We start from the raw sequence: 53,944 nt of genomic DNA, 5'->3' as shown, positions 1-53,944 counted from the left end.
AAACGCCGGACGGGCTGGATTGGGCTGGGCTCAGCCGCCTCTCAGCCGGTCCGGCGTTTGAGGACACAGCACAGCAGCCCGTTCGCCGGGGCTGCGTCCGGCCCGCCGCCCCCTACATGAGGAGGGCGTGCCCGTACATCTCTCGGATGATCTTCGCTTCCGGCACCGGACCACAGATGTACGGCACACCGGCTCTCGGGCTGACTACTTCCACGCCGGCACGTCATAGCTTCGTGATCACCGGTGGAGCGTCATCGTTCCGCGGAGCGATCCCGAAGTGAGGCAACGATGTACGGCAAGGCATTCGCACCCGAGTACCGCGGATCCCTGGGCGACCTGTCGGTCAACGCGTCGCTGGAGGAGGTGCTGGCCAGAGCCGTCGAGCAGCGACGCGTGGCCGAAGTGAGCGGTGGCGACCTGGAGTCGGCGCACGCCTGGCTCGCCGTCGCGGAGGCGAGCCGGCGGCTGGGCCGGGTGGTGGAGGCCGAGCGGGCGTGGAAGGCCAGTTACCGGGCGGCGCGGCGCGCCGGGGACCAGGGCGCGATGGCGTGGGCGGTGTGGAGCGGTGGCACCCTGGCCCGCCAGCGGGGCGACCTCGCGCTGGCCCGGCGGTGGCTGGGCATAGCCGCCGAACTCGCCGAGCGCGGCGGCGACATCGTCGCCCGCGGCTACTCCCTCGCCGGGCTCGCCGAGACCGGCCGGATCCAGGGCGACTACCAGGCCGTCGGCGAGCTGCACGAGAAGCTGCTGGCGGAGGCCAGGCGGCGCGGCGAGGCCCGGCACACGGTGTGGGCGCTGGAGGGCATCGCGCAGATGCACCGCAACACCGGTTCGTACGACACCGCGCTCGCGATGTTCGAGGAGGCGGCGGAGATCGCGGGCGGGGCCGACGACGCCCGGGGCCGGGCGTGGGCGCTGCGGGGCATCGCCGACGTGCTGTCGCTGCGCGGAGAGGTGGAGCGGGCGCTGGAGCTGCTGTCCGGGGCGGAGTCCACGTGCCGGGAGATGCGGCTGGTCAGCGCGCTGGCCTACAACCACAAGATGCGCGGCAACGTCTTCTTCCGCGCGGGCCGTTACCCGGAGGCCGAGGAGTGCTACAGCGGCGCCCTGGAGGAGTTCCGGGCGATGGGCGAGCCGCGGGGCGAGGCGCTCGCCCGGCTCGGGCTCGTGAAGTCCCGGGCCCGGCTGGGGCGTGACCTCGCGGAGACCGCCGCCGACCTCGACGAGCTGCACCGCACGCTCAGCCGGATCGGCCTGCACCACGCCCGCGACATGGTCGACAAGGCGCGCGCGGAACTGGGCCTGGTGCCCGCCGGCGCCGGCCCGGTCCGCTGACACCGCCGTTCCCCGCTCGTACCGAGTCCCCCTGACAGGAAGAGAAGCCCATGACGTCGCAGACCGGTCTGCAGGTGTCCGCGCCCCCGGCGCTCGTCCGCTGCCGGACTCTGGTCGAACCCGCCCTGAGAGCCGCCGTGCGGGGTCTGCACCCGCTGCCGCGCCGGATGGCGTCCTTCTCCCTCGGCTGGTGCGACGCCGACGGCACTCCCAGCGCCGCCCCCGGCGGCAAGGGCGTCCGGCAGGCCCTCGCCGTCCTGGGTGCCGAGGCCGTGGGCGCGGCCGGGGACGTCGCCGTGCCCGCCGCCGTGGCCGTCGAACTGGTGCACACCTTCTCGCTGGTGCACGACGACATCATGGACGGTGACGAGCGCAGGCGGCACCGGGACACCGCCTGGAAGGCGTTCGGCACCGGACCCGCGGTGCTGACGGGCGACGCGCTGTTCGCGCTCGCCGTCCAGACCCTCGCGCGGACCGGTGGCGAGCACGGTGGCGAGGCGGTGCGCCTCCTCGCCGAGGCCCTGGGCGAACTGGTCCACGGACAGGCCGACGACCTGCTGTTCGAGGCCCGGCCCTGGGTGGGACCCGACGCCGTGGGCATATCCGAGTACCGTGCGATGGCGGGCCGCAAGACGGGTTCGCTGCTGGGCTGCGCGACGGCTCTGGGCCCCGTTCTCGCCGGTGCCCCGCCGCTGCTGGTGGGCGCGCTCGCGGAGGCGGGGCGGCAGCTGGGGCTGGCGTTCCAGGCCGTCGACGACCTGCTGGGCATCTGGGGCGACCCGCTCACCACCGGCAAGCCGGTCCACAGCGATCTGCGCCGGCGGAAGAAGACCCTGCCCGTCCTCGCCGCCATGGCCCTCGACCCCGCCGCCGGGCGCCGGCTGGCCGCCCTGCTCGGCCCGGGCGGCCCGGTGGAGGAGGCCGACGCCCGCCGCGCGGCCGACCTCGTCGAGGAGGCCGGCGGACGGGCCTTCGCCCTCGCGGAGGCCCGGCGCCACGCCGCGGCCGCTCACGCGTGCCTGCGCGGGGTGCCGCTCGCGGAGCACGCGGTCGGCGAACTCGTCGCGCTGTCCGAGTACCTGGTGGAGCGACAGCTGTGACTGGGGTGTCCGGCGGGGCTTCGGCTGCGGGCCGTCTTCGCCGCCTGGCCGCCTGCGGCGGGGCGGGTCCTCTTTGCCGCCTGCGGCGGCGGGCGCCCTGCGGGCGCGTCCTCAATCGCCGGACGGGCTTGATTGGGCTGGGCTCGGCTTCAGCCCGTCCGGCGCTTGAGGACACCGCCGCGCAGCGGTGGTGCGGATAAGACGGCCTAGCGTTCCCCGGGTACGGGCGGAGAGCCGGCCTCGCAGGTCGTGTCGCGGGCCGGCAGCGCGCCCTTGAGGAGGTAGTCGTCGACGATGCCGTCCACGCAGGCGTTGCCTCCCAGGTACTGGACGTGGTCGCCGCCGCCGGCGGTGACCAGGCGCGAGCCGCGCAGGGCCCGGTGGGCGCCCAGCGCGCCCTCGTAGTGCGTGGCGGGGTCGCGCAGGGAGTTGATCATCAGGACGGGCGGGAGGCCCTTGCCGGTGACCTTGATCCTCGGGGTCTTGCTGTCCGGCCAGTTGGCGCAGACGGCGGTGTACGAGAGCTCCCGCGCGCCGGCGAGCGGGTACTTCTCGCCGTCGGTGGCGCTCCGCTTCACCCAGTGGCCGGTGTCGCGGTTCCACGGGGTGTCGCTGCACGTCACCGAGAAGAACTGGGCGAAGAAGTCCGCGCTGGGTGACTCGCCGAAGGCGCCCTCGACGAGCTTGCGCTCCTCGGGTGTCGCGCGGTCCCAGTGGTCCAGCGCGGCGAGGGTCCTCGCCAGGTCGGGGAAGTTCCGCGCCCCGTACATCGCTCCTGTCGTGGCGGCGTCGAGCCCGTTGGGGTCGACGGTCCTCCCTCCGCCGAGGGGCAGCGGGTGGTCCGCGAGCGAGCGGCGGAGCTTCTCCCACTTCGCCCCGGCCTCGGCGGCCGTGCGCCCGAAATGATAGACGTCGTCCTTGGTGGCGAGCCAGGGCAGGAAATCCTGCTCGAACCGGCGCTGGAAGCTCAGCGGCTGGCCCAGCATGAACTTCTCCCAGGTGCCGTCGAAGCCGATGTTGCTGTCCAGGACGACCCGTTCGACGCGCTGCGGGAACTCCGTGGCGTAGTAGGCGCCGATCATCGTGGCGTAGGACGGCCCGTAGTAGGAGACCTTCCGCTCGCCGAGCAGCGAGCGGTAGAGGTCCATGTCGCGGACGGTCTGGTCGGTGGTGATGTAGTTCATCAGGTCGCCGCTGCGGTCGCGACAGCTGTCCACGAACTTCTCGGCGTTGTCCAGGGTGCGCCGGACGGCGGCCGGGGAGCGGTCCCGGGAGTCGCCCGAGAAGTAGTCCTGGAACTCCGCGTCGGTCTCGCACCGCACGCGGGTGCTGCGGCCGACGCCCCGCTGGTCGAAGCCCACGATGTCGTAGACGGCGCTCACCTTCGGCGCGTTCTCGGCCAGGGTGGCGGGCCTCAGCAGGCCCATGCCGCCGGGGCCGCCGGCCGCCATCATCAGCACCCCGCGCCGCCGTGCCGGGTCGCCGGCCCGCTGCCGCGAGACGGCGACGGTCAGGTCCTCGCCGACGCCGGGGTGGTGCCAGTCGCGCGGGACGGTCATCTCCGCGCACTCCAGCGAGGAACCGGCCTCGCAGGGCTTCCACGCGAGACTCTGCGCGGCGTAGCGCTCCGGTACGGGCGTGGGGGCGGGGATGCGGGCGACGGCGGCGGTGGCCGGCACCGCCGCGGCGGCGATCGCCGTCGTCACCGCGCCGGTCAGGGCGGAGCGGATCCACCGCGACGTCGTGAACTCGAACATCGATCCTCCTGGGGCGTTTTCCGGACGCCTTCGATGTTCCTGTCCACGACGATCACGATCGATCCCGCTGGTACCCGGATTGAAGGTGGCACCACCTATACCCCTCCCCCGCGTCCTCCCCGCGTCACTTCAGGAACGCGACCTCGGGGAAGGCCGCGGACGGCCGGTCGAGCAGCGGGCTCGGCCTGCCGCGCAACTGCCGGTCGAAGAAGGCGGCGACGTAGCCCCGTGTCAGCGCGGTCGCGCGGACGCCGCCCACGGTGCCCAGCTGGCCGGGGACCTGCTCCGGCGGGATCTGCGAGGGCCGGCCGAAGCGGTCCGCGATCCAGGGCACGTCGGTGAACGTCAAGTGACCGCCGTCGGCCACGTCGAGCCAGCGCTTCCAGCCGGTCAGGTGCTCCCAGTTCTCCTGCCAGTCGCTGCCCTTGGCGGACCTGCCGCGCTGGGCACCGAGCAGCAGGACCGGACGGTCGGTGTCGTCGGCGGGCGACTCGGTGAAGAAGTCGCCGTCGAGGTTGACCGCGGCGTCCACGCGCCGGTCGTCCCGCATCGTCCGCACCGCGCTCGCGCCGCCGATGGAGTGCCCGGCGATGCCGATGTGCCGGGCGTCCACGCGCAGTTCGCTGCCGGGGGCGGTCAGCCGGTCGAGGACGAACCGGAGGTCCTTGGACCGGTTGCGCGCGACGCCCGCGAGGTCCCTGGTCTCGCAGATCTCGCACTTCTCGATGCGGCCGCCGGGGAACTCCACCGGTGCCTCGTAGGTGTGGTCGACCGCGGCGACCGCGTAGCCGCGGGACGCCAGGTCCTCGCCCAGGGCGGTCAGCGTGATGCGGCTCATCCCGAAGCCCGGTGACAGGACGACCAGCGGCCGGGGCCGGGGGGCGGGGCGCGCGTCGGTGACGGAGTGGGTCCGTACACCGGCGAGCGCGTCGCTGCCGAGGAACGCCTTCGACAGCGACTTCGAGACGTACGGTGCCGGGCTGTTCCGCGAGGGGAGCGCCGGATACCAGAGGGTGACCATCAGTTCGCGGTTGCCGGCGGCGGGCTTCCACGGGTCGCGGCGCGAGGTGTCGACCAGGTGCAGGGTCTTGGTGCCGAGAGGCGTCTTGGTGGCGGGCGCGGGGACCTCGGCGACGGGTGGCGCGGGCGCGGCGACGGCCGCCGGGGCCTGGGACAGGGCGAGGCCGGTCAGCAGGGCGGCTGCCACGAACGACCGTCGCGATGTTTTCCGTGTCTTTCCGATCATGATCATTAAGCTAGTCAAGGCGGCACGGGGGCGGCATCCGCCTCAGGTCTGAGAAGTGGCGCCGCTGTCATCCGGCGGGTCTTCGGCTGCGGGTCGTCCTTGCCGCCTGCGGCGGCGGGTGCCCTGCGGGCGCGTCCTCAAGCGCCGGACGGGCTGATTGTGGGTGGGCTCAGCCGCCTTCAGCCCGTTGGGGGCACCCCCAGCTACCGCTCACACGGATCCGCCGGACACGGCGTACGCGGTACCCACTGGCCGGCCGAGGGCGATCCTCGCGAAGTTGCGCAGCGAGTCCGTCCCCGGAGCGAAGTAGCCGGAGTGGCCGTGGGCACCGGTGGAGGGGACGGGGCGGGCGCCGAACGCCGCCGACGTGGGGTCGGCGCCGTGACCGAGGCCGAGGAAGCGGACGTTGGGGACGTCGGATATCCAGTCCGCGTCGTTGCGGCGGGTCGCCCACACCCGCGCGCCGGTGTGGAGCGCGGCGGCGGAGTCGGCCCGTACGCCGGGGCTGGCGAGCATCACGAGGTCGGCGGCCCGGTTGCCGTCGAGGGCGTGGGCGGCCAGGCCGCAGACGACCGAGCCGTAGCTGTGGCAGAAGACCGCCGGTGCGTGGGGGGCGCCGAGCCCGGCGAGGAAGCGCTCCAGCCGCGGGGCTCCGGCCTGCGCGAGCCGCCCCGTGGCGGAGTCCAGCCCGACGCCGACGGGCGTGGTGTAACCGGCCCAGGCCATCACGGCGTTGGGGACGGCGGGTGCCTGGCGGGTCATCTCGGCGCGCAGGGCCCGGGCCATGCCCGCCGGGGCGCCGTAGGGGTCGTTCGTACGGTCGAAGGAGGTGAGGTCGATGTCCGAGCCGGGGACGACGACGGCGGTGCGGCGCGCCGCGGACCAGTCGCCGTAGACCTCCGCGAGCTGGCCGCGGCCGCGCGGGTCGAAGGCGAGGATCTGCCGGCCGGGCGCGAGGAGCCGGGTGCAGCGGTCGGCCCGCTCGCGGGCGGCCTCCCGTTCGGCGCGTGGCAGTCGCGTGTCGGCGACGCGGGACCGCTCGGCGGCGCGCTCGGCGGTGAGGGCCCGTGCGTTGGCCTCGTACCGCAGGGTGACGGGAGCGCCGTCGAGGTTGCCGACGACCAGGGGGTGGCGGGCGGCGAGCTCGTGTCGCGCGGATGCGGGCAGGCCGGCGAAGAAGGCGGCGATGTCGCTCGGGGCGGCGGTCGCCGGGTCGGGCAGGTTCCGGTGGAGGAAGTGGTCCGCGCGCCAGGCGGCGGTGCCGGCGGGCGGACTGGTGACCGCGGTCTGCTCGTTGCCGGTGGCCCAGCCCGCCGTACCCGCGATGACGGTCGTCGCGAGCGCGGCGGCGACCAGCGTGCGCTTGAAGCGGCGCATGGATGTCTCTCCCTCGTCCTGTGGTGTGACGGAGGGAAAGGTAGGGAGGGATGGGGTGACCTGGCGTCACACCACGGGCTCGAACCGGGGTGATACCGGGGTAGGGGGTCGGCGGGCCCGTGGGGGGGGAGGCGGGCGGCCGCGCCGCGTCCGGTCGTGGCCGCACTTCGGTCCGAGGGTGCTCCCCCGGGCCGTTCACGCCATTTCGAAGTCCGCGAAGTCGAAGCCCGGGGCGACCACGCACGTCACCAGGACCGGTGCGTCGCCCGCGGGCTCGGCGGACTGCCAGGTGCCGGCGGGGACGAGGAACTGAGGGTGTTCGCCGCGCTCGACTCCGTCGCCCAGCACCACCTCGGCCGCCTCCGCCTCGTCCGGCGCGTGGCCGCTGCCGCCGAGCCGCATACGGAGCGGGCCGCCCCGGTGCCAGAGCCAGAGTTCGTCCGAGCGGACGCGGTGCCAGCGGGACACCTCGCCGGGGTGGAGCAGGAAGTAGATCCCGGTCGCGAAGGCCCGCGGGCCGTCGTATCCGTCGGGGAGCGCCCCGCCGGAGGTCTTCCACGTCTCCCGGTACCAGCCACCCTCCACGTGGGGCAGCAGGCCGAGGAGGGCGACCAGCTCGGAGGGGTTCGCGGTGTTCGCGTCGTCTGCCATGGGCACACATCCTCGCGCACGGCCGCGTGGCCGACCCTGCTCCTTCCAAAGTATGCGCCGGTACGACTTTGGCAGCGGGTCGCCCTCCGGTCCCGGCGTGCGGGGGCGCGCGTCAGCCTCGACCGGCGGATCGCCGATCCGGGGCCGGTGTGCTGCGCACCCTGCGGGCGGGAGCGGCCGGGTTCGTCCCGTACCGACCGTGAGTCCCGTCCGTAGGTCCCGGACCGGACCTTGGTCCCGGACCTAGGTCCTTTTTCGGGTCTTTCACCCCGGTCCCGGACCTCCGTCCCCGAGGCGTGTCCGGCGCCCGTTCGCATCGGCTCCGCGACCGGCGCGCAACCCTCGGTAACCGGTATGACGAACAGCGGGTCATGTTGCCGAATCGCCTTGGAACCTACATCCGGCCGACGTACGGCTGTTACAAAACAGCAGGGAAACAGCAGATCACGAATCGTAGGATCGAACTCATGATCCATGGGTGATGAGTTCTCATCACCCCTTTCGCTTTGCTCGTATGACTCCGCGCTCGCTCGGCGCAGGAAAGTAGTGGGGGGACACCTGTGCCAGGGCACATACCTCGTCGACGCGTGCTTCAGGTCGCCGGCGGCGGGATCGTCGTCGGAACGGGCGCCGTGGGAGCCTGGCAGTGGCTGGCTCCCGACGCGAAGAAGAACGGCTCCAAGGGTGCCCCGGCGCGCAACGCCAAGGTGGTGACGTCCGAGTCCTTCGTCCACGTCATCGCGCACCCCGACGACTCGCTGTACTTCATGAACCCGGAGCTGGAGCAGTCGGTCCGCAGCGGTGCCCCGTCCGTGACGGTCTGCCTCACCGGTGGCGAGTCCGACGGCCGCAATGAGCTCTCCGGCGCCCGCGACTACCACAAGCTTCCCGAGAAGCGTCCCGAGTTCGTACGCGCCAGAGTCAACGGCTTCCGCGAGGCGACGGCCGTGATGGCGACCGGCAACGCGCTGAGCCCGTGGGACGTGGAGACGCTCACGCTGCTGCCCGGCTTCGAGGTCGAGGTCCAGACGCTGCGCGCCGCCCCCCAGGTCCAGTTGATCTTCCTGGAGCTGATCGAGGCGCGGACCATGCGGAACCCGCGCAAGGAGAGCCTGCGCGGTCTGTGGCTCGGCGCGGTCCCCCGGCTGACGACGCTGCGGCCGACGGGCACGCCGGTCGGGCGCACCTTCCAGTACGGGCGTCAGCACCTGATCGACACGCTCGTCGCGGTGTTCGAGCGCTATCAGCCGACCGTGGTCCGCACCCTCGACCCGAACCCGACGCACCTGCCGAAGCAGCCGCACTTCCCCGATACGCCGCTGATACCCGAGGGCATATCCCACTACGACCACCAGGACCACACGACCTCCGCGTTCTTCGCCCAGGCGGCGCTCGCCGAGTACTGGGGCCGCAAGCACTCCCGGCCCACCGCCGTGGAGAGCTACATCGGCTACGAGGTCTCCCAGCTGCCCAGCAACCTCGACAAGGCCACCACCAACCGCAAGGTCAAGCTCCTCGACCTCTACGGCTGGGCCGACGGCAAGGACTGCGGTGATCCCGCGGGCTGCGGCGACCGCAAGGTCGGCGCCCGCTCCAAGAAGGTCCGCTGGTCGAACAACTGCCGCCACCGCGCCCCGGGCACCACGCGCTGGGTGCAGCCGCTGCCCGACGGGCGCCTCGCGGCGTTCGCGCTCCTCGACGGTGCCGCGCAGTGCTGGACCGAGACCCGGGCCGGCACCGGCGTCTGGTCCTCGCCCACCGCGGTCGGTGGTTCGATGCTGGAGGGCCAGGTGCAGGCGGTGCGCCACACCGACGGCAAGCTCCAGCTGTTCTCCATACGCACGGTGCTGCCGGCCGTCCCCAAGGGCGACCGGCGGGACGCGGCGGGCAAGCCGGGCGCCGAGGGCACGGAGGACCGGACCCACCGGCGCGAGATCGTCACCGCCCTGCAGACCGGGAAGGCGACCGGCGGTGCCCCCGCCTTCGGGCCCTGGGAAAGCCTCGGTTCGCCCGAGTCGGAACCCAAGCGCTCGATGGAGGTCGGCTACCCCGTCGCCGTCGCCGACCAGGACGGCACGGTCCACGTCTTCGTCCGCACCTTCGACGGCGGGGTCGCCTTCCGCAGCGGCCCCGGCGGCAAGGGCTGGACGGATTGGGACGCGCTGCCCACGACGGGCGCGAGCGTCAACGTGCACGACGGTCTCGACGCGGCCCTCGACGGCCAGGGCCGGATCCACGTCGTTGCCGCCGACACCAAGACCGTGCACCACTGGATGTCGCAGGGACCGGGTGGTGCCCCGCAGATGGCGGAGCCGACGCGGCTGCCCGCCGTCACCGGCCCGCTGACCCTGGTTCCGCTCCAGGGCGGCGGCATGCGCGTCGCCATGCGCCAGCCCGACACCTCCCGCGTGGTCGTCGCCGACCGGCCGGCGGACGACGGCTGGCGGGTGTCGGCCCAGTGCGAGCCGCTCGGCGGCTACGGCCGTGTCGCCATCGCCCAGTCGGGGACCACCACCGTGCTCGCCGACCGCGACGGCAAGGGCGGCATCCGGCTGTCCGCCGGCTCGGGGCGTCCGGGCCCGTGGCAGGGTCCGGGCATCACCCACCGCGGCACGCCCGGCATGGCCCAGGACGCGCAGGGCCGCACGGTCGCGGTCGTCCTCGGCATGGACGGGAAGCTGAGCACCGCCCGCCAGCAGGGTGCGGGCAAGCAGACGTTCACGGGCTGGACCTCCCACGACGGCAAGCCGCAGACCGACGTCGCCTCGTAGCGGCTCGGCGACTGCGCCCGGCACCGCCGCGGTCCCGGCAACGGAAACGGCCCTTCGACCGGCACATACCGGACGAAGGGCCGTCGGCGCGCTCGGGCGGGAAACCGCGCCGGTTCCGGGCCGCGGTCACAGGTCCGCGGCCCGAGGGCGTCCTCAGCCCGCCACGGGCGCGTTCCCGGCCCGCGTCGTGAGCCGGTCCACTATCAGCCGGTTGATCTCCCTCTGATGGTTGGCCAGGAAGAAGTGGCCGCCGGGGAACACGTGGAAGTCGAAGGCGCCGTCGGTGTGATCGCCCCACGCCCTGGCCTCCGCCACCGTGACCTTCGGGTCGTCGTCACCGGTCAGGCCGACGACCGGGCAGCGCAGCGGCTCCCCCGGCTCGTAGGTGTACGTCTCGGCGGCACGGTAGTCGGCGCGGATGGCCGGCAGGACCATGCGCAGGACTTCCTCGTCGCCGAGGATCTGCGTATTGGTGCCGCTCAGGCTCCTCAGCTCGCGCAGGATGCCCTCGTCGTCGCGCTCGTGCACCGTCTCGTGCCGTGGGGCCGAGGGCGCACGGCGGCCGGAGGCGAAGACACCGGCGAGGACGGTGCCACGCTCGCGCTCGAAGCGCCGGGCGATCTCGAACGCGAGCGTGGCGCCCATGCTGTGCCCGAAGAGCGCCAACGGCTTCTCCGCCCAGGGCAGCAGGGCGGCGAAGACCCGGTCGGCGAGGTCGGGGATGTTGTCGATCAGCGGTTCCTTGCGGCGGTCCTGGCGCCCGGGGTACTGCACGCACAGCACCTCGACGGACTCCGGCATGGCCTGGGACACCGGGAAGAAGAAGCTCGCGGAGCCGCCGGCGTGCGGCAGGCAGACCAGCCGGACGTCACTGTCGGGGCGCGGGTGGAACCTGCGGATCCACAGGCCGTTGTCCTCGGTGTCCCGGCCGGCCGGGTCGGTGTTGTCGATCACGAACGGTGTTTCCTTTCAAGGGTGTTCACGACGTGCGGGGAGGAGGAGCGGTGAGGTGTGCGGTGGGCCCCCGTGGGAGCCCACCGCACACCCGTTTCACACCGTGCTCACTCCCCCTCGGTGCGCAGCTTAATGAGCCACTCGTCGACGGCGGCCGCGGCGGAGTCCGCGTACCGCTCCATCATCGTGTAGTGGTTGCCGGGCACTTCGGTGACGGTCGAGGCGTGCTCCGGCGGGGCCGGGCGGTCGTCGGGACCGGCCGTGCCGTCGGCCATCCACTCCGCGGCGCGGACGACGAGGGTCGGCGCGGAGACCTCGGGAGCCTCCCAGCCGTCGAAGACGCGCAGGTAACCGCCCATCGCCGTCAGCTGGGTGCCGGGCGCGGAGATGAACTCGAAGCGCTCGGACGACTCCTGGGCCACCGCCGACTGGAAGCGGTCGGCCATGTTCTCGCGGCGGGTGAAGCTGTCGAGCATCGCGATGCCCCGCACCGGGCGGCCCAGTCGCTGGAGCCGGCAGGCCACGGCGTGCGCGACCCAGCCGCCGGAGGAGTACCCGACGAGCACGACCGGCTCGTCGCCCACGCTCCGCTCGATGGCCTCGGTGTGCACCTGGACGAGCGCGTCGACGTCGGCCGGGAGCGCCTCGCCGGGGGCGAAACCGGGCTCGGGCATCGCCCAGATGCTGCGCCGGCCGGAGAAGCCGGCGGCGAACCGGGCGTACTGATGGACGCCCGAGGGCGCCATGTACGGGCCGAAGCAGACCAAGTGCGGGTCCGCGGTGCCCGCGGCCAGGCGGACCGGGGTGATCCGGTGGCCGGCCGCGCCGGCCGTGTCGAAGACCGGTCGCAGACGTGAGGCACTCTGGACCATCTCGATCCCCTCGGCGAGCCTGCCCTGCCGGCCGGCTTCCTGGTAGAGGGTGACGATGATGTCCTCCGGCTCCGCCGGTGCCGCGTCCTGGCCCGTCCCGGGCGCCGCCTCGGTGCGGCGGCCCTCCGCGAGCATGCCCCGCAGCCGCTCGCCGACCTCGGCCGGCGTGGGGTGGTCGAAGACCAGGGTGCTCGGCAGCCGCAGGCCGGTGGCCCGGCCGAGGCGCTTGCCGAGCTCGACCGCGGTGAGCGAGTCGAAGCCCAGCTCCAGGAAGACCTGCCGGTCCAGGACCGCGTCCTTGGAGGCGTGGCCGAGGACGGCGGCGGCCTCCGCCCGTACGAACTCCACGATCGCCGCACCGTGTTCGGCCGGTTCCAGCCCGGCCAGCCGCCGGACCAGCGGCGGTTCGCTGCCGGCGCCCTCCGCGGTCTCGCCCTCCTGCTCGGCGAGGAAGCGGACGACCTCGGGGAGGTCGCCGATGAGGGGGCTGGTGCGGGCCACGGTGAACCCGGGCACGAACCGCGCCCAGTCGACGTCGGCGACGACCAGCGTCGTCTCGTCGCGCTCCACCGCGCGGCGCAGCGCCAGGACGCCCGCCTCGGGGCTCATGGCGTCCAGGCCGCGCAGCCGCAGCCGCTCCTCGGCGGTGGCGTCGACCATGCCACCACCGCCCCACAGACCCCAGGAGATGGAGGTGGCGGTGAGTCCGCGGGCGCGCCGGTGCTCGGCCAGGGCGTCGAGCGAGGCGTTGGCGGCCGCGTAGGCGGACTGCCCGCCGCTGCCCCAGGCGGCGGCTCCGGAGGAGAACAGCACGAAGGCGTCCAGCTCCCGGTCGCCCAGGAGTTCGTCCAGGTGTGCCGCGCCCGCGGCCTTCGCACCGAGCACGTCGGCGAATTCCGCCACGTCGGTGTCCATGAGCATGGCCGGTGTGCCGACGCCCGCGGCGTGCACCACGGCGGTCAGCGGCGGCAGGGCGGCGAGGGAGCCGAGGAGCCCGGCGACCGCGTCCCGGTCCGCCATGTCGCAGGCGGCGATGGTCACCCGGGCGCCGAGCGCCTCCAGTTCGCCCTTCAGCTCCTCGGCGCCGTCGGCGGCCGGGCCCCGGCGGCCGGTGAGCACCAGGTGCTCGGCGCCGGCGCCGGCCAGCCAGCGGGCGACCTGCCCGCCGATGTAACCGGTGCCGCCGGTGACCAGGACGGTGCCGCGCGGCTCCCAGGGCCGGCCGTCCTCCGCCGGGGTCTCGCCCCGGGCCAGGCGACGGGCGTACGTGCCGTGGTCGCGGACCGCGATCTGGTCCTCGCCGGTGGCGCCGGACAGCGCGGCGGCGAGCCGGCGTGCCGTACGGCCGTCCGAGGGCTCCACGCCCTCGGGCAGGTCGACGAGACCGCCCCACAGCGCGGGGTGCTCCAGGGCCACCACCCGGCCCAGCGCCCACACCTGTGCCTGCCGGCCGGTGCCGGCCGTGTCGGCGGGGCCGGTGGTGACGGCGCCGCGGGTGACGCACCACAGCGGGGTGTTCGGGGCGGCGTCGCCGAGTGCCTGCACCAGGGTCAGGGTGGCGGCGAGGCCGCCGGGCACCACGGGGTGGTCCGGGTACGGCCGGTCGTCGAGCCCGAGCAGCGAGACGACCGCGGTGAAGCCGTCGCCTGCCTCGCTCAGCCGGCGGGCCAGGTCCGCGCGGCCCTCGGTGGCGTCCACGGCCAGCTGTACGGCCTGGGCGCCGTGCGCGGTGAGGGAGCCGATCACCGTTTCGACGGCCGGGTCGCCGGCCGCGTCGCGCGGTACGGCCACCAGCCAGGTGCCGGTCAGGGCGGGCCGGGCCGGCTCGGTCACGGGCTTCCAGGTGACGCGGTAGCGCCACCGGTCGGTCAGGGACTCGTCCTGGCGGCGCCGGTGCCAGGCCGACAGGGCCGGGAGCACCGAGCGCAGGGGCGTGTCCTCGTCCATGCCGAGCCCGCCGGCCAGCGTGCCGAGGTCACCGCGCTCGACGGCTTCCCAGAACTCGGCGTCCACGGCCGAGGTCACGGTCTCCTGGCCGTCCGCCGTGCCCTCGGCGGCGGTGAGCCAGTACCGCTGCCGCTGGAACGGGTAGGTGGGCAGCCCCACCGTCGCCACGTCCCAGCCGGCGAACACCGCGCGCCAGTCCACCGGCACGCCGTGGGCGTATGCCTCGCCCAGCGAGGTGAGGAAGCGGCGGGTGCCGCCGTCGCCGCGCCGCAGCGTCGGCACGACGACTTCCTGTCCGCCCTCCCCGACGGCGGCCTCGAGGGTCTCCTGGAGGCCGTAGGCCAGCACGGGGTGCGGGCTGATCTCGATGAACACCTGGTGGCCGTCGGCCAGCAGCTGCCGGGTGGCCTGCTCGAACCGTACGGTCTGCCGCAGGTTGCGGTACCAGTACGCGGCGTCGAGCGGCGTGTCCACCAGGGTGCCGGTCACCGTGGAGCAGAACGGCACCTTGGGGGCGCCGGGGTTCATCTCCGCCAGCACCTCGGCGAGTTCGTCACGGATGACCTCGACCTGGACGCAGTGCGAGGGGCAGTCCACCTTGAGTCGCTTGGCGGCCACGCCCTCCGTCTCGCAGAGCTCCAGCAGTTCCTCCAGGGCGTCGAGGTCACCGGCGACCACGACCGTACGGGGCCCGTTGACGGCGGCGACGCTCAGCCGCCCGTCCCACCGGGTCAGCCGCTCGGTGACCTGTGCCTCGCTCTCGGGCATGGACACCATGCCGCCCAGGCCCGAGAGCCTGCTCAGCAGCCGGCTGCGGCGCACCACGAGGCGGGCCGCGTCGTCGAGGGTGAGGGCGCCGGCGACGCAGGCCGCCGCGATCTCGCCCTGCGAGTGCCCGACGACGGCCGCGGGCCGTACGCCGCAGGCGCGCCACAGTTCCGCGAGGGAGACCATGACGGCCCACAGCACGGGCTGGATGTCGTCGACCCGCTCCAGGGTGGGCGCGCCGGCGGTCTCCCGCAGCACGTCCTCCAGGGTCCAGTCGACGAACGGCTCCAGCGCCCGGCCGCAGGCGTCCATCCACTGCCGGAACACCGGGGAGGTGTCGAGCAGTTCCACCGCCATGCCGGCCCACTGCGAGCCCTGGCCGGGGAAGACGAAGACGGGCTGCCGGCCGGCCGTGGCCGAGCCGCGGGCGGTCCGCTCGTCGGGGAGGCCCGAGGCGAGCGCGTCGAGCGAGGCGGCGAGTCCGGTGGCGTCGGTGCCCACGACCACGGCCCGCTGGTCGAAGGCGGTACGGGTGGTGGCGAGCGAGTACGCGACGTCGTGCGGCCGGGGGCCGGATCCGTCCCGCAGCAGCTCGGCCAGCCGGCCCGCCTGCTCCTCCAGTGCCTCGGCCGACCGGGCGGACAGCACCAGGGGGACGGTCACGGGTTCGACGACGGGCGATTCCTGGGGTGCGGCGGCCTCGGTGGCCGGCTCGGCCCCGGGCGCCTCCTCGATGATGACGTGGGCGTTGGTGCCGCTCACGCCGAAGCCGGACACACCGGCCCGCCGGGGGCGGCCGTTCGGCGCCCAGGCGACGGGCTCGGTGAGCAGCCGTACCGCGCCCGACGACCAGTCGACGTGCGAGGTGGGTTCGCTCACGTGCAGGGTCCTGGGCAGGACGCGGTGGCGGAGGGCCTGCACCATCTTGATGATGCCGCCCGCGCCGGCCGCGGCCTGGGTGTGACCGATGTTCGACTTGAGCGAGCCCAGCCACAGCGGCCGGTCGTCGCCGCGCTCCTGCCCGTACGTGGCCAGCAGCGCGTTCGCCTCGATGGGGTCGCCCAGCGAGGTGCCCGTGCCGTGCGCCTCGACGACGTCGACGTCGGCCGCCGACAGCCCGGAGTTGGCGAGGGCCTGGCGGATGACGCGCTGCTGCGCCCGGCCGCTGGGGGCGGTCAGGCCGTTGGAGGCACCGTCCTGGTTGATCGCGGAGCCACGGACGACGGCGAGGACCTCGTGGCCGTTGCGGCGGGCGTCGGAGAGCCGCTCGACGAGCAGCAGCGCCGCGCCCTCGCTGAAGGACGTGCCGTTGGCGTCGGTGGAGAACGCCTTGCAGCGGCCGTCCGCGGACAGCGCCCGCTGGCGGCTGAACTCCACGAAGGCGCCGGAGCTGGACATGACGGTCACACCGCCGGCCAGCGCCATGTCGCACTCACCCCGGCGCAGCGCGGTGGCGGCCATGTGCAGGGCCACCAGCGACGCCGAGCAGGCCGTGTCGACCGTCACGGCCGGGCCTTCGAGCCCGAGCGTGTAGGAGATGCGGCCGGAGATGACGCTGGCCGCGTTGCCGGTGCCCAGGTACCCCTCGACGCCGTCCGGCACCTCCAGGTGCCGGCGTACGTAGTCCTGGTAGCCGGAGCCGACGAACACGCCGGTCCGGCTGCCCCGTACGGTCGTCGGGTCGATGCCGGCCCGCTCGAAAGCCTCCCAGGAGGTTTCCAGGAGCAGTCGCTGCTGCGGGTCCATGGCCACGGCCTCGCGCGGCGAGATGCCGAAGAACGCCGGGTCGAAGTCGGGCAGGTCGTAGAGGAAACCGGCCTCCCGCGCGTACGTCGTGCCCTCGTGGTCGGGGTCGGGGTGGTACATCCCCTCCAGGTCCCAGCCGCGGTTGGTGGGGAAGGGCCCCATGGCGTCGGTGCCCTCGTCGACGAGCCGCCACAGGTCCTCGGGCGTGCGCACGCCGCCGGGCAGCCGGCAGCTCATGGCCACGATGGCGATCGGCTCGTCCTCGGCGGCCGTGACCGCCGCCTCGGGCGCGGCGCTCGCCTCGGCGCCCAGCAGCTCCCCGAGCAGCCATTCGCCGAGGGCCGCGGCCGTCGGGTAGTCGAAGACCAGCGTGGAGGGCAGCCGTGCCCCGGTCACCCGGCTCAGCCGGTTGCGCAGCTCGACGGCCGTCAGCGAATCGAAGCCGAGCTCGCGGAACGCCCGGTCGGGCTCGATCTGTTCCGGCCCGCTGTGCCCCAGCACGGCGGCCGCCTCGGCGCGTACGAGCTCCACGAGGGTGCGTGTACGGTCCTCGGGTTCGGCGGCCGTGAGGGTGCGGCGCAGGGCCGCGGCGGTGTCCGAGAGGCCCTCGTCGGCGGGGCGCGCGGCCTCGCGCAGTTCGGGCAGGTCGCCGAGGAGCGGGCTGGGCCGGCTCACGGTGAACGTGGGCGCGAACACCTCCCAGTCCACGTCGGCCACCGTCACCGCGGTCTCGTCGCGCGTCAGCGCCTGGGCGAGGGCGGAGACCGCCGACGCGGCGGGCATCAGCCGCAGGCCGCGGCGGGCCAGGCTCTCGGCGACACCCTCGCCGCCGGCCATGCCACCGTCACCCCACGGGCCCCAGGAGACGGCCGTGGCCGTCAGACCGCGCGCCCGGCGGGCGGCGGCGAGGGCGTCGAGGAAGGCGTTGGCCGCCGAGTACGCGGCCTGGCCGCCACCGCCCCAGATGCCGGCGATCGAGGAGAACAGGACGAACGCGTCCAACTGCCGGTCGCCCAGCAGCTCGTCCAGGTGCACCGCGCCGGCCACCTTCGCCGACAGCACCTCCGCGAACACCTCCGGGGTGGTGTCGGAGAGCATTCCGGGCGTCTCCACGCCCGCGGTGTGCACGACGGCCGTGAGTTCCGGCTCGCCGGACAGCCCGTCGAGAAGGGCGGTCACGGCGTTGCGGTCGGCGACGTCGCAGGCCGCGATCGTCACCCGGGCACCGAGCGCCTCCAGCTCGGCACGCAGCTCGTCCGAACCCCGCGCGGCAGGGCCGCGACGGCTGGTCAGGACCAGATGCTCCGCACCCGCACCGGCCAGCCAACGGGCCACATGCCCGCCCAACGCACCCGTACCACCGGTGACGAGGACGGTCCCGCGCGGCTGCCACGGCTCGCCCGACGGGCGGGAAGTGGTCAGGTGACCGAGACGGCGGGCCTGCACGCCCGTGTCACGGACGGCCACCTGGTCCTCGCCGTCGCCGCCCGTGAGGACACCGGTCAGCCGGGACAGCGCCCGCGCGTCCAGCGTCTCCGGCAGGTCCACGAGCCCGCCCCAACGGTGCGGGTACTCCAGCGCGGCCACCCGGCCGAGGCCCCAGACCTGCGCCTGGGCCGGGTGGGTCGGCGCGTCGGACGCCCCGGTGGAGACGGCGCCCCGCGTGACGCACCACAGCGGTGCGTCGACCTCGGCGTCACCCAGCGCCTGGACGAGCGCCAGGGTCAGGGCGAGCCCTTGCGAAAGGTCCGGGCCGCCGGGCGGTGACGCGACGTCGTCCAAGGCGAGCAGGGAGACCACGCCGGCCGGCCGGGGACCGTCACCAGCTTCGCGCAGGAGAGCGGCGAGGGTCTCGCGGTCGGCTGCCCCGTCGACGGTCAGGGTGGTGGTGTGGGCGCCTCGGGCGGCCAGTGCCTCACCGAGCGCGACGCCGGTCTCGTGTGCCACCGCGCCGGCTGTCGTCAGGAGCAGCCACCGGCCACTCGCCGACGCGCGCCCGGTCTCGACCACACGCTGCCAGGTGACCCGGTACTGCCAGGCGTCGGCGGTGGACTGCTGCCGCGCCTCCAGTACGGGCGCGTCCAGCCAGTAGCGCTGGTGGTGGAAGGCGTAGGTGGGCAGGTCCACGGCGCGGGCGCCGGTGCCCGCGAAGAACACGTCCCAGTCGACGGGGGTGCCGTTGACGTGGAGGTGGGCGAGGGCGGTGGTGAGGGCGATGTCCTCCGGGCGGTCGGTGCGCAGGGACGGGATCGCGGTGGCGGTCTCGTCCAGGGAGTCCTGGGCCATGGCGGTCAGGACACCGCCGGGGCCGATCTCCAGGAAGGTACGGGCGCCTTCCGCAGCCAGCGTGGTGACCGCGTCGGCGAAACGGACCGCCTGACGGACGTGGCGGACCCAGTACTCCGGGTCGCACAGCTCGTCGGGCGAGACCAACTGGCCGGTGAGGGTGGACACGATGGGAATCGCCGGAGCGGAGAACGACAGCCCCTCCGCGACCGTACGGAACTCCGCCAGCATCGGCTCCATCAACGGCGAGTGGAAGGCGTGGGAGACCGACAGGCGCTTGGTCTTGCGGCCCTCCAGGCGGCCGACGACAGCCATGACCGCGTCCTCGGCGCCGGACAGGACCACGGAGGTGGGCCCGTTGACCGCCGCGATGCCCGCCTCGGACTCGAAACCGGCCAGCAACGGAAGGATCTCCTCCTCCGTCGCCTGCACCGCCACCATCACACCACCACGCGGCAGCGCCTGCATCAGCCGGCCACGAGCCGCCACGAGAGCCGCAGCATCAGCGAGAGACAGCACCCCCGCCACGTGCGCCGCAGCCAGCTCACCGATCGAATGACCGGCCAGCACATCCGCCCGCACACCCCACGACTCCACCAACCGGAACAGAGCGACCTCGACCGCGAACAACGCAGGCTGCGTAAAGCCCGTCTCATTCAGCGGCCCGGCGTCCGTGCCGAACATGACCTCGCGCAGGGGCCGGTCGAGGTGGACGTCCAGGTGCGCGCACACGGCGTCGAAGGCGTCCGCGAAGGCCGGGAACGCGTCGTACAGCTCCGCTCCCATGCCCGGTCGCTGGCTGCCCTGCCCGGAGAAGAGCAGGGCGAGCTTGTTGTCGGGTGCGGCGACGGCGGCGGCCACCGCCGGGGACGGCTTGTCGTCGACGAGTTTGCGCAGCCCGTCCAGGAAACCGTCGCGGTCGTCGGCGACGACCGCCGCGCGGTGCTCCAGGGCGGCGCGGGAGGTGGCCAGCGAAAGGCCGACGTCCGGGAGTCCGAGTTCGGGGTGCTCGGTCATGTGGAGGAGCAGTCGGTCGGCCTGGCGGCGCAGGGACTGCGCGGTGTTGCCCGACAGGAGCCAGGGGATGCCGCGGCCTGCTGCCGGAGCGGGTTCGGCGGGTTCGGCCGGCGCGGTCTCCGGGGCCTGCTCGATGATCACGTGGGCGTTGGTGCCGCTGACGCCGAAGGCGGAGACGCCGGCGCGGCGGGTGCGGCCGTCGGCGGGCCAGGCGACGGGCTCGGTGAGGAGCTCGACGTCACCGGTGGACCAGTCGACGTGCGGGGTGGGCTCGTCGACGTGCAGGGTCTTCGGCAGCAGCCCGTGTTCGAGAGCCTGCACGATCTTGATGATGCCGCCGACGCCCGCCGCGGCCTGGGTGTGCCCGAGGTTCGACTTCAGCGAGCCCAGCCACAGCGGCCGGTCCTCGGGCCGGTCCTGCCCGTACGTCGCGAGCAGTGCCTGCGCCTCGATCGGGTCACCCAGCGTGGTGCCCGTACCGTGCGCCTCGACGACGTCGACGTCGGCGGGCGTCAGGCCGGCGCTCTCCAGCGCCTGCCGGATGACGCGCTGCTGCGCGGGCCCGTTGGGAGCGGTGAGGCCGTTGGAGGCACCGTCCTGGTTGACGGCGCTGCCCCGGACGACGGCGAGGACGCGGTGGCCGTTGCGTTCGGCGTCGGAGAGGCGCTCCACGAGCAGCAGGCCGACGCCCTCGCCCCAGCCGGTGCCATCGGCGGCACCGGCGAAGGGCTTGCAGCGGCCGTCGGGCGCCAGGCCGCGCTGGCGGCTGAACTCGATGAACGCGTTGGGGCTGGACATGACGGTCACGCCGCCCGCGAGGGCCATCGCGCACTCGCCGCGCCGCAGGGCCTGCACGGCGAGGTGGAGCGCCACGAGGGAGGACGAGCACGCCGTGTCCACCGTCATGGCGGGGCCTTCGAGGCCGAAGGTATAGGCGATGCGGCCGGAGACGACGCTGCCGGAGCTGCCGGTCCCGATGTAGCCCTCCAGGTCCTCGGGGACGCTCAGCAGGCGTGCCGCGTAGTCCTGATAGCCGGAGCCGATGAAGACGCCGGTGCGGGTTCCGCGCAGGGCGGTCGGGTCGAGGCCGGCGCGTTCGAACGCCTCCCAGGAGATCTCCAGCAGCAGCCGCTGCTGGGGGTCCATGGCGAGGGCCTCGCGCGGCGAGATCCCGAAGAACATGGGGTCGAAGTCGCCGACGTCGTGGAGGAAGCCGCCGTCCTTGGCGTACGTGGTGCCGGATTTGTCCGGATCGGGGTCGTAGAGCGTCTCCAGGTCCCAGCCGCGGTCGGTCGGGAAGCCGGACACGGCATCGCGGCCTTCGGCGACCAGGCGCCACAGTTCCTCCGGCGAGCGCACGTCGCCGGGGAACCGGCAGCTCATGGAGACGATCGCGATCGGCTCGTCGTCGGAGGCGGTGGTGGTGAGGGTGCCCGCACCGGCCGGGTCCGCCGTCGCCGTGCCGTGGGCCAGCGCGCCCGTCAGCTCGGTGCGCAGGTGGACGGCGAGCACGGCGGGCGACGGGTGGTCGAAGACGAGGGTGGAGGGAAGGGCGATGCCGGTGGCCTTGGTGAGGCGGTTGCGGAGCTCGACGGCGGTGAGGGAGTCGAAGCCCAGCTCGCGGAAGGCGCGTTCGGAGGCGACCGCTTCGATGCCGCTGTGGCCGAGCACGGCGGCGGCCTCGGTCCGTACGAGTTCGAGGACGGCGCGGGCCTGGTCGGCCGGGGAGAGGCCGGTCACCCGCCGCACGAAGGCGGGCACGGTGTCGGCGGTCCCGGTGTCCTCGCCGGCCGCGGCCGCGAGGGCGGCGCGTACGTCCGGCAGGTCGTCGAGGAGCGGGCTGGGCCGCAGCAGGGTGAACGCGGGCGCGAACCGGTCCCAGGCCACGTCGGCGACGGTCACCGTCGTCTCGTCCCGCTCCAGGACGCCGCGCAGCGCGGAGACCGCGAGTTCGGGCGCCAGGGCGGTGAGTCCGCGCCGCCGGAGCCGGTCCTCGGCGTCCCCGTCCTCGACCATGCCGCCGTCGGCCCAGGGACCCCAGGCCACGGCGGTCGCGGCGAGGCCGCGCGCCCGGCGGCGTTCGGCCAGCGCGTCGAGGGAGGCGTTCGCGACGGAGTAGGCCGCCTGGCCGCCCGCGCCCCAGACGCCGGAGATCGAGGAGAAGAGGACGAACGCGTCCAACTGCCGGTCGCCCAGCAGCTCGTCCAGGTGCACCGCACCGGCCACCTTCGCCGACAGCACCTCCGCGAACGCCTCCGGGGTGGTGTCGGAGAGCATTCCGGGGGTGCCGATGCCGGCCGCGTGGACGACGGCGGTGAGTTCGCAGTCGCCGGGCAGTCCGTCGAGGAGGGCGGTCACGGCGTCGCGGTCGGCGACGTCGCAGGCCGCGATCGTCACCCGGGCACCGAGCGCCTCCAGCTCGGCACGCAGCTCGTCCGAACCCTGCGCGGCGGGACCGCGACGGCTGGTCAGGACCAGATGCTCGGCACCCGCACCGGCCAGCCAACGGGCCACATGCCCGCCCAACGCGCCCGTACCACCGGTGATCAGCACGGTTCCGCGCGGCTGCCATGCCGCGCCCGCCTTGGCGGCGGCCTGGGGCGCCCGTACCAGACGGCGTACGAACACACCCGAGCCCCGGACCGCGAGCTGGTCCTCGGCACCGGCGTCGGCCAGTACGGCGGCCAGGCGGCGGCCGGCGCGGTCGTCGACCGCGTCGGGCAGGTCGACGGCACCGCCCCAGCGGCCGGGGTGTTCGAGGGCCGCCACGCGGCCGAGCGCCCAGACCTGCGCCTGGTGGGGGCTGCGGATCGGGTCGGAGGAGCCGATCGAGACGGCGCCCCGGGTGGCGCACCACAGCGGCGCGTCCACGTCGGCGTCGCCCAGGGCCTGGACGAGCGCCAGGGTGGTGGCCAGGCCGGCGGTCATCGCACCGTGGGCCGGGGACGGCCGCTCGTCGACGGCGAGCAGGGAGAACACCCCGGTGACGGAGGTGGCGTCGGTGAGCGCGGTGCGCAGTTGTTCGGCGAGCGCGGCGCGGTCGGTGGCCGCGTCCGTGGTGACGACCCGGACGTCGGCTCCGTGCTCACGGAGGGTCCGGAGCGTGTCCGACGCCCACGCGTCGTCGGCGAGGCTGTCGGGCAGCACGGCCAGCCAGGTACCGGAGAGACGCGTGCCCTTGAGGTCGGCGAGCGCGGCCGACGGCTTCCAGGCGACCTGGTAGCGCCAGGCGTCGACGGTCGACTGCTCGCGGAGCTTGCGCCGCCAGGAGGACAGCGCGGGCAGCACAGAACTGAGCGGCGCGTCGTCCGCCACGTCGATCCGCCCGGCGAAGGCCGCGAGGTCCCCGCTCTCGACCGACTCCCAGAACCCGGCCTCGGCGGGGTCGACGGCGGCTTCCCGGCCGGACGCCGAGTCGGTGCCCTCCAGCCAGTACTGGGCGCGCTGGAAGGCGTAGGTGGGGAGATCGACGCGCCGGGCGTCACGACCGGCGAAGACGGCGTGCCAGTCGAGGGGGACGTCGTTGATGTGGAGGTGGGCGAGGGCGGTGATGACCGCCTCGGGCTCGGGGCGGTCGGTGCGCAGGGACGGGATCGCGGTGGCGGTCTCGTCCAGGGAGTCCTGAGCCATGGCGGTCAGGACACCGCCGGGGCCGATCTCCAGGAAGGTGCGGGCGCCTTCCGCAGCCAGCGTGGTGACCGCGTCGGCGAAACGGACCGCCTGACGGACGTGACGGACCCAGTACTCCGGGTCGCACAGCTCGTCCGCCGCCACCAACTGGCCGGTGAGGGTGGAGACGATCGGAATCGCCGGAGCGGAGAACGACAGCCCCTCCGCGACCGTACGGAACTTTGCCAGCATCGGCTCCATCAACGGCGAGTGGAAGGCATGCGAGACCGGCAGGCGCTTGGTCTTACGACCCTCCAGGCGGCCGACCACCGCCATGACCGCGTCCTCGGTGCCGGAAAGGACCACCGACGTCGGCCCGTTGACCGCCGCGATGCCCGCCTCGGACTCGAAACCGGCCAGCAACGGAAGGACTTCTTCCTCCGTCGCCTGAACCGCCACCATCACACCACCACGCGGCAGCGCCTGCATCAACCGGCCACGAGCCGCCACCAATGCCGCCGCGTCCGCCAGTGAGAGAACCCCGGCCACATGCGCAGCCGCCAGCTCACCGATCGAATGACCGGCCAGATGGTCCGCCCGCACACCCCACGACTCGACCAAGCGGAACAGAGCCACCTCGACCGCGAACAACGCGGGCTGCGTAAAGCCCGTCTCGTTCAGCGCACCGGCGTCCTCGCCGAAGATGACATCCCGCAGAGGCTCCCCGACGCACGCGTCGAGCTCGGCGCACACGGCGTCGAATGCCTCGGCGAAGGCCGGGAACGACGCGTACAACTCGCGCCCCATTCCCAACCGCTGACTCCCCTGACCCGAGAACAACACCGCGAGCTTGCCCTCGCGCCCCGCCTCGCCCTCGACCACCTGGGCCGAAGAAGAACCCTCGGCAACCGCCCGCAGCCCGGCCGTCAGTTCGTCGAGGTCCGAACCGACCACGACCGCACGGTGCTCCAGCGCCGCCCGCGAGGTCGCCAAGGAGTAGGCGACGTCGACCGCTCGGGCGTCCGCCACGCCCAGGACGTGGGAGAGCAGCCGCTCGGCCTGTTCGCGAAGGGCGGCCGTGTTGCGGGCGGAGATCGTCCACGCCACGGGCGCCCGGTCCTCGGCGGGGCTGCTCTCGGCGCGGGTCGCCTCGGCGGCTTCGGGGCCGCCGGGGGCCGTGGGGGCCTGCTCGATGATGGTGTGGGCGTTGGTGCCGCTGACACCGAACGACGAGACGGCGGCGCGGCGCGGGCGGTCGCCCTCGGGCCACTCCACGGGCTCGGTCAGCAGCCGGACCGCGCCCGACGTCCAGTCGATGTGCGGGGAGGGCTGCTCCGCGTGCAGGGTCTTGGGCAGCTTCTCGTGCTGGAGCGCCTGCACCATCTTGATGATGCCGCCGACGCCCGCCGCGGCCTGGGTGTGCCCGATGTTCGACTTCAGCGAGCCCAGCCACAGCGGCCGGTCCTCGGGCCGGTCCTGCCCGTACGTGGCGAGCAGCGCCTGCGCCTCGATCGGGTCGCCCAGGGTCGTGCCCGTACCGTGCGCCTCGACGACGTCGATGTCCGCCGGGGACAGGCCGGCGCTCGCCAGCGCCTGCCGGATCACCCGCTGCTGTGCCGGGCCGTTGGGGGCGGTGAGGCCGTTGGAGGCGCCGTCCTGGTTGACGGCGCTGCCGCGTACCACCGCGAGGACGGGGTGGCCGTGGCGCTGGGCGTCGGAGAGCCGCTCCACCAGGAGCATGCCGACGCCCTCGCCCCAGCCGGTGCCGTCCGCGTCGGCCGCGAAGGACTTGCAGCGGCCGTCGACCGCGAGGCCGCGCTGGCGGCTGAACTCGGTGAACATGCCCGTGTTCGCCATGATGGCGGCGCCCCCGGCGAGGGCCATCGAGCATTCGCCCTCGCGCAGTGCCTGTACGGCGAGGTGGAGGGCCACCAGCGACGAGGAGCAGGCCGTGTCGACCGTGACGGCCGGGCCTTCGAGGCCGAAGGTGTAGGAGACGCGGCCCGAGGCGACGCTGGGGGCCGTGCCGGTGAGCAGGAAGCCTTCGAGCTCTTCGAGGGCGTCGCCGCCGCCGGCGTAGCCCTGGTAGGCGAGGCCGACGAAGACGCCGGTGCGGGAGCCCTTGACGGACAGCGGGTCGAGGCCGGCGCGTTCGAAGGTCTCCCAGGCGATCTCCAGCAGCAGGCGCTGCTGGGGGTCGGTGGCGAGGGCCTCGCGCGGGGACATCCCGAAGAAGCCGGGGTCGAAGCGGCCCGCCTCGTGGAGGAAGCCGCCTTCCCGCGTGTAGCAGGTGCCGGACTTCTCGGGGTCGGGGTCGTAGAGGCCGTCGAGGTCCCAGCCGCGGTCGGTGGGGAAGCCGGAGACGGCGTCGGCGCCGTTCTCGACGAGCTGCCAGAGCTGTTCGGGGCTGCTGACCTGCCCGGGGTAGCGGCAGCTCATCGCCACGATGGCGATGGGTTCCTGGTCCTTCGTCTCCACCTCGTGCAGTCGGCGCCGGGTCTGCTTCAGATCCGCCGTCACACGCTTGAGGTAGTCGAGCAGCTTCTGCTCGTTCTCCATGTTTCGTTCACCCGCCAAGCAAAGAAGAGAAAAGTATGGATTCACGTGGCCCGGGGCCCGTGGGGTCAGGCGTTGACGGCTCAGGAACCGTCGAGTTCCTGGTCGATCAGGTCGAAGATGTCGTCGAGGGTCGCGGTTTCGAGCCGGTCGTCCGCCGTGTCCCGCGGCCGGCCGTCGGGCAGGTCGTCGGAGGGCGGGGTGTCGCTGAACTTGGCGAGCACGCCGTGCAGCCGCGCGCGGACGCGCGACCGGACGATGTCGTCGTCGTGGCCGATCGCGGTGAGGACCTTCTCCAGCTTGTCGATCTCGCCGAACACCGAGACTTCCGGTGCGGCCTGCCGGGGTGCGAGGTCGGTCCGTATCCGCTCGGCCAGTGCGACGGGGGTCGGGCTGTCGAAGACGAGGGTCGCGGGGAGGCGGAGTCCGGTCGCGGTGTTGAGCCGGTTGCGGAGTTCCACGGAGGTGAGGGAGTCGAAGCCGAGGGCCTTGAACTCGCGGGTGCGTTCGACGTCCTGGGGGCCGTCGAAGCCGAGCACGGCCGCCACCTGGGTGCGGACGACGTCGAGGAGGATGTCGTCCTGTTCGGCCTGCGAGCGGCCTTCGAGGCGCCGGGCGAGGTGGTCGGCACCGCCGGGCGCCGCCGTTTCGGCGGTGCGGCGGGCGGGTGCCTTGACCAGGCCGCGGAGGACGGCCGGTACGTTCGCCGGGGCGGCCGGGCGGCTCGCGGGGGCGAAGCGCACGGGCAGTACGACGGCGTCCTCGCCGCGGCAGGTGGCGTCGAAGAGCGCGAGGCCCTCTTCCGCCCGGAAGGCGACGACGCCGGAGCGTGCCATGCGCTCGCGGTCGGCGGCGTCGAGCTCGGCGGCCATTCCGCCGTCGGCCCAGGGGCCCCAGGCCATGGACGTCGCGGGCAGGCCCTCGGCGCGGCGCCGCTGGGCGAGGGCGTCGAGGTAGGCGTTGGCCGCGGCGTAGTTGCCCTGTCCGGCGCTGCCGAGGGTGGCGGCGACGGAGGAGAAGAGGACGAAGGCCGAGAGGTCGAGGTGGCGGGTCAGGTCGTGCAGGTGCAGGGCCGCGTCGGCCTTGGGACGCAGGACGGTGTCGAGGCGTTCGGGGGTGAGGCCGGCGACCGTGGCGTCGTCGAGGGTGCCGGCGGCGTGGACGACGGCGGTCAGCGGGTGCTGTGCGGGGATGTCCGCCAGGAGCTTCTCGACGGCGTCCCGGTCGGCGGCGTCGCAGGCGGTCACGGTGACGTCGGCGCCCAGGGCGGTGAGTTCGTCGCTCAGTTCCCGCGCGCCGTCGGCCGCGAGGCCGCGCCGGCTGGTGAGGAGGAGGTGGCGGACGCCGTGCTCGGTGACCAGGTGGCGGGCGACCGTGCCGCCGAGGGCGCCCGTGGCGCCGGTGACGAGGACCGTGCCGTGGGGGTCGAGGGGGGCCGGCACGGTGAGGACGAGCTTGCCGGTGTGCCGGGCCTGGCCGATGTGGCGCAGTGCCTCGCGGGCGTGGCGTACGTCCCAGGTGGTGACGGGCAGCGGTGTCAGGACGCCGCGCTCGAACAGCTCGACGAGGGCGTGGAGCATCTCCCCGATCCGGTCCAGGCCCGCTTCGATCGTGTCGAACGCCTGGTAGGCGGCGCCGTGGTGGTCGATGGCGATGCGTTCGGCGTCGCGGACGTCCGTCTTGCCCATCTCCAGGAAGCGGCCGCCCTTGGCGAGGACGCTCAGGGAGGCGTCGACGTACGCGCCGGCGAGGGAGTTGAGGACGACGTCGACACCCCGGCCGCCGGTGGAGGTCCGGAAGTGCTCGGCGAAGTCGAGCGTGCGGGAGGAGGCGAGGTGGGCGTCGTCCATGCCGGCCGAGCGCAGCACCTCCCATTTGCCGGGGCTCGCCGTGCCGTAGACCTCGGCGCCGAGGTGGCGGGCGAGCTGGGTGGCGGCCATGCCGACGCCGCCGGCGGCGGAGTGGACGAGGAGGCTCTGGCCGGGGCGCAGCCGGGCCAGGTCGACGAGGGCGTAGTAGGCGGTGAGGAAGACGATCGGCACGGAGGCGGCCTGGGCGAAGGTCCAGCCCTCGGGCATGCGGGCCACCATGCGGTGGTCGGCGACGGCGAGCGGTCCGAACGCCTCGGGGATCATGCCCAGGACGCGGTCGCCGGGTGCGAGGGCGGTGACGCCGGGGCCGGTCTCGACGACGATGCCGGCGGCCTCGCTGCCGAGGGTCGCGGCGCCCGGGTACATGCCGAGGGCGATGAGGGCGTCGCGGAAGTTGACGCCGGCGGCGCGCACGGCGATGCGTACCTGCCCGTCGGCCAGGGGCGCGGTGGCAGCGGGGTGGTCGGTGAGGGCGAGGTCGTCGAGGGTGCCGGTGCCGCTGGTGGTCACGCGCCAGGCGGTGGATCCGGGCGGCGGTACGAGGGCGTCGCCGGTGGTCCGGCGGGCCAGCCGTGGGGTGTGGGCGGTGCCGGCGCGCAGGGCGAGCTGCGGTTCGCCGGTGGCCAGGGCGGCGGGCAGGGCCCGTACGGACTCGGTGGTGCCGTCGAGGTCGAGCAGGACGACGCGGCCGGGGTTCTCGGACTGGGCCGAGCGGACGAGGCCCCACAGGGCGGCCTGCGCCGGGTCGGTGACGGTCTCGGCGGGCCCGGTGGCGACGGCGCCACGGGTGAGCAGGACCAGCCGCGCCTCCTCCGGCCGGTCCTCGGCGAGCCATGCCCGCAGGAGGTCCAGGGCGTGGCCGGTGGCGGCGCGTACGTCGTCGGCGGTGTCGCCGCCGGGCAGGGACCGTACGAGCACGATGTCCGGGGTGTCCGCGGAGGTGTCGAGCGCGGTGCGGGCCTCGATGTCCGTGCCGGCTTCGCGGAGGGCGGGGAGCAGGCCGCCGTCCGGGCCGTCGCCGAGGAGCGCCCAGCGGGCCCCCCGAGGGGCGTCGGCGAGGGTGAGGGCCGGCCAGGTGAGCCGGTAGAGGGCGTCGTGGTGCGCGGCGGGCCGCGCGGCGGCGAGCTGGTCGCTCGTCACGGGGCGCAGGACGAGGGAGTCGACGGAGGCGACGGGCCGGCCGCCGGCGTCGGTGGCCAGGAGCGACACGGCGTCGTGGCCGGTGGAGGCGAGCCGGACGCGGAGGGTGGTGGCGCCGGTGGCGTGCAGGGTCACGCCGTTCCAGGAGAAGGGGACGCGTCCCTGCCCGGTGTCCGGCAGGAGTCCGCCGAGGCCGACGGCGTGCAGTGCGGAGTCCAGGAGTGCCGGGTGGACACCGAAGCCGGTGACGTCCGTGGCGTCGGGCAGCGCCACCTCGGCGAACACCTCGTCGTCCCGGCGCCACAGGGCGCGCAGGCCCTGGAAGAGCGGACCGTAGCCGAAGCCGAGTTCGGTCAGGCGCTCGTAGTAGCCGTCGGCGGCGACCTCTTCCGCTCCGGCGGGCGGCCATTGCGCCTGCTCACCGGGGTCGGACGGCCCGGCGGGGGCCAGGGAGCCCGCCGCGTGGGAGGTCCACGGGGCGTCGTCGTCGGCGTCGTCCGGGCGCGAGAAGATCTCGACCGTGCGGCCGCCGGTGTCGTCGGCGCCGCCGACGGCGACCTGGAGGCGGAGGCCGCCCTGTTCGGGCAGGACGAGCGGCGCCCGGAGGGTCAGTTCCTCCACCCGGTCGCAGCCGGTCTCGTCGGCCGCCCGCAGGGCGAGGTCGACCAGGGCCGTACCGGGCAGCAGGACGGCGCCCATCACTTGGTGCTGCGCCAGCCAGGGCTGGGCGGACAGCGACAGACGGCCGGTCAGCAGTGCGCCCTCGCCGTCGGCGCGCCCGAGGACGGCGCCGAGCAGCGGGTGGTGCGCGGGCCGCAGCCCCACGCCGGTGAGGTCCCCGGCGGCGGGCCGCCCTTCGAGCCAGTGGCGGCGGCGCCGGAAGGCGTACGTGGGCAGCTCGACGCGGCGCGCGCCCCGGCCTTCGTACAGGGCGTTCCAGTCGGGTGAGACGCCGTGTACGTGCAGCTGGGCGAGGGCGGTGGTGAGGGCCTGCGGCTCCGGGCGGTCGGTGCGCAGGGCGGGGACGGCGAGGGTCGCGGGGGAGTCGGCCGCCTCGTCGCTCCCACCGGCCCCGTCGGCGAGGGCGGTCAGCACCCCGCCGGGGCCGATCTCCAGGCAGACGGTGGCTCCGGCGGCCCGCAGCGTGCTCAGCGCGTCGTCGAAGCGGACGGCCCGGCGGACGTGGCGGACCCAGTAGGCCGGGTCGCACAGTTCGGCGACCGTCGCGACCTGCCCGGTGAGGGCGGAGACGACCGGCGTCGAGGGCGCGGTGTAGGTGAGGGTCTCGGCGACGGCCCGGAACCCGTCCAGCATCGGCTCCATGAGTGGCGAGTGGAAGGCGTGCGAGACCGTGAGCCGCTTGGTCTTGCGGCCGTCGGCGGCGAGCCGCCCGGCGATGGCCGTCACCGCCGCCTCGGTGCCGGAGAGGACCACGGAGGCGGGCCCGTTGACCGCCGCGACGCCCGCCTCGTGCTCGTGGCCTGCGAGCAGCGGCAGCACCTCGGCCTCCGACGCCTGCACCGCCACCATGGCGCCACCGGCCGGCAGCGCCTGCATCAGCCGGCCGCGGGCGGTCACGAGCGTGGCCGCGTCCGCCGCCGGGAGCACACCGGCCACATGGGCCGCGGCCAGCTCGCCGATGGAGTGCCCGGCCAGGAAGTCCGGCCGCACGCCGAGGGACTCCACCAGCCGGAAGAGGGCGACCTCGACGGCGAACAGGGCGGGCTGGGTGTAGACCGTCCGGTTCAGCTGCTCGGCGTCGTCCGCGAACATCACCTCGCGAAGGGGCCGCTCGAGGTGGAGGTCCAGGTGGGCGCACACCTCGTCGAGGGCCTTGGCGAAGGCGGGATAGGCCGCGTACAGCTCGCGTCCCATGCCCGGGTGCTGGCTGCCCTGTCCGGAGAAGAGGAACGCGACCTTGTTCCTGCGGGCGCCGTCGCCCCGTACGACCGTTCCGCCGGTCCCGCCGGAGGCCAGTGCGCGCAGTCCGCGCAGCAGTTCGTCGCGGCCGGTGCCGACCACGGCGGCGCGGTGGGGCAGCGCGGCCCGGGTGGTGGCCAGCGACAGGCCGATGTCCGCCGGGGTGTGCCCGGGGTGTTCCTCCACGTGGGCGAGGAGGCGTTCGGCCTGGCCGGTGAGGGCGTCGGCGTCGCGGGCCGAGAGGGGCCACGCGACCGGCAGCGGGTCCTCGGTCCGCGCGGTGGGCGCGGTCGCCGGCTCGGCAGCGGATTCGGCAGCGGGCTCGGCGGCGGGCTGCTCCAGGATGACGTGCGCGTTGGTGCCGCTGACGCCGAACGCGGACACGCCCGCCCGGCGCGGGTGCCCGGACTCCGGCCACGCCTCGGTCTCCGTCAGCAGCCGGATGTCACCGGCCGTCCAGTCCACGTGCGGCGACGGCTCGTCCAGATGGAGGGTGCGCGGCAGCACGCCGTGCCGCATCGCCAGCACCGTCTTGATCACACCGGCGACCCCGGCCGCGGCCTGGGTGTGCCCGATGTTCGACTTCAGCGCCCCCAGGAGCAGCGGCCGGTCCTCGGGGCGGTCCTGCCCGTACGTGGCGAGCAGCGCCTGCGCCTCGATGGGGTCGCCGAGGGAGGTGCCGGTGCCGTGCGCCTCCACGGCGTCGACGTCCGCCGCCGCGAGGCCCGCGTCGGCGAGCGCCTGGCGGATCACCCGCTGCTGCGCCTGGCCGTTGGGCGCGGTGAGGCCATTGGAGGCACCGTCCTGGTTGACCGCGCTGCCGCGAAGGACCGCGAGGACGCGGTGGCCGTTGCGGCGCGCGTCGGAGAGCCGCTCCACGAGCAGCACGCCGACGCCCTCGCTCCAGCCGGTGCCGTCGGCCGACGCGGAGAACGGCTTGCAGCGGCCGTCGTCGGCCAGGCCGCGCTGGCGGCTGAACTCCATGAACGCGCCCGGCGTCGACATGACGGTGACACCGGTCGCCAGGGCCAGCGAGCACTCGCCCCGGCGCAGCGCCTGCGCCGCCAGGTGCAGGGCGACCAGCGACGAGGAGCACGCCGTGTCGACGGTGACGGCCGGGCCCTCCAGGCCGAAGGTGTAGGCGATGCGGCCGGAGACGACGGCGGCGGCGTTGCCGGTGCCCAGATAGCCGTCGAAGTCCTCCGGCGAGTTGGACAGGCGCGCGTAGTCCTGGCCGTTGGTCCCGGCGAAGACACCGGTCCGGCTGCCGCGCAGGGAGGCCGGGTCGATGCCGGCCCGCTCGAAGACCTCCCAGGAGGTCTCCAGCAGCAGCCGCTGCTGCGGGTCCATCATCAGCGCCTCGCGCGGCGAGATCCCGAAGAAGCCCGCGTCGAACTCGCCGACGTCCTGGAGGAATCCGCCCTCGCGGACGTAGCAGGTGCCCGCGTGGTCGGGGTCGGGGTCGTAGAGCGCCTCCAGGTCCCAGCCGCGGTCGGCGGGGAAGCCGGAGATGGCGTCACCGCCCTCGGCCACCAGCCGCCACAGGTCCTCGGGCGACCGTACGCCGCCGGGGAAGCGGCAGCTCATCGCGACGATGGCGATGGGCTCCCGGGCGTCGTCGGCCAGTTGCTTGTTCTGCCGGCGCAGCCGCTCGGTCTCCTGGAGGGAGGCCCGCAGTGCTTGAACGATTTTCTCGTTCGACGTGGTCATCATGTGCTCCGTACTCAGGCCGTCTCAGAAGTCGCTGTCGCCCAGCGCCAGTTCGATGAGGTTGTCGATGTCCATCGACTCGATGGACGCGGATCCGCTGTCGGGGGCCGGCTCGGTGCGGGCGGGGCCGGCGTCTCCCGCGAGGCGCAGGAGGGCGTCCAGCAGGCCCGCCTCCCGGAGCCTGGCGGGCGGGATGGACGCGAGGGCGTGCCGCACCCGGGTGTCCTGCTCGGCGTCGCCGTCCGCACCGCCGGTGCCCGCCGTCTCCGGTGCGAGGGCGGCCCGCAGGTGATCGGTGAGGGCCGTGGGGCTGGGGTGGTCGAAGACCATCGTGGTCGGGAGCTTCAGCCCCGTCGCCGCACCGATCCGGTTGCGGAGCTCGACCGCGGTCAGCGAGTCGAACCCGAGCTCGCGGAACGCCCGCTCCGGCTCGATCTCCCCGGTCCCGGCATAGCCCAGGACCGCCGCCGCCTCCGCCCGCACGATGTCGAGCAGGACCTCGTGCTGATCGGTGGGCGGCAGGCCCGCCAGCCGCCGTGTCAGCTCGGAGGCGCCGGTGCCCTGCGGGCCGCCGTCGTCCTCGCGGGCCTCGGCCAGGGCCGCCCGCACCTCGGGCAGGTCGCCCAGCAGCGGGCTCGGCCGGCCGATGGTGAACGAGGGCGCGAACCGCGGCCAGTCGACGTCGGCCACCACTACGGCGGTCTCGTCGGCGTCCAGGGCCCGCTGGAGCGCGGAGATCGCCAGGGCCGGGGAGAGCGAGGGCAGTCCGCGGCGCCGGAGGTGTTCCTCCGCTCCCCCGTCGGCCGCCATGCCGCCCTCGGCCCACGGGCCCCAGGCCACGGCCGTCGCGGCCAGGCCCCGGGCGCGGCGGGCCGCGGCGAGGGCGTCGAGGAAGGCGTTGGCCGCCGAGTACGCGGCCTGGCTGCCGCTGCCCCACACACCGGAGACCGAGGAGAAGAGCACGAAGGCGTCCAGCTCGCGGTCGCCGAGCAGCTCGTCCAGGTGGACGGCGCCCGCGACCTTGGCCGACACCACGGCGGCCAGTTCCTCCGGGCTCGTGTCCATGATGGTCGCGAACTGCGGCAGGCCGGCGGCGTGCACGACGCCGGTCAGCGGCGCGTCGTCCGGGAGCGAGTCGAGCAGCCCGGCAAGGGCGTCGCGGTCGGCGACGTCGCACGCGGCGATCGTCACCCGGGCCCCGAGCGCCCGGAGTTCGGCGCCGAGCTCGGCGGCCCCTTCGGCCCGCTCACCGCGGCGGCTGGTGAGGACGAGGTGCTCGGCGCCGTTCGCGGCCAGCCAGCGGGCGGCGTGCCCGCCGAGCGAGCCCGTACCGCCGGTGATCAGCACGGTTCCGCGCGACCGCCACCCGCCGTCGGTTCCGGTGCTCCTGACCGTACGCGCCAGCCTGCGTACGAACACTCCGGCGCCCCGCACCGCGAGCTGGTCCTCGGCACCGGTGGCACCGCCGAGCACGTCGGCGAGCCGGTCCAGGGTGCGCGCGTCCAGGGCCTCGGGCAGATCGATCAATCCGCCCCAGCGCTCGGGCGTTTCGAGCGCGGCCGCCCGCCCCATGCCCCACACGAGCCCCTGGAGAGGACGCTCGACGGGGTGGGAGCGGCCCACGGACACGGCGCCGCGCGTCGCGCACCACAGCGGCGCGTCCACGTCGAGGTCGCCCAGTGCCTGGACGAGGGCCATGGTCGAGGCCAGTCCGGCGGGCAGGGTGCCGAAGCCCGGGTGGAACCGCTCGTCGAGGGCGAGCAGCGAGAGCACCCCGGTGACGGGCTGCCCTGCCGGGACGGCGGCACGCAGCAGGTCGGCGAGCGCCGCCCGGCCGGTGGCCGCGTCGGTGACGCGTACGGTACGGACCTCGGCTCCGCGCGCACCCAGAGCCCGGCCGCAGGTGTCCGCGAGGGCGGTGTCGCTGTCGCCGGCCGTGACGAGGAGCCAGGTGCCGGAGAGGGTGGCGGCGGGCAGGTCCGTGAGCGGCTTCCAGGTGGTCTGGTAACGCCAGCTGTCGATGGTGGACTTGTCCTTGGAGTCACGACGCCAGGTCGACAGCGCGGCCACCACCGAGTCGAGGGGGGCCTCGGCGGTGAGTCCGAGCCGCTCGGTCAGAGCCGAGGTGCCGCCGTTCTCGACGGCGTCCCAGAACTCCGCCTCGGCGGCATCGGCGGGCGTGGCCGCCTTGTCCTCGGAGGCCGGGTTCTCCAGCCAGTAGCGCTGGTGCTGGAAGGGGTAGGTGGGAAGGTCGACCCGACGGGGAGTACGGCCGGTGAAGACCGCGTCCCAGGTGATGGGTGTGCCGTTGACGTGGAGGTGGGCGAGGGCGGTGGTGACCGCCTCGGGCTCCGGACGATCGGTACGCAGGGACGGGACGACGGTGGTGGCGGTCTGGTCCAGGGTGTCCTGAGCCATCGCGGTCAGCACACCACCCGGACCGATCTCCAAGAACATGCCGGCACCCTCGGTGGAGAGGGTCGTGACGGCGTCGGCGAAACGAACCGGCTGACGGACGTGCCGCACCCAGTACTCCGGATCGCACAACTCGTCCGCAGACACCAGCTGTCCGGTCAGGGTGGAGACGATCGGGATCGCCGGAGCGTGGAACGTCATGCCCGCCGCGACCTTCCGGAAGGAGGCCAGCATCGGGTCCATCAACGGCGAGTGGAAGGCATGCGAGACCGTGAGGCGCTTGGTCTTCCGGCCCTGGCCTGCCAGGGCACCGGCGACCTCGATCACCGCTTCCTCGACACCTGAGATCACCACCGACGACAGGCCGTTCACCGCGGCGAGCCCGATCTCCGACTCCCGGCCGGCCAGCAACGGCAGCACCTCAGCCTCGGACGCCTGCACCGCCACCATCAACCCACCCGACGGCAATGCCTCCATCAAGCGGCCACGAGCACATACCAACGACGCAGCATCGGCGAGAGACAACACCCCCGCCACGTGCGCGGCCGCCAGCTCACCGACCGAATGACCGGCCAGATAGTCCGCCCGCACATCCCACGACTCCACCAACCGGAACAGAGCGACCTCAACGGCGAACAACGCAGGCTGGGTGAACTCCGTCCGGTTCAGCAGTCCGGCATCCTCACCGAAGACCACATCCCGCAACGGCCGCTCAAGATGCACGTCCACATGCGCACACACCTCGTCAAAGGCATCCGCGAACACCGGGAAGGCGTCATACAACTCACGCCCCATCCCCAACCGCTGACTCCCCTGACCCGAGAACAGCAGGGCCAGTCGGCCGGTCGTGCCGCCGGTCGTGCCGCGCACCAGGCCCGTCGCGGGCTCTCCGCGACTCAGGGCGGCCAGGCCGGCGAGGAGGTCCGTGGTGCCGTGGCCGACGACGACGGCGCGGTGTTCCATGGCCGTCCGGGAGACGGCCAGGGAATACGCGGTGTCGGCCGGGTCGAGGCCGGGGTGGTCGGCGATGCGGGAGTGGAGGGCGCGGGCCTGCTCGCGCAGGGCGGTGTCGTCCTTGCCGGACACCACCCACGGGAGGCAGTGACCGCCGTCGGTCGTCGCGGGAGCCGTCGGCGTCTCCTCCGGCTCGTCCGCCGGGGCCTGCTCGATGATGGTGTGCGCGTTCGTGCCGCTGACCCCGAAGGAGGAGACGGCGGCGCGCCGGGGACGGCCGGTCTCCGCCCACGCGACGGTTTCCGTCAGGAGGCGTACCGCGCCCGCCGTCCAGTCGACGTGCGGGGACGGCTCGTCCACGTGGAGGGTCTTCGGCAGCGTTCCGTATCGGAGGGCGAGCACCGTCTTGATCACGCCGGCGACGCCCGAGGCTGCCTGGGTGTGGCCGATGTTGGACTTCATGGACCCGAGCCACAGCGGCCGGTCCGCCGGCCGCTCCTGCCCGTACGTGGCGAGCAGCGCCTGGGCCTCGATCGGGTCGCCGAGGGCGGTGCCGGTGCCGTGGGCCTCGACCGTGTCGATGTCCGCCGGTGACAGACCGGCGTTGGCGAGTGCCTGGCGGATCACCCGCTGCTGAGCGGGGCCGTTCGGGGCGGTCAGGCCGTTGGAGGCGCCGTCCTGGTTCACGGCGCTGCCACGGACAACGGCCAGCACGGGGTGGCCGTTGCGGCGGGCGTCGGAGAGACGCTCCACGAGGAGCATGCCGACGCCCTCGCCCCAGCCGGTGCCGTCCGCCGCGCCGGCGAACGGCTTGCAGCGGCCGTCCGGGGCCAGACCGCGCTGGCGGCTGAACTCGACGAAGGCGCTCGGGCTGGACATCACCGTCGCGCCGCCGACCAGGGCGAGCGAGCACTCGCCCTGCCGCAGCGCCTGGGTCGCCAGGTGCAGCGCCACCAGGGACGACGAGCATGCCGTGTCGACCGTCACCGCCGGCCCCTCCAGGCCGAGCGAGTAGGCGATGCGGCCCGACATGACGCTGCCGGAGCTGCCGGTGAGCAGGTGCCCCTCGACACCTTCGGGGAGTTCGCGCAGGCCGGCGCCGTAGCCCTGGTAGCCGGAGCCGACGAAGACGCCCGTACGGCTGCCGCGCAGGGTGGCGGGGTCGAGCCGGGCCCGCTCCACGGTCTCCCAGGCGCTCTCCAGCAGCAGCCGCTGCTGGGGGTCCATGGCGAGGGCCTCGCGCGGTGAGATGCCGAAGAACTTCGGGTCGAAGTGGCCGGCGTCGTGCAGGAAGCCGCCTTCGTTGACGTAGGTGGTGCCGGAGCGCTCGGGGTCGGGGTCGTACAGCGCGTCCAGGTCCCAACCGCGGTCGGCCGGGAACTCCGACACCGCGTCCGTGCCGTCCACGAGCAGCTGCCACAGCTCCTCCGGCGAGCGGACGCCGCCGGGGAACCGGCAGCTCATCGCCACGATGGCGATCGGTTCGTCGGTGCCGGCCACCACGGCCTCGGGCGCCGTGCCCATAGTCTCGGCCGCCCGCAGTCCGGGCAGTTCGGCGGCGAGGTGGGCGGCGAGGTCGAGGGCGTTGGGGTGGTCGAAGACGAGGGTGGTGGGCAGGCGCAGGCCGGTCTCGGCGTTGAGGCGGTTGCGCAGTTCGACACCGGTGAGCGAGTCGAAGCCGAGGTCCTTGAACGCCCGGTCGGGTGCGACCGCCTCGGGGCCGGCATGGCCGAGCGCCTTGGCGACCTCGGTACGAACCAGGTCGAGCAGGATGCGGTCGCGCTCGGTGCCGGGCAGGCCGGCGAGTCGTTCGCCGAGGGCCGACAGGCCCGTGCCACCCGGCTGTTCGCCCGTGCCACGCTCGGTGGCCGCGAGGGCGCTCCGCACCTCCGGCAGGTCGCCGAAGAGGGGGCTGGGCCGGGTGATGGTGAACGCGGGGGCGAAGCGGTCCCACAGCACGTCGGCCACCACGACGGCAGTCTCGTCGGCGTCCAGGGCCCGCTGGAGGGCGGCGGTCGCCGTCTCGGGCGACATCGCGGGCAGACCGCGGCGGCGCAGGTGGGCCTCGGCCTCCTCGTCACCGACCATGCCACCGTCGGCCCAGGGGCCCCAGGCGACGGCGGTGCCCGCGAGCCCGTCGGCGCGGCGCCGTTCGGCGAGCCCGTCGAGGTAGGCGTTGGCGGCGGAGTACGCGGCCTGGTTGCCGCTGCCCCAGACGCCGGCGACGGACGAGAAGAGCACGAAGGCGTCGAGTTCCCGGTCGCTCAGCAGCTCGTCCAGGTGCGCGGCACCCGCCACCTTGGCCGACACCACGTCGGCGAGGTCGGTGAGACCGGTCTGGGCGAGGGGTGCGAACTGCGGCATTCCGGCGGCGTGCACGACAGCGGTCAGCGGGTGCCGTGCGGGGAGGTTCGCGAGGAGCTTCGCCACTGCTTCCCGGTCGGCGACGTCACAGGCGACGACCGATACCTCGGCGCCCAGTGCCTCGATCTCGGCGGCGAGTTCGGCGGCACCGGCGGCACCGGGGCCGCGACGGCTCGTCAGGACGATGTGCTCGGCACCGCCCCGGGCCAGGTGCCGGGCCACGTGGGCGCCGAGCGCGCCCGTACCGCCCGTGATCAGCACGGTTCCCCGGGGCTGCCATGTCCGGCCGGCGGGCAGGGCGTCGGTGGCGGCGCGGGACAGCCGGCGCACGAAGGCGCCGGAGGCCCGTACCGCGACCTGGTCCTCACCGCTCGTTCCGCCCAGTACGGCCATGAGCCGGCGGCCCGCGCGCTCGTCGAGCACCTCGGGCAGGTCGACCAGCCCGCCCCACCGCTCGGCGTACTCCAGCGCGACCGAGCGGCCCATGCCCCAGACCATGCCCTGGGCCGGGCTCAGCAGGGCGTCCGAACGCCCCACCGATACGGCGCCGCGCGTGGCGCACCACAGCGGCGCGGTGACATCCGCGTCGCCAAGGGCCTGCACCAGGACGGTGGTCAGGGCGAGGCCGGCCGGAAGGACGCCGTGCACCGGGTGCGGGTCCTCGGTGAGGGCCAGCAGCGACAGGACGCCGGTGGCCGGCGTCTGCCCGGCGACCGCGTCACGGATGCGGCCGGTGAGGGCGTCACGGTCGTCGCCTGCGTGCACCGCCAGCTCGACGACCTGGGCGCCGTGCGCGGCCAGCGCCGACCGGACTGCGTCGACGGCCGGGCTCTGCCCGCCGCCGGCCTCGGTGACGAGCAGCCACGCGCCGGCCGGCTGGGCCGGCTCGCGCGTGGCCAGCGGCTTCCACACCGCCCGGTAGCGCCAGCTGTCCACGACCGAACGGTCGCGCTGCCTGCGCCGCCAATGGGACAGCGCCGGAAGCACGGAGCTGAGCGGCGCCTGCCCGTCCAGGTCCAGCTCCTCGGACAGCGAGGCGAGGTCCTCGCGCTCGACGACGTCCCAGAAACTCGCCTCCGCCGGGTCCGCGACGGCGACGGTTTCCGTGTCCGCCACGGGCGGCAGCAGCCAGTAGTGCTGATGCTGGAAGGCATAGGTGGGGAGGCTCACGGGATGGGCTGCGCGGCCCGCGAACACCGCGGCCCAGTCGATGCCGACGCCGTTGACGTGGAGGTGGGCGAGGGCGGTGGTGACGGCCAAGTCCTCGGGGCGGTCGGTGCGCAGGGACGGGATCGCGGTGGCGGTCTCGTCCAGGGAGTCCTGGGCCATGGCGGTCAGGACACCGCCCGGGCCTATCTCCAGGAAGGTACGGGCGCCTTCCGCCGCCAGCGTGGTGACCGCGTCGGCGAAACGGACCGCCTGACGGACGTGGCGGACCCAGTACTCCGGGTCGCACAGGTCGTCGGGCGCGACCAACTGGCCGGTGAGGGTGGACACGATGGGAATCGCCGGAGCGGAGAAGCTCAGCCCCTCCGCGACCGTACGGAACTCCGCCAGCATCGGCTCCATCAACGGGGAATGGAACGCGTGGGAGACCGTGAGGCGCTTGGTCTTACGATCCTCCAGGCGCCCGACCACCGCCATGACCGCATCCTCGGTGCCCGACAGGACCACGGAGGTGGGGCCGTTGACCGCCGCGATGCCCGCCTCGGACTCGAAACCGGCCAGCAACGGAAGGACCTCGTCCTCCGTCGCCTGAACCGCCACCATCACACCACCACGCGGCAGCGCCTGCATCAACCGACCACGAGCCGCCACGAGAGCCGCAGCATCAGCGAGAGACAGCACTCCCGCCACATGCGCCGCAGCCAGCTCACCGATTGAATGACCGGCCAGCACATCCGCCCGCACACCCCACGACTCGACCAGACGGAAGAGAGCGACCTCGACCGCGAACAACGCAGGCTGCGTAAAGCCCGTCTCATTCAGCAGCTCGGCATCCTCACCGAGGACCACATCCCGTACGGACTCGCTGAGATGCCGGTCCAGCTCCCCGCACACCGCGTCGAAGGCTTCCGCGAACACCGGGAAAGACGCGCACAACTCACGCCCCATCCCCAACCGCTGACTCCCCTGACCCGAGAACAACAGCGCGAGCTTCGCCGCGTCACCGACCGCGGTTCCCTGTGCGCCCGCCCCGCCCGGCGTCTCGCCGCGGGTCAGCGCGCCGAGGCCGTCGAGCAGCTCGTCGCGGGTCCGGCCCACGATCGCGGCGCGGTGGGGCAGAGCCCCGCGCGTCGTGGCCAGGGACAGGCCGACGGCGGCCGTCGGCAGTTCCGGGGTGGTCCGTACGTACGTCAGGAGGCGCTCGGCCTGGCCGCGCAGGGCCTCCGGGGACTTGGCGGAGATCACCCACGGAACGGCCGGGCCGTCCGTGGCGTCGTCCCCGTGCGTCTCGGCGGCTTCTCGCGTCGCCGTCGCCGGGGGCTGTTCGATGACGACGTGGGCGTTCGTGCCGCTCACGCCGAAGGACGAGATGCCCGCCCGGCGTGCGCGGGGCCGGTCGCCCGGCCACTCGACGGGCTCGGTCAGCAGGCGCACCGCACCCGTCGACCAGTCGACGTGCGGGGACGGCTCGTCCACGTGGAGGGTCCGGGGCAGGACGCCTTCGCGCATCGCCATGACCATCTTGATGATGCCCGCGACGCCGGCGGCGGCCTGTGTGTGGCCGATGTTGGACTTGACGGTGCCGAGCCACAGCGGGCTGTTCTCGGGGCGCCCGCGCCCGTATGTCTTCAGCAGGGCCTGGGCCTCGATGGGGTCGCCCAGGGTCGTACCGGTGCCGTGCGCCTCGACGACGTCGACGTCCGCGGCGGTCAGGCCCGCGCTGGCCAGGGCCTGCTGGATGACGCGCTGCTGTGCGGGGCCGTTCGGGGCGGTCAGGCCGTTGGAGGCGCCGTCCTGGTTGACGGCGCTGCCGCGTACGACCGCCAGCACCTGGTGCCCGTTCCGCTCGGCGTCCGAGAGGCGCTCCACGAGCAGCATGCCGACGCCCTCGGCCAGTCCTGTGCCGTCGGCGGACGCGGCGAAGGCTCGGCAGCGGCCGTCCTCGGAGAGGCCGCGCTGGCGGCTGAAGCCGATGAGGGCGCCCGGGGTCGACATCACGGTGACGCCGCCCGCCAGGGCCATCTCGCACTCGCCCTGCCGCAGCGCCTGCACCGCGAGGTGCAGGGCCACCAGCGACGACGAGCATGCCGTGTCGACCGTGACGGCCGGGCCCTCCAGCCCGAAGGTGTAGGCGAGCCGGCCGGAGACGACCGCCGCCGAGTTCGCCGTGAGCAGGTGTCCTTCCATGCCCTCGGCGGGGTTCTGGGCGACGCCGACGGCGTAGTCCTGGCCGTTGGTGCCGGCGAACACGCCGGTGCGGGTTCCGCGCAGGGCGGCGGGGTCGATGCCGGCGTGTTCGAAGGCTTCCCAGGTGACTTCGAGCAGCAGGCGCTGCTGCGGGTCCATCGCGAGGGCCTCGCGCGGCGAGATGCCGAAGAACTCCGGGTCGAAGTCGCCCGCGTCGTGGAGGAAGCCGCCTTCGCGGGTGTAGCTGGTGCCCTGGGTGTCGGGGTCGGCGTCGTAGAGGCGTTCGAGGTCCCAGCCGCGGTTCGTGGGCAGGCCGGTGATGGCGTCGCCGTCCTCGGCCAGCAGCCGCCACAGGTCCTCGGGCGACCGTACGTCGCCGGGGAAGCGGCAGCTCATCGCGACGATGGCGATGGGCTCGTCGTGCACGGCGGTACGGGTGGTGTTCGCCGGGGCTGTGGTGACGAGGGTGGCGCCGCTGTCGCCGGTGACCTCCTCCAGGAGGTAGGAGGCCAGGGCGGCGGGCGTCGGGTGGTCGAAGACGACGGTCGCCGGCAGGCGGACTCCGGCGGCGGTGCCGAGGCGGTTGCGGAGTTCCATGGCCGCGAGGGAGTCGAAGCCGAGTTCGCGGAAGGCCCGGCCGGCGTCGATGGCGTCCGGGGCGGTGTGGCCGAGGACGGCGGCGACCTGGGTGCGTACGAGCGCGACGAGGGCGTCGCGGCGTTCGGCCGGGGGCAGCGCGGCCAGCCGCCGGAGTTCGGCGTTGGCCTCGCCCGCGGCGGCCGCTTCGGCCGTGCGCCGCAGCGGCGTCCTGATCAGGCCGCGCAGCAGGGCGGGCACGGTTCCGTTCCCCGCGCGGTCGCGCATGGCGGCGAGGTCGAGGCGTACGGGGGCGACGACCGCGTCGTCGAGGGTGCGGGCGGTGTCGAGGAGGCGCAGCCCTTCCTCCGCCGCGAGGGGTACGAGGCCGGCGCGGGCCATGCGCCGGAGGTCGCTCGCTTCGAGGCGGGTCTGTTCGCCGCGCTCGGCCCACACGCCCCAGGCCAGGGAGGACGCGGGAAGGCCCTGTGCCCTGCGGTGGGTGGCGAGGGCGTCCAGGAAGGCGTTGCCGGCCGCGTAGGCGCCCTGGCCGGCGCCGCCGAGGACACCGGCGAAGGAGGAGAAGAGCACGAAGGCGGACAGGTCGAGGTCGCGGGTGAGTTCGTGCAGGTTCAGCGCGGCGTCGACCTTGGGACGCAGGACCTGGTCGAGCTCGTCGGGGCCGAGGGAGTCGACGAGGCCGCCGGCGACCACCGCGGCGGCGTGGAAGACGGCGGTGAGGGGGCGGTCGGCGGGCAGGCCGGCGAGGAGGGCCGCGAGGGCGTCCCGGTCGGTGGTGTCGCAGGCGGCGAGGGTGACGGTGGCGGTGCCGGACGCTTCCAGCGCGGCCTTCAGGTCGGCGGCGCCGTCGGCGTCGGCTCCCCGCCGGCTGGTGAGGACGATGTGCCGGACGCCGTGAACGGTGATGAGGTGCTCGGCGACGAGGCGGCCGAGGGCACCGGTGCCGCCGGTGATGAGGGCGGTGCCGTGGGGGTCGATGACCCCGGCCCCGATGGTGGGCTCACCGGCGTCGCCGGTGCCGGCGGGCGCGGCGGAGCCGTCGTCCTCGCCAGGCGCGTCGGACGCGGCGGGCGCCGTGGTCCCGCCGGGCGCGATGATCCCGGCAGACGCGGCAGAGCCCTCGCCAGGCGCGTGAATCCCGGCAGACACCGTGGTCCCGCCGGACTTGACGGTCCCGGCAGACGCACCGACGCCGTCGCCCTCGCCGGGCGCGTCCGCCCCCGCAGAGGCGGGGAGCGCGCCCGTCCGCTCGCCGACCGGCACCCGCGCCAGGCGCGGTACGGACAACTCGCCTGCCCTCAGGGCAAGCTGGGGCTCGTCCGTGGCGAGTGCGGCGGTCAGCTTCCGGTAGGAGTCCTCGTGGCCGTCGACGTCCGCGAGGACGAACCGGTCGGCGTTCTCGGACTGTGCCGAGCGGAGCAGGCCCCAGACGGGCGCGTGGGTCAGACCCGTGGTGTCGGCGCCGGGGTGGGTGGCGACGGCATCGCGGGTGAGGAACACCAGCCGGGCGGTGGCGAGTCGTTCGTCGGCGAGCCAGGCCCGTACGAGGGCGAGGGTGTCGCGGGCGGTCGCCCGTACGGCCTCGGCGGTGCTGTCGCCGTCAGGGATCTCGTGGACGACGACGTCGGGTACGGCGGCTCCGGCCGAGAGCGCGTCGCCCAGCGCCGTCAGATCGGCGTGGAGGTCGGCGTCCAGCGCGCGGGCGGCGGCGCTGCCGGGGGCACCGAGGACGACCGGGCGGCCGGCGGGTGCGGTGTCCGCGACCGGCAGGGGCGTCCAGTCCACGCGGTAGAGCGCGTCGTGGTGCTCGGTGCGCGCGGCGGTGCGGAGTTGTTCCTCGGAGACCGTACGGAAGGTCAGCGTGCCGACGTCCGCCACGGGCCGGCCGGTGCCGTCGGCGACAGCGACGGTGACGGCGTCGTTGCCGGTGGGGGTGAGGCGTACGCGCAGTTCCGTGGCGCCCGTGGCGTGGAGGCGTACGTCCTCCCAGGAGAAGGCCATCCGGCCGGTGCCCATGTCGCCGAGGGGACCGAAGCCGACGGCGTGCAGGGCGGCGTCGAGGAGGGCCGGGTGCAGGCCGAACCGCGCGGCGTCGGCACGGGCTTCGGCGGGCAGGGCGACGTCCGCAACGATCTCGTCGCCGACGCGCCAGGCGGCGCGCAGCCCCTGGAAGAGCGGCCCGTACGCGAAGTGCCGTTCGGCCAGCTGCGCGTAGAAGTCGGTGAGGTCGACGGGGGTGGCGCCGGCGGGCGGCCAGGCGGCGTCCGGGGCGGGGGGCTCCGGGAGGATGCCGGCGTCGGAGAGGACGCCGGTGCCGTGGCAGGTCCAGGGCTCGTCGGGGGTGGCGTCGTCGGGGCGGGAGTGAACGGTGAGGTTCCGGCGGCCGTGGGCGTCGGCCTCGCCGACCGAGACCTGCACGACGGCCCCGCCGTGCTCGGGGAGCAGCAGCGGTGCCTGGAGGGTGAGTTCCTCCAGGTTCGCGCAGCCGATCTGGTCGCCGGCGCGGATCGCGAGTTCGACGAACGCCGTGCCGGGCAGCAGGGCGGTGCCCATGACGACGTGCTCGGCGAGCCAGGGATGGGTGTGGAGGGCGAGGCGGCCGGTCAGCAGCAGGCCGTCGGAGTCGGCGGGAGTGACGACGGCACCGAGCAGCGGGTGGTCGGCGGGGCCGAGTCCCAGGCCGGCGGCGTCACCGGCGGAGTGCGGTGCGTCCAGCCAGAACCGCTGGTGCCGGAAGGCGTATGTGGGCAGTGGGACCGGGCGGGCGCCGGTACCGGCGAGGACGGCGTGCCAGTCGAGGGTGACGCCGTGGGCGTGGGCCTCGGCCGCGGAGCGCAGGAAGCGGGTGGGGCCGCCCTCGTCGCGGCGCAGGGTGCCCAGGGCGGTGGCGTCGCTGCCCATGGCGTCGAGGGTTTCCTGCATGCCGATGGTCAGGACGGGGTGGGCGCTGACCTCGATGAGGGCGTTGTGGCCGTCCTCGACGAGGGACCGGGTGGCCTGCTCGAAGTGAACGGTCTGCCGCAGGCTGCGGTACCAGTACTCGGCGTCCAGCTCGGCCGTGTCCAGCGGTCCGCCGGTGACGGTGGAGTAGAACGGCACGTCGGACGAGCGCGGCGCGAGGCCGGCCAGGGCGTCCAGGACCCGCTCGCGCACCGACTCGACCTGCGCGGAGTGCGAGGCGTAGTCGACCGCGATGATGCGGGCGCGGATGTCGTCGGCCTGGAGGGCGTCGCGCAGTTCGGTCAGCGCGGCGGGCTCGCCCGAGAGGACGGTGGAGGAAGGGCTGTTGACGGCGGCCACGGACAGCCGCTCGCCCCAGGGCTCCATGCGCGGGGTCAGCTCCGCCAGCGGCAGGCCGACGGACATCATGCCGCCCCGGCCCGACAGCGCGGTCAGCGCCCGGCTGCGCAGGGCCACGACCTTCGCGGCGTCCTCGATGCTCAGGGCGCCCACCACGCAGGCGGCGGCGATCTCGCCCTGGCTGTGTCCGGCGACGGCGGCCGGCTCGACGCCGTACGAGCGCCACAGCTCGGCCAGGGAGACCATGACGGCCCACAGCACGGGCTGGACGACGTCGACCCGGTCGAAGCCGGGCGCGCCGCGCAGGACGGCGGTCAGCGACCAGTCGACGTGCGGCGAGAGCGCTTCCTCGCACTGCTGGAGGCGCTCACGGAAGACGCGGGAGGACTCGTCGGTGGAGTCGAGCAGTTCGAGGGCCATGCCCGCCCACTGGGAGCCCTGGCCGGGGAAGACGAAGGCGACCTGCCGGGGGTGCGCGGCGGTGCCGCGTACGAGGGTGGGGTCGGGCTCGCCGGTGGCCAGCGCGGCCAGGGAGCGTTCGAGGGCCGCGCGATCCTCGGCGAGGAGCACGGCGCGGTGGGCGAACGCGGTGCGGGTGGTGGCCAGGGAGAGGGCGACGTCGGCGGCGCCGGCTCCGGGCCGCTCGGCGAGGTGCGCCAGGAGGCGCTCCGCCTGGGCGGTGAGGGCGCTCTCGTCCTTGCCGGACAGGGCCCAGGGGATCAGCGGGAGCTCAGCGGCTCCGGTGCCGGCAACCCCGGTGTGGGACTGCGCGTCCTGGGTCTGCTCCGTGGCGTCCGGCTGCTCGATGACGACGTGCGCGTTGGTGCCGCTGACGCCGAAGGCCGAGACGCCGGCGCGGCGGGGGCCTCCCGTCTCGGGCCACGCGGTCTTCTCGGTGAGCAGCGAGACGGCGCCGGACGTCCAGTCGACGTGCGGGGACGGCGCGTCGACGTGGAGCGTCGGCGGCAGCACCCCGTGGCGGAGTGCCTGGACCATCTTGATGACACCGGCGACACCGGCGGCGGCCTGGGTGTGGCCGATGTTCGACTTGATCGAGCCGAGCCACAGCGGCCGGTCCTCGGGCCGGTCCTGCCCGTAGGTGGCGAGCAGTGCCTGTGCCTCGATGGGGTCGCCGAGGGAGGTGCCGGTGCCGTGCGCCTCGACGGCGTCGACCTCGGAGGGCGAGAGCCGGGCGTTGGCGAGAGCCTGGTGGATGACGCGCTGCTGGGAGGGGCCGTTGGGGGCGGTGAGGCCGTTGGAGGCACCGTCCTGGTTCACGGCGGTGCCCCGGACGACGGCCAGCACGGGGTGGCCGTTGCGGCGGGCGTCGGAGAGCCGTTCCACGAGCAGCACGCCGACGCCCTCGCCCCAGCCGGTGCCGTCCGCCGAGGCGGAGAACGCCCGGCAGCGGCCGTCGGGCGACAGCCCGCGCTGCCGGCTGAACTCGACGAACGTCGTCGGCCCGGACATGACGGTCACTCCGCCGGCCAGCGCGAGCTCGCACTCGCCCTGCCGCAGGGCCTGCACCGCGAGGTGCAGCGCCACCAGCGAGGAGGAGCACGCGGTGTCGATCGTCACCGCCGGGCCCTCCAGGCCCAGGGTGTAGGCGATCCGGCCGGAGACGACGCTGCCGGAGTTGCCGGTGCTGACGTAGCCCTCGATGCCCTCGGGGATGCCGGGCAGCCGGGAGACGTAGTCGTGGTACATGTGCCCGGCGAAGACGCCGGTGCGGCTGCCGCGCAGCGTCGTGGGGTCGATGCCCGCCCGCTCGACGGCCTCCCAGGAAGCCTCCAGCAGGAGGCGCTGCTGCGGGTCCATGGCGAGGGCCTCGCGTGGACCGATGCCGAAGAACGCGGCGTCGAAGTCACCGGCCTCGTAGAGGAACCCGCCCTGCCGCGCGTACGTCGTCCCGGACGTCTCGGGGTCCGGGTCGTACAGCGCGTCCAGGTCCCAGCCGCGGTCGTCCGGAAAGTCCGAGATCGCGTCGCGGCCGTCCGCGACCAGGTCCCACAGTTCCTCGGGCGACCGCACCCCGCCGGGGAAGCGGCAGCTCATCGCCACGATCGCGATCGGCTCGTGGTTCTTGCTCTCCACCTCGCGCAGACGCTGACGCGCATGGCGCAGATCGACAGTGGCGCGCTTGAGATAGTCCCGGAGCTTGTTCTCGTCAGTCGTCGTCATCTGAATTCTGTTCCTCAACGCCAAGGGAGTTGGTGCTTGTCGATCAGTCGGTGGAGGTCGAGCGGGGAGTGCTGTCGATCAGGCGGTGCCGGTCGATCAAGTGGTGCGCTGCGTCCGGCGGCCGGTGCGTCCGGCGGTGCGGTTGCAGTGCGTCCGGCGGCCGGTTCATCAGTCCGTGCCGAGCTCGTCGTCGAGGAGCGCGAAGAGTTCGTCGTCCGTGGCCGAGGCCACCGAGGTCAGGTCCGCGTCCGTGCCGCCGTCGCCCTCGGCGCCGTCCGCCGCCCCCGGTTGTGCCGTCCGTCCCGCCAGCTTCGCCAGCAGGACCTCCAGGCGCATGGTGACCTTGGCGCGAAGTCCCCCGTCGTGCGGGGAATCGGCCAGCGCGGCCTCCAGGCGGTCGAGTTCGGCGAGCAGGGACGGTGCGGCCGGCGCGCTCTCGTCGGGCAGGGCGGCGCTGAGGTGTTCGGCCAGGGCGGCCGGGGTCGGGTAGTCGAAGAGGAGCCCGGCCGGCAGCCGCAGGCCGGTGAGGGCGCCGAGCCGGTTGCGCAGTTCGACCGCGGTGAGGGAGTCGAATCCGAGGTCGCGGAAGGCTTGTGCCGCGCCGATGGCCTCGGCGGACGCGTGGCCCAGTACGGCGGCGACCTCGCCCCTGACCGCGCCTAGCAGCACGCGCCGGCGCTTCTCCTCCGACGCTCCGGCCAACTGTCCGGCCAGCGGTACCGGTCCCGTCTCCGCCGCCCGCCTGGCCGGTGCCCGGACCAGGCCGCGCAGCAGCGGCGGCAGCGGCGCGGTCTCCGCCCGGCTCCGCAGTGCCGGGAGGTTCAGCCGGACGGGTACGAACACCCCGCCGTCCGCCGCCCACGCGGCGTCGAACAGGGCCAGGCCCTCGTCCGCCGACAGCGGGGACACACCGCCACGCGACATCCGCGCGAGCGCCTCGGTGTCCGCGGCACCCAGCATGCCGCCGGAGCCGGTCCACGGCCCCCACGCCAGCGACGTGCCCGCCAGGCCCGCCGCTCGGCGCCGCAGTGCCAGCGCGTCCAAGTAGGCGTTGGCGGCCGCGTAGTTGGCCTGTCCCGCGTTGCCGAACGTACCGGCAAGAGAAGAAAACAGGATAAAGGCCGCAAGGTCAAACTTTTGCGTCAGTTCATGCAGGTGGCGGGCCGCTTCGGCCTTCGGGCGGAACACCTTCTCCAGCCGTTCGGGCGTCAGCGAGCCGACCGTCGCGTCGTCCAGCACACCGGCCGCGTGCACCACGGCCGTCAGCGGGTGCTCGGCCGGCACGGCGTCCAGCAGCGCGGCGAGCGCGTCCCGGTCCGCCACGTCGCACGCGGCCGTCGTCACGCTCGCCCCCAGGGCGACGAGTTCGGCCTCGAACTCGCCCGCCCCCTCGGCCGCCGGGCCGCGCCGGCTCGTCAGCAGCAGATGCCGCACCCCGTACGCGGCCACGAGGTGCCGCGCGACGATCCGGCCCAGCGCGCCGGTCGCACCGGTGACGAGGACGGTGCCGTCGGGGTCGAGCGACGGCAGGCCGGCGGCCGCACCGCCCGGGGCCGCGACGGCCGCCCGGGCCAGCCGGGGCACGAACGCCTTGCCGTCCCGGATGGCCACCTGGGGCTCACCGCTGGCCAGGGCCGCGGCCAGCAGGTCGTACGAACCCCCGCGACCGTCCTGGTCCACCAGCACGAACCGGTCGGGATGCTCGGACTGCGCCGACCGCACCAGCCCCCACACAGCCGCCTGCGCCGGGTCCGCCCCGGTGGCGTCGGCCGCTTCCGCCACGACGGCATCGCGGGTCACGACGACCAGGCGCCGCGAGGAGTCCGCGGGCTCCTCCGACAGCCATTTCTGGAGGAGGGAGAGGACGTGGCGGACGGCATGGGTCGTGTCCTGGGAATCGGACGTGCCCTCGGGCCGGGCGAGGGCGAGTTCGTACGTGGCGGAGTCGCCGGAGGCCCCGGGCGGGACGGCAGCCGACAGCGGGAGCGGGGCCCAGTCGACGCGGTGGAGCGCGTCCTGCCCGCCACCGCGCGCGGCCGCCAACTGCTCGGCCGTTATGGGGCGCAGGACGAGCGACCCGACCGACACGGCGAGCCGCCCGGCGGTGTCCGTGGCCAGCACCGACACCGCGTCCTGCCCGGCGGGCGCCAGGCGCACCCGCAGGGCGGAGGCGCCGGTCGCGCGCAGGCTCACGCCGCTCCACGAGAACGGGACCCGCGCCTGACCGGTGTCCGGCAGCGTCCCGCCCAGGCCCACGCCGTGCAGCGCCGCGTCCAGCAGCGCGGGGTGCACACCGAAACCGCGGGCGTCCGTGTCCTCCGGCAGCCCCACCTCGGCGAACAGCGTCCCGCCCCGCCGCCACGCGGCACGTACGCCCCGGAACACCGGCCCGTAGTCGAGACCGAGGCCGGCCATCCGCTCGTACAGCGCGTCGACCGGGACGGGCTGGGCGCCCGGCGGCGGCCAGGCGGCGAACTCGGCCACGGCGTCCGGAGCCTCGGAGGAATCGTTCCCGCCGGCGGCTGAGCCGGTGGGAACGAGCGTGCCGGTGGCGTGGCCGGTCCAGGGGGCGTCGGGGGCGTCACCGTCCCCGCGGGAGTAGATCCGCAGCGGACGACGGCCGCTGTCATCGGCGGCCCCCGTCAGCACCTGGATCCGCACACCGCCGTCCTCGGGCAGGACCAGCGGCGCCTGGAGGGTCAGTTCCTCCACCTGGTCGCATCCCGCCTCCTCGGCGGCCCGCAGCGCGAGATCGACGAGGGCGGTACCGGGCAGCAGCACCGTGCCCAGCACCGCGTGGTCGGCGAGCCAGGGGTGCGTCGTCAGGGACAGCCGGCCGGTGAGCACGAAGCCCTCGCCGTCCGCCAGGGCGACCGCGGCACCGAGGAGCGGGTGCTCCGCGGCCTCCAGACCGGCCGAGGTGACATCTCCGGCAACGGGGCGGGAGTCCAGCCAGTAGCGCTGGTGCTGGAAGGGGTAGGTGGGAAGGTCGACCCGGCGGGGAGCGCGGCCGGTGAAGACCGCGTCCCAGGTGATGGGTGTGCCGTTGACGTGGAGGTGGGCGAGGGCGGTGGTGACCGCCTCGGGCTCCGGACGATCGGTGCGCAGGGACGGGACGACGGTGGTGGCGGTCTGCTCCAGGGTGTCCTGGGCCATCGCGGTCAGCACACCACCCGGACCGATCTCCAGGAAGATACCGGCACCCTCGGTGGAGAGGGTCGTGACGGCGTCGGCGAAACGAACCGGCTGACGGACGTGCCGCACCCAGTACTCCGGATCGCACAACTCGTCCGCAGACACCAGCTGTCCGGTCAGGGTGGAGACGATCGGGATCGCCGGAGCGTGGAACGTCATGCCCGCCGCGACCTTCCGGAAGGAGGCCAGCATCGGGTCCATCAACGGCGAGTGGAAGGCATGCGAGACCGACAGGCGCTTGGTCTTCCGACCCTGACCTGCCAGGGCACCGGCGACCTCGATCACCGCTTCCTCAACACCCGAGATCACCACCGACGACAGGCCGTTCACCGCGGCAAGCCCGATCTCCGACTCCCGGCCGGCCAGCAACGGCAGCACCTCAGCCTCCGACGCCTGCACCGCCACCATCAACCCACCCGACGGCAACGCCTCCATCAACCGGCCACGAGCCGCCACAAGAGCCGCAGCATCGGCCAGCGAGAGAACTCCCGCCACATGCGCGGCCGCCAGCTCACCGACCGAATGACCGGCCAGATAGTCCGCCCGCACACCCCACGACTCCACCAACCGGAACAGAGCGACCTCGACCGCGAACAACGCAGGCTGGGTGAACTCCGTCCGGTTCAGCAGTCCGGCATCCTCACCGAAGACCACATCCCGCAACGGCTCCCCCATGCACCCGTCCAGTTCGGCGCACACAGCGTCGAAAGCCTCCGCGAACACCGGGAACGACGCGTACAACTCACGCCCCATCCCCAACCGCTGACTTCCCTGACCCGAGAACAGCAGGGCGACCTTCCCGCTCGGCGCCGACGCCTCGCCGCTGACGACGGATCCGGACGGTTCCCCGGCCGCGAGGGCGCGCAGGGCCTCCAGTCCGCCGCTCCGGTCCGTCGCGATCACCGCGGCGCGGTGGTCCAAGGCGGTCCGGCCGGTGGCCAGGGAGTAGGCCACGTCGAGTACGGCGAGGTCGGCGTGGTCCCGTACGTGGGACAGCAGCCGGTGCGCCTGGTCGCGCAGGGCCTCGGGGCTCTTCGCGGACATCACCCAGGGAGCGGGCACGGCGGGCGTGATCGCGGGCGCCGTTTCGGGGAGCGCGGGCTCCGGGGCCTGCTCGATGATGACGTGTGCGTTCGTGCCGCTGAAGCCGAAGGACGACACCCCGGCCCGGCGGGGCCGCTCGCGCTCCGCCCACTCGACCGGCTCGGTCAGCAGCCGGACGTCGCCCGCCGACCAGTCGATGTGCGGTGACGGCTCGTCGGCGTGCAGCGTCCTGGGCAGGACACCGTGGCGCAGTGCCTGCACCATCTTGATGATGCCGCCCACGCCGGCGGCGGCCTGCGTGTGGCCGATGTTCGACTTCAGCGAGCCGAGCCACAGCGGCTCGTCCGCCGGCCGCTCCTGCCCGTACGTCGCGAGGAGCGCGTGGGCCTCGATGGGGTCGCCCAGCGAGGTGCCCGTGCCATGGGCCTCCACCGCGTCCACGTCCGCTGCCGTGAGGCCGGCACTCGCCAGCGCCTGCTGGATCACGCGCTGCTGCGAAGGACCGTTGGGCGCGGTCAGGCCGTTGGAGGCACCGTCCTGGTTCACGGCGCTGCCACGAACGACGGCGAGGACCGGGTGGCCGTTGCGCCGGGCGTCGGACAGGCGCTCCACGAGCAGTACGCCGGCACCCTCGCTCCAGCCCGTGCCGTCGGCGGAGGAGGAGAACGCCTTGCACCGGCCGTCGGCGGCCAGTCCTCCCTGCCTGCTGAACTCGATGAACGCGCCGGGTCCCGCCATCACCGTCACGCCGCCGGCCACCGCGAGTTCGCACTCGCCCTGGCGCAGGGCCTGTACGGCGAGGTGGAGTGCCACGAGGGACGACGAGCAGGCCGTGTCGACGGTGACCGCCGGGCCCTCCAGCCCGAAGGTGTAGGACAGACGGCCCGAGATGACGCTTCCGGAGTTCCCGGTCCCGAGAAAGCCTTCGACGCCCTCGGGAACGTTCTGGAGCGACGAGGTGTAGTCGTGGTACATCACGCCCGCGAACACACCGGTCCGCGAACCCCGTACCGACACCGGGTCGATGCCGGCCCGCTCGAAGGCTTCCCAGGAGGTTTCCAGCAGCAGTCGCTGCTGCGGGTCCATCGCCAGCGCCTCGCGCGGCGAGATCCCGAAGAACGCCGCGTCGAAGTCGGCCGCGTCGTAGAGGAAGCCGCCTTCCCGCGTGTGACTCGTGCCCGCCGCGTCCGGGGCGTCGGCGGAGAGCGCGTCGAAGTCCCAGCCGCGGTCGGTGGGGAAGCCGGAGATGGCGTCCTTGCCGGAGGTCAGGAGCTCCCACAGTTCCTCGGGGCTGCGTACGCCGCCGGGGTAGCGGCAGCTCATCGCCACGATCGCGATGGGCTCGTCGCCGGCCCCGGCGCGCGCGGCCGGGGCCGCGGCAGCGGTCCGCCGGTCGCCCGCCAACTGGTCGCGCAGGTGGCGGGCCAGGGCGTCAGGGGTGGGGTAGTCGAAGACGAGGCCGGCGGGCAGCCGGACGCCGGTGGCGCCGCCCAGGCGGTTGCGGAGCTCGACGGCGGTCAGCGAGTCGAAGCCCAGCTCGCGGAACGCCTGAGCCGCCTGTACGGACTCGGGGCGGCCGTGTCCCAGCACGGCGGCCGCGTGCGTACGGACCAGGTCGACCAGCACGTCGAACCGCTGGTCCTCCGTGAGCCCGGCCAGCCGCTGGGCGAGAGCCGTCTCGGTGCTGTCGGTTGCCCGGGCGGCTTCCGCGCGGCGCACGGCGGGCGCGGGGACCAGTCCCGTCAGGAGGGCGGGCAATCCACCGGTACGGGCCTGTGCGCGCAGGGCCCGCATGTCCCATCGCACGGGGACGAGGGCGGGCTCCGCGGCTCGCAAGGCGTCGTCGAACAGCGCCAGCCCGTCGGCGGACTCCAGCGCCTCCATGCCGGTGCGGGAGATGCGGCGCT

12 protein-coding genes are annotated in these 53,944 nt (G+C 74.2%); 3 read left to right on the top strand and 9 right to left on the bottom strand.

Translation table 11 applies throughout. The features are described 5' to 3' along the window. Nucleotides 1-288: 288 nt before the first annotated feature. Together J7E86_RS22185 and J7E86_RS22180 are read left to right on the top strand one after the other, a co-directional pair. Nucleotides 289-1,335 carry a tetratricopeptide repeat protein gene (locus J7E86_RS22185; protein ID WP_215083493.1) on the top strand — a complete coding sequence of 349 codons (1,047 nt, stop codon included), beginning with the start codon at nt 289-291 and terminating at the stop codon, nt 1,333-1,335. 50 nt (nt 1,336-1,385) lie between these two features. Then, nucleotides 1,386-2,435, top strand: coding sequence for a polyprenyl synthetase family protein (locus J7E86_RS22180; RefSeq protein WP_215083492.1), 1,050 nt, complete (start codon nt 1,386-1,388; stop codon nt 2,433-2,435). Between the two features lie 206 nt (nt 2,436-2,641). Here the strand turns inward: J7E86_RS22180 and J7E86_RS22175 are convergent, their stop codons facing one another. The 4 genes from J7E86_RS22175 to J7E86_RS22160 all read right to left on the bottom strand — a co-directional run bounded on the left by J7E86_RS22175 (nt 2,642) and on the right by J7E86_RS22160 (nt 7,466). Beyond that, nucleotides 2,642-4,192, bottom strand: coding sequence for an alpha/beta hydrolase (locus tag J7E86_RS22175; protein WP_215083491.1), 1,551 nt, complete (start codon nt 4,190-4,192; stop codon nt 2,642-2,644). A gap of 124 nt (nt 4,193-4,316) precedes the next feature. After that, a complete protein-coding gene (locus tag J7E86_RS22170) occupies nt 4,317-5,438 on the bottom strand; it encodes an alpha/beta hydrolase (RefSeq protein ID WP_215083490.1) in 1,122 nt (373 codons plus the stop codon). A gap of 210 nt (nt 5,439-5,648) precedes the next feature. After that, nucleotides 5,649-6,815: an alpha/beta hydrolase gene (locus J7E86_RS22165; protein WP_215083489.1), complete on the bottom strand. Its 1,167-nt coding sequence runs from the start codon at nt 6,813-6,815 to the stop codon at nt 5,649-5,651. 195 nt (nt 6,816-7,010) lie between these two features. Continuing rightward, nucleotides 7,011-7,466, bottom strand: a complete 456-nt coding sequence (locus J7E86_RS22160; RefSeq protein ID WP_215083488.1) for a cupin domain-containing protein — start codon at nt 7,464-7,466, stop codon at nt 7,011-7,013. 587 nt (nt 7,467-8,053) lie between these two features. Between J7E86_RS22160 and J7E86_RS22155 the strand changes: the two genes are divergently transcribed. Continuing rightward, on the top strand, nt 8,054-10,237 hold the full coding sequence (locus J7E86_RS22155) for a PIG-L family deacetylase (RefSeq protein ID WP_308312679.1): 2,184 nt from the start codon (nt 8,054-8,056) through the stop codon (nt 10,235-10,237). A 153-nt stretch (nt 10,238-10,390) separates the two neighbouring features. Here the strand turns inward: J7E86_RS22155 and J7E86_RS22150 are convergent, their stop codons facing one another. From J7E86_RS22150 to J7E86_RS22130, 5 genes are all read right to left on the bottom strand, one after another. Then, the gene (locus tag J7E86_RS22150; protein ID WP_308312678.1) at nt 10,391-11,191 is read right to left on the bottom strand and encodes an alpha/beta fold hydrolase; all 801 of its coding nucleotides are present in this window, start codon (nt 11,189-11,191) and stop codon (nt 10,391-10,393) included. Between the two features lie 107 nt (nt 11,192-11,298). Further along, a complete protein-coding gene (locus J7E86_RS22145; protein WP_374223841.1) occupies nt 11,299-25,956 on the bottom strand; it encodes a type I polyketide synthase in 14,658 nt (4,885 codons plus the stop codon). Between the two features lie 119 nt (nt 25,957-26,075). Further along, entirely contained in the window at nt 26,076-32,633 is a 6,558-nt protein-coding gene (locus J7E86_RS22140; protein WP_215083485.1) for a type I polyketide synthase, read from the bottom strand. A 24-nt stretch (nt 32,634-32,657) separates the two neighbouring features. Beyond that, nucleotides 32,658-47,816 (bottom strand): type I polyketide synthase, encoded by a 15,159-nt coding sequence (locus J7E86_RS22135; RefSeq protein WP_374223840.1) that lies wholly within the window; start codon nt 47,814-47,816, stop codon nt 32,658-32,660. Between the two features lie 150 nt (nt 47,817-47,966). Further along, nucleotides 47,967-53,944: type I polyketide synthase (locus J7E86_RS22130; protein WP_215083483.1), on the bottom strand; the 5,978-nt coding region annotated here is incomplete at its 5' end.

The sequence above is a fragment of the Streptomyces sp. ISL-11 genome (assembly GCF_018614525.1).
Classification (GTDB): domain Bacteria; phylum Actinomycetota; class Actinomycetes; order Streptomycetales; family Streptomycetaceae; genus Streptomyces.
The sequence above is the reverse complement of the archived record's forward strand: the minus strand, read 5'-3'. Positions and strand labels throughout refer to the sequence as shown.

What these genes read in the sequence shown, in the direction of transcription:
- J7E86_RS22165 (WP_215083489.1), bottom strand. Translation starts at nt 6,815, where the DNA reads ATGCGCCGCTTCAAGCGCACGCTGGTCGCCGCCGCGCTCGCGACGACC.
- J7E86_RS22140 (WP_215083485.1), bottom strand. Translation starts at nt 32,633, where the DNA reads ATGACCACGTCGAACGAGAAAATCGTTCAAGCACTGCGGGCCTCCCTC.
- J7E86_RS22160 (WP_215083488.1), bottom strand. Translation starts at nt 7,466, where the DNA reads ATGGCAGACGACGCGAACACCGCGAACCCCTCCGAGCTGGTCGCCCTC.
- J7E86_RS22180 (WP_215083492.1), top strand. Translation starts at nt 1,386, where the DNA reads ATGACGTCGCAGACCGGTCTGCAGGTGTCCGCGCCCCCGGCGCTCGTC.
- J7E86_RS22175 (WP_215083491.1), bottom strand. Translation starts at nt 4,192, where the DNA reads ATGTTCGAGTTCACGACGTCGCGGTGGATCCGCTCCGCCCTGACCGGC.
- J7E86_RS22170 (WP_215083490.1), bottom strand. Translation starts at nt 5,438, where the DNA reads ATGATCGGAAAGACACGGAAAACATCGCGACGGTCGTTCGTGGCAGCC.
- J7E86_RS22185 (WP_215083493.1), top strand. Translation starts at nt 289, where the DNA reads ATGTACGGCAAGGCATTCGCACCCGAGTACCGCGGATCCCTGGGCGAC.